This is a genomic window from Embleya sp. NPDC001921 (genome assembly GCF_053594475.1).
This window is the reverse complement of record NZ_JBSFEO010000002.1, coordinates 55768-111841: the sequence shown is the minus strand read 5'-3', so window position 1 is coordinate 111841 and position 56074 is coordinate 55768. Positions and strand designations below refer to the sequence as shown.

The 56074-nt window shown below is 73.1% G+C and carries 50 protein-coding genes, 2 pseudogenes and 1 riboswitch (1 of these 53 cut by a window edge); of the genes and pseudogenes, 20 read left to right on the top strand and 32 right to left on the bottom strand.

What is annotated here, in order from left to right:
• The 4 genes from ACWCPW_RS02230 to ACWCPW_RS02215 form a co-directional block, all read left to right on the top strand.
• A protein-coding gene (locus tag ACWCPW_RS02230; protein WP_449759683.1) for a GNAT family N-acetyltransferase crosses the window boundary here: on the top strand, window positions 1-215 show its final stretch. It extends 610 nt beyond the left edge of the window; 215 of the gene's 825 nt are visible here — the last part of the coding sequence; its start codon lies off the left edge, out of view; it ends in the stop codon at window positions 213-215.
• Window positions 216-262: 47 nt separating this feature from the next.
• On the top strand, window positions 263-916 hold the full coding sequence (gene mug / locus ACWCPW_RS02225) for a G/U mismatch-specific DNA glycosylase (protein ID WP_449759878.1): 654 nt from the start codon (window positions 263-265) through the stop codon (window positions 914-916).
• An 849-nt stretch (window positions 917-1765) separates the two neighbouring features.
• Window positions 1766-2015: riboswitch (cobalamin riboswitch) on the top strand.
• A gap of 76 nt (window positions 2016-2091) precedes the next feature.
• On the top strand, window positions 2092-4410 hold the full coding sequence (locus ACWCPW_RS02220; protein WP_449759877.1) for a ribonucleoside-diphosphate reductase subunit alpha: 2319 nt from the start codon (window positions 2092-2094) through the stop codon (window positions 4408-4410).
• A 17-nt stretch (window positions 4411-4427) separates the two neighbouring features.
• Window positions 4428-5405: a ribonucleotide-diphosphate reductase subunit beta gene (locus ACWCPW_RS02215; protein WP_449759876.1), complete on the top strand. Its 978-nt coding sequence runs from the start codon at window positions 4428-4430 to the stop codon at window positions 5403-5405.
• 137 nt (window positions 5406-5542) lie between these two features.
• On the opposite strand, the gene ACWCPW_RS02210 is transcribed toward ACWCPW_RS02215, so the two are convergent.
• On the bottom strand, window positions 5543-6343 hold the full coding sequence (locus ACWCPW_RS02210; RefSeq protein ID WP_449759682.1) for a helix-turn-helix transcriptional regulator: 801 nt from the start codon (window positions 6341-6343) through the stop codon (window positions 5543-5545).
• A 137-nt stretch (window positions 6344-6480) separates the two neighbouring features.
• On the opposite strand from ACWCPW_RS02210, the gene ACWCPW_RS02205 reads away from it, so the two are divergent.
• Window positions 6481-7494, top strand: coding sequence for a zinc-dependent alcohol dehydrogenase family protein (locus tag ACWCPW_RS02205; RefSeq protein WP_449759681.1), 1014 nt, complete (start codon window positions 6481-6483; stop codon window positions 7492-7494).
• A 229-nt stretch (window positions 7495-7723) separates the two neighbouring features.
• Here ACWCPW_RS02205 and ACWCPW_RS02200 read toward each other — a convergent pair whose 3' ends face one another.
• Window positions 7724-7888: a hypothetical protein gene (locus ACWCPW_RS02200; protein ID WP_449759680.1), complete on the bottom strand. Its 165-nt coding sequence runs from the start codon at window positions 7886-7888 to the stop codon at window positions 7724-7726.
• Window positions 7889-8065: 177 nt separating this feature from the next.
• Here ACWCPW_RS02200 and ACWCPW_RS02195 point away from each other — a divergent pair, with 177 nt between their 5' ends.
• Window positions 8066-8758, top strand: coding sequence for an MOSC domain-containing protein (locus ACWCPW_RS02195; RefSeq protein ID WP_449759679.1), 693 nt, complete (start codon window positions 8066-8068; stop codon window positions 8756-8758).
• A gap of 226 nt (window positions 8759-8984) precedes the next feature.
• Window positions 8985-9593, top strand: coding sequence for a Uma2 family endonuclease (locus tag ACWCPW_RS02190; RefSeq protein WP_449759678.1), 609 nt, complete (start codon window positions 8985-8987; stop codon window positions 9591-9593).
• On the opposite strand, the gene ACWCPW_RS02185 is transcribed toward ACWCPW_RS02190, so the two are convergent.
• The 4 genes from ACWCPW_RS02185 to ACWCPW_RS02170 all read right to left on the bottom strand — a co-directional run bounded on the left by ACWCPW_RS02185 (window position 9506) and on the right by ACWCPW_RS02170 (window position 16610).
• Window positions 9506-10234, bottom strand: coding sequence for an amidase family protein (locus ACWCPW_RS02185; RefSeq protein WP_449759677.1), 729 nt, complete (start codon window positions 10232-10234; stop codon window positions 9506-9508). The genes ACWCPW_RS02190 and ACWCPW_RS02185 overlap by 88 nt on opposite strands.
• Window positions 10235-10257: 23 nt before the next feature.
• Window positions 10258-10902 carry a LysE family translocator gene (locus tag ACWCPW_RS02180; RefSeq protein ID WP_449759676.1) on the bottom strand — a complete coding sequence of 215 codons (645 nt, stop codon included), beginning with the start codon at window positions 10900-10902 and terminating at the stop codon, window positions 10258-10260.
• Between the two features lie 174 nt (window positions 10903-11076).
• Window positions 11077-15708 carry a caspase family protein gene (locus tag ACWCPW_RS02175; protein WP_449759675.1) on the bottom strand — a complete coding sequence of 1544 codons (4632 nt, stop codon included), beginning with the start codon at window positions 15706-15708 and terminating at the stop codon, window positions 11077-11079.
• Complete coding sequence (locus ACWCPW_RS02170; RefSeq protein WP_449759674.1) at window positions 15705-16610, bottom strand: alpha/beta hydrolase; 906 nt, start codon at window positions 16608-16610, stop codon at window positions 15705-15707. Before ACWCPW_RS02170 ends, ACWCPW_RS02175 begins: the two co-directional genes overlap by 4 nt.
• An 80-nt stretch (window positions 16611-16690) precedes the next feature.
• Between ACWCPW_RS02170 and ACWCPW_RS02165 the strand changes: the two genes are divergently transcribed.
• A complete protein-coding gene (locus ACWCPW_RS02165) occupies window positions 16691-17518 on the top strand; it encodes a hypothetical protein (protein WP_449759673.1) in 828 nt (275 codons plus the stop codon).
• A 169-nt stretch (window positions 17519-17687) separates the two neighbouring features.
• Here ACWCPW_RS02165 and ACWCPW_RS02160 read toward each other — a convergent pair whose 3' ends face one another.
• Window positions 17688-18077 carry a hypothetical protein gene (locus ACWCPW_RS02160; protein ID WP_449759672.1) on the bottom strand — a complete coding sequence of 130 codons (390 nt, stop codon included), beginning with the start codon at window positions 18075-18077 and terminating at the stop codon, window positions 17688-17690.
• A 119-nt stretch (window positions 18078-18196) separates the two neighbouring features.
• On the opposite strand from ACWCPW_RS02160, the gene ACWCPW_RS02155 reads away from it, so the two are divergent.
• Window positions 18197-18538: a S26 family signal peptidase gene (locus ACWCPW_RS02155; RefSeq protein ID WP_449759671.1), complete on the top strand. Its 342-nt coding sequence runs from the start codon at window positions 18197-18199 to the stop codon at window positions 18536-18538.
• Window positions 18539-18585: 47 nt separating this feature from the next.
• Here the strand turns inward: ACWCPW_RS02155 and ACWCPW_RS02150 are convergent, their stop codons facing one another.
• A complete protein-coding gene (locus tag ACWCPW_RS02150) occupies window positions 18586-18978 on the bottom strand; it encodes a peptidoglycan-binding domain-containing protein (RefSeq protein ID WP_449759670.1) in 393 nt (130 codons plus the stop codon).
• Between the two features lie 501 nt (window positions 18979-19479).
• On the opposite strand from ACWCPW_RS02150, the gene ACWCPW_RS02145 reads away from it, so the two are divergent.
• Complete coding sequence (locus tag ACWCPW_RS02145; RefSeq protein WP_449759669.1) at window positions 19480-21162, top strand: dihydroxyacetone kinase family protein; 1683 nt, start codon at window positions 19480-19482, stop codon at window positions 21160-21162.
• Between the two features lie 286 nt (window positions 21163-21448).
• On the opposite strand, the gene ACWCPW_RS02140 is transcribed toward ACWCPW_RS02145, so the two are convergent.
• The 6 genes from ACWCPW_RS02140 to abc-f all read right to left on the bottom strand — a co-directional run bounded on the left by ACWCPW_RS02140 (window position 21449) and on the right by abc-f (window position 27103).
• The gene (locus ACWCPW_RS02140) at window positions 21449-22459 is read right to left on the bottom strand and encodes a serine hydrolase domain-containing protein (protein ID WP_449759668.1); all 1011 of its coding nucleotides are present in this window, start codon (window positions 22457-22459) and stop codon (window positions 21449-21451) included.
• Window positions 22456-23400 carry a DUF6895 family protein gene (locus ACWCPW_RS02135; protein ID WP_449759667.1) on the bottom strand — a complete coding sequence of 315 codons (945 nt, stop codon included), beginning with the start codon at window positions 23398-23400 and terminating at the stop codon, window positions 22456-22458. The genes ACWCPW_RS02140 and ACWCPW_RS02135 overlap by 4 nt, the downstream gene beginning before the upstream one ends.
• Window positions 23397-24134 carry a hypothetical protein gene (locus ACWCPW_RS02130; RefSeq protein WP_449759666.1) on the bottom strand — a complete coding sequence of 246 codons (738 nt, stop codon included), beginning with the start codon at window positions 24132-24134 and terminating at the stop codon, window positions 23397-23399. Before ACWCPW_RS02130 ends, ACWCPW_RS02135 begins: the two co-directional genes overlap by 4 nt.
• A 55-nt stretch (window positions 24135-24189) precedes the next feature.
• Complete coding sequence (locus ACWCPW_RS02125) at window positions 24190-24375, bottom strand: hypothetical protein (RefSeq protein WP_449759665.1); 186 nt, start codon at window positions 24373-24375, stop codon at window positions 24190-24192.
• 272 nt (window positions 24376-24647) lie between these two features.
• On the bottom strand, window positions 24648-25532 hold the full coding sequence (locus tag ACWCPW_RS02120) for a Vgb family protein (RefSeq protein ID WP_449759664.1): 885 nt from the start codon (window positions 25530-25532) through the stop codon (window positions 24648-24650).
• The gene (gene abc-f, locus ACWCPW_RS02115) at window positions 25529-27103 is read right to left on the bottom strand and encodes a ribosomal protection-like ABC-F family protein (protein WP_449759875.1); all 1575 of its coding nucleotides are present in this window, start codon (window positions 27101-27103) and stop codon (window positions 25529-25531) included. The genes ACWCPW_RS02120 and abc-f overlap by 4 nt, the downstream gene beginning before the upstream one ends.
• Window positions 27104-27462: 359 nt before the next feature.
• On the opposite strand from abc-f, the gene ACWCPW_RS02110 reads away from it, so the two are divergent.
• Entirely contained in the window at window positions 27463-28071 is a 609-nt protein-coding gene (locus tag ACWCPW_RS02110) for a TetR/AcrR family transcriptional regulator (protein ID WP_449759663.1), read from the top strand.
• A 112-nt stretch (window positions 28072-28183) separates the two neighbouring features.
• On the opposite strand, the gene ACWCPW_RS02105 is transcribed toward ACWCPW_RS02110, so the two are convergent.
• From ACWCPW_RS02105 to ACWCPW_RS02095, 3 genes are all read right to left on the bottom strand, one after another.
• Window positions 28184-28984, bottom strand: coding sequence for an APH(3') family aminoglycoside O-phosphotransferase (locus ACWCPW_RS02105; protein WP_449759662.1), 801 nt, complete (start codon window positions 28982-28984; stop codon window positions 28184-28186).
• 132 nt (window positions 28985-29116) lie between these two features.
• A complete protein-coding gene (locus tag ACWCPW_RS02100; protein WP_449759661.1) occupies window positions 29117-30142 on the bottom strand; it encodes an acyltransferase domain-containing protein in 1026 nt (341 codons plus the stop codon).
• Complete coding sequence (locus ACWCPW_RS02095; protein WP_449759874.1) at window positions 30139-30660, bottom strand: GNAT family N-acetyltransferase; 522 nt, start codon at window positions 30658-30660, stop codon at window positions 30139-30141. The genes ACWCPW_RS02100 and ACWCPW_RS02095 overlap by 4 nt, the downstream gene beginning before the upstream one ends.
• Window positions 30661-30818: 158 nt before the next feature.
• On the opposite strand from ACWCPW_RS02095, the gene ACWCPW_RS02090 reads away from it, so the two are divergent.
• Window positions 30819-31562: an SDR family NAD(P)-dependent oxidoreductase gene (locus tag ACWCPW_RS02090; protein ID WP_406293933.1), complete on the top strand. Its 744-nt coding sequence runs from the start codon at window positions 30819-30821 to the stop codon at window positions 31560-31562.
• Between the two features lie 128 nt (window positions 31563-31690).
• On the opposite strand, the gene ACWCPW_RS02085 is transcribed toward ACWCPW_RS02090, so the two are convergent.
• On the bottom strand, window positions 31691-32215 hold the full coding sequence (locus ACWCPW_RS02085) for an HD domain-containing protein (RefSeq protein WP_449759873.1): 525 nt from the start codon (window positions 32213-32215) through the stop codon (window positions 31691-31693).
• 23 nt (window positions 32216-32238) lie between these two features.
• A complete protein-coding gene (locus ACWCPW_RS02080; protein WP_449759660.1) occupies window positions 32239-33033 on the bottom strand; it encodes a L,D-transpeptidase family protein in 795 nt (264 codons plus the stop codon).
• A 266-nt stretch (window positions 33034-33299) separates the two neighbouring features.
• Between ACWCPW_RS02080 and ACWCPW_RS02075 the strand changes: the two genes are divergently transcribed.
• Window positions 33300-34229 (top strand): Gfo/Idh/MocA family protein, encoded by a 930-nt coding sequence (locus ACWCPW_RS02075; RefSeq protein ID WP_449759659.1) that lies wholly within the window; start codon window positions 33300-33302, stop codon window positions 34227-34229.
• Between the two features lie 43 nt (window positions 34230-34272).
• On the opposite strand, the gene map is transcribed toward ACWCPW_RS02075, so the two are convergent.
• Window positions 34273-35040: a type I methionyl aminopeptidase gene (gene map, locus ACWCPW_RS02070; RefSeq protein WP_449759658.1), complete on the bottom strand. Its 768-nt coding sequence runs from the start codon at window positions 35038-35040 to the stop codon at window positions 34273-34275.
• A 47-nt stretch (window positions 35041-35087) separates the two neighbouring features.
• Between map and ACWCPW_RS02065 the strand changes: the two genes are divergently transcribed.
• Entirely contained in the window at window positions 35088-35354 is a 267-nt protein-coding gene (locus tag ACWCPW_RS02065) for a helix-turn-helix domain-containing protein (RefSeq protein ID WP_449759657.1), read from the top strand.
• A 146-nt stretch (window positions 35355-35500) separates the two neighbouring features.
• On the opposite strand, the gene ACWCPW_RS02060 is transcribed toward ACWCPW_RS02065, so the two are convergent.
• On the bottom strand, window positions 35501-36247 hold the full coding sequence (locus tag ACWCPW_RS02060; RefSeq protein ID WP_449759656.1) for a TetR/AcrR family transcriptional regulator: 747 nt from the start codon (window positions 36245-36247) through the stop codon (window positions 35501-35503).
• A 71-nt stretch (window positions 36248-36318) separates the two neighbouring features.
• Window positions 36319-37893, bottom strand: coding sequence for a DHA2 family efflux MFS transporter permease subunit (locus tag ACWCPW_RS02055; protein WP_449759655.1), 1575 nt, complete (start codon window positions 37891-37893; stop codon window positions 36319-36321).
• A gap of 204 nt (window positions 37894-38097) precedes the next feature.
• On the opposite strand from ACWCPW_RS02055, the gene ACWCPW_RS02050 reads away from it, so the two are divergent.
• Complete coding sequence (locus tag ACWCPW_RS02050; protein ID WP_449759654.1) at window positions 38098-38961, top strand: phosphotransferase family protein; 864 nt, start codon at window positions 38098-38100, stop codon at window positions 38959-38961.
• 82 nt (window positions 38962-39043) lie between these two features.
• Here the strand turns inward: ACWCPW_RS02050 and ACWCPW_RS02045 are convergent, their stop codons facing one another.
• Complete coding sequence (locus tag ACWCPW_RS02045; protein WP_449759653.1) at window positions 39044-40657, bottom strand: MFS transporter; 1614 nt, start codon at window positions 40655-40657, stop codon at window positions 39044-39046.
• A 210-nt stretch (window positions 40658-40867) separates the two neighbouring features.
• On the opposite strand from ACWCPW_RS02045, the gene ACWCPW_RS02040 reads away from it, so the two are divergent.
• Entirely contained in the window at window positions 40868-41542 is a 675-nt protein-coding gene (locus ACWCPW_RS02040) for a TetR/AcrR family transcriptional regulator (protein WP_449759652.1), read from the top strand.
• Here ACWCPW_RS02040 and ACWCPW_RS02035 read toward each other — a convergent pair.
• Window positions 41539-44112: pseudogene (locus ACWCPW_RS02035) on the bottom strand (ATP-binding protein); the annotation flags it as partial. The gene ACWCPW_RS02040 and the pseudogene ACWCPW_RS02035 sit on opposite strands and share 4 nt — an antisense overlap.
• Window positions 44113-44385: 273 nt before the next feature.
• Window positions 44386-45174, bottom strand: a pseudogene (locus ACWCPW_RS02030) (AfsR/SARP family transcriptional regulator); the annotation flags it as partial.
• A 246-nt stretch (window positions 45175-45420) separates the two neighbouring features.
• Between ACWCPW_RS02030 and ACWCPW_RS02025 the strand changes: the two are divergent.
• Window positions 45421-46296 carry an alpha/beta fold hydrolase gene (locus tag ACWCPW_RS02025; RefSeq protein ID WP_449759651.1) on the top strand — a complete coding sequence of 292 codons (876 nt, stop codon included), beginning with the start codon at window positions 45421-45423 and terminating at the stop codon, window positions 46294-46296.
• Window positions 46297-46321: 25 nt separating this feature from the next.
• On the opposite strand, the gene ACWCPW_RS02020 is transcribed toward ACWCPW_RS02025, so the two are convergent.
• Together ACWCPW_RS02020 and ACWCPW_RS02015 are read right to left on the bottom strand one after the other, a co-directional pair.
• Window positions 46322-46984 carry an HAD family hydrolase gene (locus ACWCPW_RS02020; protein ID WP_449759650.1) on the bottom strand — a complete coding sequence of 221 codons (663 nt, stop codon included), beginning with the start codon at window positions 46982-46984 and terminating at the stop codon, window positions 46322-46324.
• Window positions 46985-47060: 76 nt separating this feature from the next.
• Complete coding sequence (locus tag ACWCPW_RS02015) at window positions 47061-48683, bottom strand: acyl-CoA dehydrogenase family protein (RefSeq protein ID WP_449759649.1); 1623 nt, start codon at window positions 48681-48683, stop codon at window positions 47061-47063.
• A 142-nt stretch (window positions 48684-48825) separates the two neighbouring features.
• On the opposite strand from ACWCPW_RS02015, the gene ACWCPW_RS02010 reads away from it, so the two are divergent.
• Together ACWCPW_RS02010 and ACWCPW_RS02005 are read left to right on the top strand one after the other, a co-directional pair.
• Window positions 48826-49668 (top strand): SDR family NAD(P)-dependent oxidoreductase, encoded by an 843-nt coding sequence (locus ACWCPW_RS02010; protein WP_449759648.1) that lies wholly within the window; start codon window positions 48826-48828, stop codon window positions 49666-49668.
• 121 nt (window positions 49669-49789) lie between these two features.
• The gene (locus ACWCPW_RS02005; RefSeq protein WP_449759647.1) at window positions 49790-50617 is read left to right on the top strand and encodes an MOSC domain-containing protein; all 828 of its coding nucleotides are present in this window, start codon (window positions 49790-49792) and stop codon (window positions 50615-50617) included.
• Window positions 50618-50729: 112 nt separating this feature from the next.
• Here the strand turns inward: ACWCPW_RS02005 and ACWCPW_RS02000 are convergent, their stop codons facing one another.
• A complete protein-coding gene (locus ACWCPW_RS02000; RefSeq protein ID WP_449759646.1) occupies window positions 50730-51338 on the bottom strand; it encodes a helix-turn-helix domain-containing protein in 609 nt (202 codons plus the stop codon).
• Window positions 51339-51400: 62 nt separating this feature from the next.
• Between ACWCPW_RS02000 and ACWCPW_RS01995 the strand changes: the two genes are divergently transcribed.
• Window positions 51401-52072, top strand: coding sequence for a B3/B4 domain-containing protein (locus ACWCPW_RS01995; RefSeq protein WP_449759645.1), 672 nt, complete (start codon window positions 51401-51403; stop codon window positions 52070-52072).
• 7 nt (window positions 52073-52079) lie between these two features.
• On the opposite strand, the gene ACWCPW_RS01990 is transcribed toward ACWCPW_RS01995, so the two are convergent.
• The 4 genes from ACWCPW_RS01990 to ACWCPW_RS01975 form a co-directional block, all read right to left on the bottom strand.
• Window positions 52080-52499 (bottom strand): YchJ family protein, encoded by a 420-nt coding sequence (locus tag ACWCPW_RS01990; protein WP_449759644.1) that lies wholly within the window; start codon window positions 52497-52499, stop codon window positions 52080-52082.
• Window positions 52500-52533: 34 nt separating this feature from the next.
• The gene (locus tag ACWCPW_RS01985; RefSeq protein ID WP_449759643.1) at window positions 52534-53070 is read right to left on the bottom strand and encodes a TetR/AcrR family transcriptional regulator; all 537 of its coding nucleotides are present in this window, start codon (window positions 53068-53070) and stop codon (window positions 52534-52536) included.
• Between the two features lie 74 nt (window positions 53071-53144).
• Window positions 53145-54398 (bottom strand): MFS transporter, encoded by a 1254-nt coding sequence (locus tag ACWCPW_RS01980; RefSeq protein WP_449759642.1) that lies wholly within the window; start codon window positions 54396-54398, stop codon window positions 53145-53147.
• A gap of 162 nt (window positions 54399-54560) precedes the next feature.
• Window positions 54561-56012 (bottom strand): M1 family metallopeptidase, encoded by a 1452-nt coding sequence (locus ACWCPW_RS01975; RefSeq protein WP_449759641.1) that lies wholly within the window; start codon window positions 56010-56012, stop codon window positions 54561-54563.
• Between the last annotated feature and the right edge of the window lie 62 nt (window positions 56013-56074).

Here is a 56074-nt window from a genome sequence, read left to right as displayed (position 1 = left end):
TTTACGGCACGACCGAGATCGTCGGTGTGGCCACCCTCCCGGCGGCCCGACGCGGCGGCCTCGCGGCGGCGGTGACCTGGGAGCTGGCCCGGCACGCGCTCGCCGACGGGAGCGAGACGGTGTTCCTGTCGGCCGGCGACCAGGACGTGGCACGCGTCTACGACCGGCTCGGCTTCCGGTCGGTGGGGACGGCGCTGATCGCGGAGGCGCCGTGAGCGCCCCGGCACAGCCCGGACCGCCCGCGAAGCCCGTCGTGCTGCCGATCCCGCCCGGACGCAATCCCACCGCCGCCGAGCTGGCCGCCGCGCACGGCCGGACCATCCCCGACGTGATCGGACCGAACCTGCGGGTGTTGTTCTGCGGGATCAACCCTGGCCTGTGGTCCGGCGCGACCGGACGGCACTTCGCCCGCCCCGGCAACCGGTTCTGGCCCGCGCTGTACGCCTCGGGGTTCACGCCCCGCCTGCTCGCGCCCGCCGAGCAGGACGCGTTGACCGCGCTCGGCCTCGGCATCACCAACGTGGTGGCCCGTACCACCGCCCGCGCGGACGAGTTGAGCCGAAACGAGTACGTCGCAGGCGGCGCGGCGCTCACCGCCAAGGTGCGCCGGTACCGGCCGGACTGGCTCGCCGTGCTGGGTATCGGCGCGTACCGGACCGGTTTCGGCCGGCCCAAGGCGGTGGTCGGTCGGCAGGCCGAGACCATCGGCGACACCCGGATCTGGGTGCTGCCGAACCCGAGCGGCCTGAACGCGCACTGGACGGCGGCGGCACTCGGCGAGGCGTTCGCCGAACTGCGCGCGGCGGCACATATCGAAAGCACCCGACCGGAAACGGCGCAAACCGAAGCCGCCGGGACCGAAAGCACCAGGACCGAAGCCACCAGGACCGAAGCCACCGGGACCGAAACCACCTGACCCGGGGGCGCCCGGCTCGAAAGTGGTTCGAAAGCGGCCCGGATCCGGCCCGAAGACCCCCGACCGCCCCGGGCGCGGCCGGGTCGGTCCGCGCGCCTGTATCCGAGTCGATTCGTCCATCGACCGAGTGGCATCACCCGGTTGGTGGTTACTTCGCGCTCCCTCGCGCGGTTGGGTCGGCATGGAGATCCTGCGGGCCCCGTTCGGGCCGTGGCCCACCGAGACGTTCGAGACACCCGTGTACGAGGCGTTGGTCGCGGAGTGGCGCGACTCGGGCCGGGAGGTACCCCGGTCGCCGGACCGACCCCACGACCGCCCGGCACGACACGCGCGCCCGCCGGGGTCCGGCCCCCGCACCGGACGTCCCTGAGGACGTCCCCGAGGACGCCGACGAAACCACCTCCGAGGTCGCCCGCACCGGCCGCCGGAGGCACCCGCCGACTCGGCCGTGCCCCCAGCCCCGCCGACACGCCCGCGGGACGCCGTACCCGCCCGGCACGTCCCGCGGCCGACCGTACGCCCCCGCGCCTCGCCTCCGCCCCTGCGGCCGCCCCGCGAAGGCCCGTTTTCCCGACGCCCGGACACCGCGTTCGACACGCGCCCGGCGACGCGCGACGCGCACAACGCCGGCGTGTCGTGGAGCCGTTCGGCGGCCCGCGCACGGGTACCGTCATGCCGGGCGTACGCCGGGAGGAGAGGGTTCCACGCGGCCCCGGGAGGCGCCGCGACACCCGGTGTGGACGGCCGCGCCGCCGGGCGTGGGCCCGTCCCGGTCGAAATCGTGGTACGTCGGGAATCGCGACACGACACAACACCTGGGGGTGCGACGACCACCCCGCCACTACATATATGCTCTGCGACGCAGCTGGTTCGCCGTTCCGGTCAAACGGGAGGGCGACGCAAGAGGGAACCCGGTGTGAAGCCGGGACTGCCCCCGCAGCGGTAAGCGGGAACGAATGTCGTCCTGGAGCGCCGAACGCCGAGAGGGGTTCTGCGACCGACGACCACGGGGAACTCCGCGGCCCGCCGAGCACATCGTGCCCGGTGGCGCCCCGGCATGCCCGCGAGTCCGAATACCTGCCGGCTGTCCGTGCCTTCGGGCGCGGGGTCACTGTACGTACGAGCTCGCGAGGAGAGAGCACGTGACCGTTGTGGACAGCGTGGGCGCGACCCGGATGCGGATCGACGAAAGCCCCGAGGACCAACTGGCTACCCTGGTGCGCACCCAGGCGCGCGATCTGCCGGAGGTCGATCCGGATCGGGTCGTCCGCCGGGTCGTCGCGGGTCTCAACGAGGGCGCGGACAAGGGTGCGGCCGCGGACCTGGCGGTGCGTACCGCCGCCGAGTTGATCGCCGAGGAGCCCGCCTACTCGCGGCTCGCCGCGCGCCTGCTCGCCGGCCGGATCGCGGACGAGGCGCTCGACGCCGGGGTCACCTCGTTCAGCGCCGGCATCGCGCTCGGCCGGCGCGAGGGCATCATCGGCGCGGAGACCGCGGCGTTCGTCGCTGAGCACGCCGCCGACCTGGACGCCGCCGTGGACGTCGACGGCGACCGGCGGTTCGAGTACTTCGGCCTGCGCACCGTGTACGACCGCTACCTGCTGCGCCACCCGGTGTCGCGCAAGGTGGTCGAGACCCCGCAGCACTTCCTGCTGCGCGTGGCGTGCGGCCTGGCCCAGGAGCCCGGCGAGGCGATCGGCTTCTACCGGCTGATGTCCTCGCTCGCCTACCTGCCCAGCTCGCCGACGTTGTTCAACTCCGGCACCGTGCACACCCAGATGTCCTCGTGCTACCTGCTCGACTCGCCCAAGGACGAACTGGAGTCGATCTACGACATGTACGGGCGGATCGCCCGACTGTCGAAGTTCGCCGGCGGCATCGGCGTGGCCTGGTCGCGGGTGCGTTCGCGCGGCTCGCTGATCCGCGGCACCAACGGGCACTCCAACGGCATCGTGCCGTGGCTCAAGACGCTCGACTCCTCCGTGGCCGCGGTCAACCAGGGCGGTCGGCGCAAGGGCGCGGCCTGCGTGTACCTGGAGACCTGGCACCCGGACATCCTGGAGTTCCTCGAACTGCGCGAGAACACCGGTGAGGACGCGCGCCGCACGCACAACCTCAACCTGGCCAACTGGGTGCCGGACCTGTTCATGCGCCGGGTCGAGGAGGACGGCGTCTGGTCGCTGTTCGACCCGAACGAGCTGCCCGAACTGCCCGACCTGTGGGGCGCCGAGTTCGACAAGGTGTACGAAGCCGCCGAGCGGGACGGCCGGTTCGTCCGGCAGATGCCCGCGCGCGACCTCTACGCCCGGATGATGCGCACCCTCGCGCAGACCGGCAACGGCTGGATGACCTTCAAGGACGCCGCCAACCGCACCTGCAACCAGGCCGCGGAGCCCGGCAACGTGGTGCACCTTTCCAACCTGTGCACCGAGATCCTCGAGGTGACCAGCGACGGCGAGACCGCCGTGTGCAACCTCGGCTCGGTCAACCTCGGCGCGCACGTGATCGCCGGCCAGGGCATGGACTGGGACAAGCTGCGCGCGACGGTGCGCACCGCGGTGGTCTTCCTGGACCGCGTGATCGACATCAACTACTACCCGACCGACCAGGCCGCCGCGTCCAACCCGCGCTGGCGTCCGGTGGGCCTGGGCCTGATGGGCCTGCAGGACGTGTTCTTCACGCTCGGCATGCCGTTCGACTCGGTCGAGGCGCGCGAGTTGTCCACGCTGATCTCCGAGGAGATCTACCTGACCGCGCTGGAGACCTCCTCGGCGCTCGCCGAGGTGCACGGCCCGCACCCGGCCTACGCCGAGACGCACGCCGCGCGCGGCCGGCTCCAGCCGGACCTGTGGGAGGGCGTGTACCCGACCCAGACCAAGCGCTGGGACGCGCTGCGCGACCGGGTCGCCGAGCACGGCCTGCGCAACTCGCTGCTCGTGGCGATCGCGCCGACCGCGACCATCGCCTCGATCGCCGGCGCCTACGAGTGCATCGAGCCGCAGGTGTCGAACCTGTTCAAGCGCGAGACGCTGTCCGGCGAGTTCCTCCAGATCAACGCCTACCTGGTGCGCGAGCTCAAGGCCCGCGGCCTGTGGACCCCCCAGGTCCGCGACCGGATCAAGCGCGCCGAGGGATCGGTCCAGAGCATCGCCGAACTCCCGGAGGACGTGCGGGAGTTGTACCGCACCGCATGGGAGCTGCCGCAGCGTGCGCTGATCGACCTGGCGGCGGCCCGCTCGCCGTACATCGACCAGTCGCAGTCGCTGAACCTGTTCATGGCCGACCCGACCATCGGCAAGCTGTCCTCGATGTACCGCTACGCGTGGTCCACCGGCCTCAAGACCACGTACTACCTGCGCTCGCGCCCCGCGACGCGGATCCAGCAGGCGACCGTGCCGGCGCAGGCCTCGGCCGCGCCCGTCGAGGAGATCTCCGACCTGGAGGTCATCGCCTGCTCGCTGGAGAACCCCGAAGCCTGTGAGGCGTGCACGTGAGCCTGCTCGATCCCGGAATGAACCTCACGCTGCGCCCGATGCAGTACCCGGACTTCTACGAGAAGTACCGCGCGGCGATCCGCAACACCTGGACGGTCGAAGAGGTCGACCTGCACAGCGACCTCGCCGACCTGGACAAGCTCAGCCCGGCCGAACGACACCTCGTGCAGCGCCTGGTCGCGTTCTTCGCGACCGGTGACACGATCGTGGCGAACAACCTGGTGCTGAACCTGTACCGGCACATCAACTCGCCCGAGGGGCGGCTGTACCTGTCGCGGCAACTCTTCGAAGAGGCCGTCCATGTGCAGTTCTACCTGACCCTGCTGGACACCTACATGCCCGACCACGAGGAGCGCGAGCAGGCGTTCGCCGCGGTCGAGCACATCCCCTCGATCCGGCGCAAGGCGGAGTTCTGCTTCCGCTGGATCGACTCGGCGATGGGCCTGGACCGGCTCGAATCGCGGGACGACAGGCGGCAGTTCCTGCTCAACCTGATCTGCTTCGCGGCGTGCATCGAGGGCCTGTTCTTCTACGGCGCCTTCGCGTACGTGTACTTCCTGCGCTCGCGCGGTCTGCTCAACGGCCTCGCCTCGGGGACCAACTGGGTCTTCCGTGACGAGTCGGCGCACATGGACTTCGCGTTCGCCGTGGTCGAGACGGTCCGGGCCGAGGAGCCCGACCTGTTCGACGACGAACTCGCCGAGGACGTAAGGCGGATGCTCGCGGAGGCGGTCGAGGCGGAGACGGCGTTCGCGGAGGACCTGCTCCAGGGCGGCGTGTCCGGGATGACGGTCGCCGACATGCGCTCGTACCTGGAGCACGTGGCGGACCGCCGGCTGGCCCAGTTGGGCATGGCGCCGGTGTACGGCTCGGCGAACCCGTTCGGCTTCATGGAACTGCAGGACGTGCAGGAACTCTCGAACTTCTTCGAGCGGCGGGTCTCGGCCTACCAGGTCGCGGTCACCGGCTCGGTGTCGTTCGACGAGGACTTCTGAGGACGAGGACTTCCGAGTCCGGGCGCCCTCGCGCGATCGCAACCGCACCGCCCTGTCGTCCCGGTCCCGGGACGGCGGGGCGGTTTCGCGTTGTCGGGGCCGGAGCGGCTCCGGGGCGGTGTGGTGGGGGTCGGCGGTCAGGACCGCTCGGCCGCGCGCCGGCGCAGCGCCGTGGCGGTGGCCTCGTCGGCCGGCAGGAACGCCTCCAGGTGCAGTTCGGCCAGCGTGATGTCGGTGGCCGTGGCGAAGGACGTCAACGTGGTCAGCAGCCGCAACTCGCCCGGGCCGTCCGGGTCGCGCAGCCGCAGCGGGACCGCGAAGCCCAGGTGGTCGGGGCCGAGTCGGGCGTCCGGGACGTAGCCGCGCAGTTCCTCGATGAACGCGTCGAGCAGCGGGTCCGGGCTGCGCAGCGCCTGTGCGCGCATGTTCTCCAGGACGTGATGCCCCCAGGCGTCGAGGTTCGCCACGCGTGGCGCCATGCCCTCGGGATGCAGCATCAGGCGCAGCATGTTCATCGGCTCCCGGAGCAACTCCGGCGCCGCCCCCTCGGTCAGCACGTCGATCGCCGTGTTGGCGGCGACGATCTGCCCGTACGGGCGCAGCACCATCGCCGGATAGGGCAGGTGGCCGTCCAGCACCGCGCGCAGCGCCTCGCGTACCGGGCGCAACATCGGCGCGTCCAGGTCCGATTCGGGGAAGACCGGCGCGTACCCGGCGGTGTGCAGCAGCGCGTTGCGCTCGCGCAGGGACAGGCCGAGCGATTCGGCGAGGCGGATGATCATGGTGCGGCCGGGACGGGATCGGCCGCTCTCGATGAAGCTGACGTGGCGCTGGGTGGTGTCCGCGCGCGCGGCGAGTTCCAGTTGGCTCAGCCGCCGGGTGGTACGCCAGCGCCGCAGCTCGGCGGGGAAGTCCGGACCGTGGGTCATCGTGCTCATGAGGGCAGTTCCAGGCACTCGGAGGTATCGGGGGCAATTCCCCGGCGGGAATTGCCGGGCTCGGGGGCCTGTCGCAGGATCCTTCCACAGCCCGCCGAACGGGGCGGTTCGTGATCCGTCGAGAAAGGCACAACGCGATGAAGAGCTACCACCTGGCACCCGGCGCCGGTATCGACGGCGTCACCGTCCGTGCGCACGACGAGCCGGAGCCCGGGCCCGGGCAGGTGCTGGTCCGGGTGCGGGCGACCTCGCTGAGCTTGCGCGAACTGCTGGTCCTGGCCGGCGACTATCCGCTGCCGGTGTCGCCCGACGTCGTTCCCGGGTGCGCCGGGGTGGGTGAGGTGGTCGCGATCGGGGCGGGCGTCACCCGGGCCCGGGTCGGCGACCGGGTGGCGGCGACCGTGTTCCCGGACTGGATCGACGGGCCGTTCGCGCCGGCCTACGCGGCGCAGCTCGGCAGTTCGCGCGACGGCATGCTCACCGAGTTCGCGCTGGTCGGCGAGCAGGCGCTGGTGCACATCCCCGCGCACCTGTCCTTCGCGGAGGCCGCCACCCTCCCGCTCACCGCGGTGACGGCGTGGAACGCGCTGACCGGAGGGCGACCGCCGCTGCCGGGCGAGAGCGTGCTGACGCTCGGCACGGGAGCCGTGTCCCTGTTCGCGGTACAACTCGCCAAGGCGTCGGGTGCGCGGGTGATCGCCACCACGTCGAGCCCGGACAAGGCGGAACGACTGCGCGAGCTGGGTGCGGACGAGGTGGTCGACTACCGCGAACACCCCCGCTGGGGCGAGGAGGTGCGGCGGGTGACCGGCGGGCGCGGGGTCGACCGGGTGGTGGACGTCGCGGGGAACCTGACCCAGTCCCTGGCCGCGACCGCGCTCGGCGGCGAGATCGCCTTCGTCGGCCACTGGTTGGGGTCGGACGCGCCCGACGCGTCGCCGTCGCCGGCCGCGCTGTTCAACGCGGGCGCGGTGCTGCGTCCGCTCGCGGTGGGCAGTCGGGCACAGTTCGAGGCGCTGCACCGGGCGGTGGACATGTGGCGGCTGCGGCCGTGCGTGCACCGGGAGTTCGGCTTCGACGAGGTTCCGGAGGCGTTGCGCTACTACCGCAAGGGTGGGTTCGTGGGGAACGTCGTGATCGACCACGGGTGATGGACTGGTCTCCGCCGCGCCGAAATCCGCCTGTGGGAGCGCCTGTTGCGAGTGGGCCGACACGCGGGCGGGTTTCGGGCGAGGCGGGAGGGGACCGGACGGGGGCCCGGGCGCCACGGAGTTCGCGGTGCGGCCCGGGGCGGGGCACCGGTGCCGGTGTGGCCGGCCCGGTGGGTGCGCGCTTCGAATTCGCGGGTGAGCGCGGTGCGTTCGCCCCGGGGCGAAAGGGTCAGCCGGTGCCGGTGGGCGGGTTGCCCGTGCCGCCGCTGCCGCCACGACCGCCGCGGCGACGGGCGAGTCGGTCTCGCACGAGCCGGCGGCCCTGCTCGACCTGGCGCGGATTGCGCCGGATGTATCCCTGGATCTTCTTGATGGTGTTCGACAGCGAACTCATGCCGTGGTCCCTCCCTGAAGCCCGGACACCCGGGCCTCGGCGTCCCCGAGGGCGCCGATAACTGGTGTTTGCCCGAGTTCGGCCCGGGATACGCGGTGATCGACCGCGCAATCACCGGGATTCGGCGGTGAATCGGCCCGACGGCGCCTTCGCGGCCCGGCCCGGTAGCCTGCCGGTATGCCGCATGTGATCTCCGTCAACCTGGCCCACCCCCGACCCAACCCGACGAAGTCCGACGTCACCACGACGGGGATCGACAAGCGACCGGTCGACCATCCGGTCGCCGTACGCGCGCCCGGCCCCAAGGATTCGGGACTGGGCAGCGGACTGGTCGGCGACGGGGTGTACGACCGACGGCACCACGGCGGCGACGATCAGGCCGTCTACGCGTACGCGCGGGAGAACCTGGACATGTGGGCCCGCGAGTTCGGCCGCGAACTGGGCAACGGCAGCTTCGGGGAGAACCTCACCACGTCCGGCCTGGACCTGGAGGCCGCGCTGATCGGTGAGCGCTGGCGCGTGGGCGAGGCGGGTCCACTGTTGGAGGTCTCCGTCCCGCGCATCCCGTGCGCGACATTCGCGCACTGGCTGGACGAGCGGCGATGGGTGCGGCGCTTCACCGAACGGGCGCTCCCGGGCACCTACCTGCGCGTGATCGAACCGGGCGAGGTGGCCTCGGGTGCCCCGATCACGATCGTGTCCCGTCCGTCCCACGACGTCACCACAGGCATCTGCTTCCGAGCCCTGACCCTCGAGCCCGACCTGCTGCCCCGACTCCTCGACATAGCGGAACTCCCGCACGACATCCGCGACATGGCCCACAAACGCATCACCACCACCCCCTCCCCGACCGCCCCGCAACCCGAGTAGCCCCACCTCACCCGAGCACCCCCACCCGAGCACCCCAAGCCGGAGACCGCACACCCGGCTCCGCCTCCTCCGAATGCGATCGAGCACTCGAACGAGTGAACCCCTGAGGAACACCGGCGCTTGAACGGCGAACCCGGTTTCCTGAGGACGACCGCCGGTCATGCCCGGCGTTCCTTGATCGTCGTTCCACAATAGGAGTGCTTCGACCCGCTTGGAGGTGTGTGCGATGACCGCCGTATACGAGCCGCCCGGCTGCCCGCCCGAAACGGTGGCGGTTGATGTGGCGGACGGTCTCCATGTGCCCGACGGCTGGCGCGTCGAGGTCGTCGAGGGGGTTATCGCGGTGTCCCCGATGCCGGACTGGGAGCATCACAAGATCATCCGGGCGATCGTCACGACCTGGGGAGCCGCCGGTATCGACGCGTCACACGGCGATGTCGGATTCTGCCTTCGGCCGGGCCACTGTCGCGGGAGCGACGGTTCCCACGTCATTCCCGACGTCTTCGTCGCGCGGCGGGCGCCGAACGAGGCCGAGATCGGCGCCGCGGGGCACCACGCGAACTGGATGTCGGCGTCCATGTTGGCCCTGGTCGGTGAGGTGACCAGCTCCGACCCCTACAACGATCGTGGGCCGAAGGCCCGAGCGTACGCTCGGGCCGATATTCCCGTTTATCTGCTCATCGATCGCGACTTCGGCAAGGCCGTGGTGCATACGCTGCCGGGGCTTGATCGCGAAGGTCATCCCGTCTATCGGGCCCGTGCGGAATTCGACCTGGCGGAACGGATCGTGTTGCCGCCTCCGTACCCGGAGCTGGAGTTGGGGGCTATTCGGTGACGAAGGTGGGGGGTGTGCGGTGGTGCCAGGGGAGGGCTTGTTCGAGGAGGGTGGCGAGGCGGAAGAGGGTGTCCTCGCGGCCGTAGGGGGCCACCAGTTGCACGCCGATCGGTAGGCCCGAGGTGCTCTGGGCCGTCGGTGGCGTGCGCGATCGGTACCGCGCCGGCCGCGACCAGGGCCGCCGGGCCACCGCTGGAGCCGCCGACTCCACGGTCGAGGTCCCAGGGGTTGCGGGTGACGCCGTACTTGGCGGACTCCGTCGCGAAGCTGATCGCCATCTCGGGCGCGGTGGTCAGGCCCAGGGTGACCAGGCCGGCGGCCCGGAACCGGGTCATCAGGTCGCTGTCGTGCGCCGGGACGACGCCCGGTACGGCGCGGCTGCCCAGGAAGAACGGGACGCCCGCCGCGACCGGCCCGGTGTCCTTGATCAGGAACGGCACGCCGGCGAACGCGGCGTCGGGGTCGGGCGAGCGCTCGAGCGCGGGCTCGAAGGCGGGCAGCGCGAGGCCGTGCACGGCGGCGTCGGCGACCCCGAGCGCCTGCCGGGCGGCCCCTTCCACCTCGGCCGAGGTGACCTCGCCGGCGCGGATCAGGTCGCGCAGACCGATCGCGTCGTACTTCGCGTACTCGCCGAGCCGCATGCCGCTCCTCGTCTCGCTGTGTGTCAGGCGGTCGCCGGGTGGCTCCGGTCGGTGGCCAGCTTGATCGCGAGCCCGCCCAGCACCGTGCCCATCACGTAGCGCTGGACGCGCAGCCAGGACGGCCGCCGGGCCAGGAAGACCGCGATGGATCCGGCGGCGAGGACCAGGATCGAGTTCACCGTCAGGCTGATCACGATCTGGATGCTGCCCAGCGCGAAGCCCTGGAGCAGCACGTGCCCGGCGTTCGGGTCGACGAACTGCGGGATCAGCGACAGGTACATGATCGCGGCCTTGGGGTTCAGCAGGTTCGTCAGCAGGCCCATGGTGAACAGCCGCCGATTCGAGTCCGGCGCGAGCTCCTGCGGGCTGAACGCCGAGACGCCACCGGGTCGCAGCGCCTGCCAGGCGAGCCAGCCGAGATAGGCGGCGCCGGCGATCTTGACCGCCACGTACAGCTCGGGCACGACGATGAACACGGCGGAGAGGCCGAGATTGGCCATCGACATGTAGATCAGGAAGCCGAGCCCGACACCGAGCAGCGACACCAGGCCGGCCCGACGCCCCTGGGTGATGCTGCGCGAGGTCACGTACATCATGTTCGGGCCGGGCGTCAGCACCATCCCGAGCGCGACGGCGCTCACTCCGAGTATCGCGCTGGTCTCGATCACGCTTGCCCCCGCTGGTGGTACGGGCGGTCGCCGCGGTCGTCGCCGCCGCCCTGGGTCGATCGCTGGTCGCGCAATTGTGTCCGGTCCGCGGTTTTCCGGGCAACCGGGTTGTCCGCGACCACCGGCCGGCGGGTGACGGGGGAAGGGGCAGGGGCAGGGCGGGGGTGACGGGTGTCAGTCCCGGGCCAGTCCGAGCCGGCGCCGCCAGGCGGTGGACAGGCGGGGGCGCAGGAGTACGACGCCCTGCTGCGTGGCGACGGCCATGTCGAAGTCGGCCAGGACGGCGGCGTCGTTGAGCAGGGCGGGGAGTGGGGTACGCCAGATCAGCTCGCCGGAGGGGAGGTGGCACAGGGCGATCCCGTGCTCGTCGTTGACCAGGACGGCGGCTTCACCGTTGGGCGAGTTGCCGGCCCAGAGGAGGCGCTTGGCGGGGACGGCGAGTCGGCCGGGGCGGGTCGGGGACGCGGAATGCCACGTGTGTACCGCCATGGGAACCACGGGGTCATGATGTGGAAACGCGGCGACCATCCAGACCAACAGTGGATCGTTCGACGGGAGCCGCGCCCAGCGCAGGTGGTGCGGGCCGACGAACGCGTCGATCGGAAGCCTGATCCTTCGGGGGTTCGTCACCGGCGGTGTGCCGACGACGTGCACGCGATTCCCGGTCAGATCGACGACGCCGCAACTCCCGTCGTAGCCCGCACAGGCGATGTAGCGCACACCGTGTCGGGTGTGGAACGGCACCATGTGTTCCACCCGCAGCGGCATTTCGAGCAGACCGCTGCCGAAATTCGCACCACTTGTCGCATCCCGGAGATGAAGCCGAGTGGTGAAGGACGGTTCCGCGTCGGGCAGATTCTCGGGACCTTCGGCGAGGATCAGCAAGGGCTGCCCCGTCGACGTGGCCAGGGCGGTCGAACCGATGGTGCGCGAAAGGCTGTCGGTGGTCGCGGCGAGCCTCCAATCGGTTCCCGGGTTGCGGGTGGGCGACACGAAGTCGACCACACCCGCGACGACATCGACGGATACCAGACGTGGGTGGGGATGCGCGTCCGAGGGAGGAATCATGTGCCGCCGCGCGAGGTTGGGCTTGCGCCGGGCGAAATCGAGTCGAGTCGTGCGCACCTCGTGGTCGGGGCTCACGCGGTGCCAGGCGACCGCAGTGGACCAGGCCGAATCCGGCAGGCTCTCGAAGACGCCGAGCATGCCCTCGTCGTCCTCGTACCAGTGGTCGGCGACGACATCGCACGGAAACAGGTCGATGGTCCGGGAGATGTCCGCGTCTTCCGAGAGGTTGCCGTCGACCATGCGAACACCCCGTCGGGAAACCTCCCAAATCTCCTTCGACGGTGCCCGCCGGCCGATGAGCGCCCGGCTCTCGGCCGTGACATACGCCGGCTCGGCGACGTCGACGACATCCCCGGGACCGGTCGTGGCACCGCTCGCCGGCGGTTGCCAGTTCCACAGCCGAACCGTTCCGTCATTGCCGACCGCGAGGATGTTCAGACCGCGGGTGGGAGCAGACGAGAGCACCCGAAGCGCGCATACGGCGCTCTCGTGACCGTAGAGCGGCTCTCCGATCGAGGTGCCGTCGGCGGCATCGACGACGTGCACGGCGCCCTTCCAGCCCGCCTGTACGACGTACGCCCGATCCGAACCCCGCGAGGCCGCGATCGAGACGTGCTTCGGACGCAGGCGGGTGGTCCGCACGGGGAGGCCGGACATCGGCAGTGTGCACATCCTCCTGAAGTCCCCCACGATGTAAGCGGGTTCGCCGTCGGTGCGGACGAATCCACCCCATGCCTGGTCGACGGGATGGGGGAGCGGGAACGCGACGGACGATCCCCGCCCGATATCGGCCAGTGTCACGCGCGTCACGGCCGGACCCGACTTCTCCAGGACGGCGATGAAGGTGTCGCCCTTCGGGTTCCTGGTGATGGCGACCGTGAATTCGGTGCCGAGGTCATCGAGGAGGACTTCCGGAGGGCGCGGCGGATTTGCCTCGATGTCGTGCAGGGTGACCGAGTTCTCGAATTCATCGGACAGCAGCAACGAGGCGCCGCGTCCCGGCCTGTGGATCAGCCCGCCTGTCGGTGTCGGCTCCGCGTTGGACCAGACGGAATCCACGCGATGGAGCAGGCGGCCGGTGGACGCCTCCAGAACGTCGACTCGACCCTGTCCGGCACAGACCACAACCGACGTCCCGTCGGCCAGCACGCCTGTGTCGAGAATGCGCCGGTACGCGGTGTCGGGGACGCGCAGCACCGGTACCGCGTCGTGGACGTCCCAGATCCGCAGGCATCCCGGGACATCGAGCGTGGCGGCCACGGGCCGGTCGTTCGCGTCCACGAACGCCGCGGCACTGGTCAGCGGGTCCGGGTGCGGCAGTGTCTTGGTCGCCGATGGCTCGTCCGGGACCCAGACATGCACGCACGTCCCGTCGGGCGGGAGCGCCAGGATCATGGACCGACCCGCCGGCTTCAGTTCCTCGATCCACCAGTTCGGGGAGATCGCGCGGACCGAGAATCCTCCCGCGCCGTGGTGCCCGATGATCCGATGCGGCGTCACCAACCGGGGCTCCGTCCACACCCGCTCCGTCGACGCGGACAACTCCAGCGCCCGCGCCGCGAATTCGTGCTCGCCGTTCGCCCGGGCCACGAAGGCGAGGTGGGCGGCCCGGTCCACACTCCGATCCCGCAGCACCTCCGCGCAGCGTTCGACGACCAGCGGCAACATCGAGTCGCCGCGGGCGCGTCGGACCGCCCGCAGCAGGTCGACCGCACCCGCGGCCAGCACGAACGCCGGGTCCGTGATCAGCTCGCCCACGGTGCCGGCCGCCGCGCTGTGCGTGGCCAGGTGGTACCGGATATAGGCGTGCGCCCTCGCCCAGTCCGGACGGTCGTCCGCGCCGGCCGGCACCAGGCTCCACAGCGCCGCGGCGAAGCACGCCTGGACGTCCGTCAGGTCCCGCGAGGCCAGCACCCGCTTCCGGAGGTGATCGGCCAACTCCTGGTGATAGAGCCGGAAGTACCGTCGCTCGCCGACCGCCACGGTGGTGAGGTACGAGCCCTCCTCGTCCACCAGGTCGTCGATGTCCCGCTCGACCACCGACTCGCCCGACAACCGTGACGCGACCGCCGCCCACACCCCTTCCCGGGGCAGCCCGTGTCCCTCCGCGAAGGCCAACGCCGTGAGCAGGATCAGCGCCGTCGACCGGCGCTCCCGCGGCAGCCGGTGCAGGTAGGCCCGGAACGCGCCGCCCACATCCGAGGGCAACGCGTCGGCCCACCCCGGCACCCTCACATCCACCGGATCGTCCCGCAGCAGCGCGCTCGCCGTCATCCGCGCCACCAGGAAGCAGCGCCCGGCTCGCCGCGCCACCGCCCGCGCGATGGTGGCCGCCGTGGCCGAATCGCCCTCGGCGTACGGCGATCGCCCATCGGTCAGGATGCGCTCGACGTACTCGGCGACGCTCGTGTCGTCCGCGTACTCCGCCGTGTCCAGATCCACCATCGGTGCGCGCTCGCACCAATCGCGCAGGTGTTCGCGCCGCGAGCCCACCACCAGGCGCACGCACGGCACGTCACCGAGCGGACGCAACAACTCCCACGCGATCCGCCGTGCCTCGTTGGGGTCGTGGCCCGGCCCGGCCTCGTCCAGCGAATCCAGCACCACACAAAACGGCGCCACGCGCGCGGCCAGGGCCGTCAGCAGCGCGTCCACGTTCGACACGCGCACATCCGCGGCCGCCGCCAGGCGGGTGACCAGCGCGTCGATCGTCTGATGGCGCGCGTTGATCGACACGTCGACCCGGTGTGCGCCGCCCGCGATGCCGCCCTCCAGCACGATGCGGCCGAGCACCGCCGACTTGCCCGAACCCGGCGCACCGGTGACGGCCAGCGGACCGCGACCGCCCGGGCCGCCCAGCCGGGCCCGGACGACATCGAGCGCGCGGGTGCGGCCGGTGAAGTACGAGCCGGGGTCGTGGACGTGCTCGACGCCGCGTCCGCGCGGCTCGAAGTGCGCGGCCACGTCCGTGGATTCGCCGTCCACGAGACCGTCCGGACCGATCTCCGCCGACGGGTCGAAGGCCGGGTTGGGAAAGAACGGGGGTTGGATCGACTGATCGGTGACCGAACACACCGCGAGCTGCCGGTATCCCGCCGCGACGAAGGCCCGGTTGACCCGGTCGGCGAGCAGCGCGGGGGACAGGTGGCGCTGTGACGCGCCGTCACCCGCCGCGTGCGCGCGCCCGAGTTCCGTCGCGAAGTGGCCCATGTCGCCCGCGAGATCGCGCGACCGGGCCGAGGCCAGCACCCAGGTACCGGAGCCGGGGGCGTCGGTCCGGGCCCGAGCCGCGACGAAAGCCGCCGTCACGGCGGCGAGTTCGGGCGAGCCCGCACCGGCGTAGCACGCGTCGACGATGAACAGCACATTGCGTGCGGGAGAGGCGGCCAGTACCGACGCCAGGTTCTCCAACGACAACCACGTGCGCGGGCGCGCCGCCTTGGAGCCCGCGCACGCCAGGCGGTACGGCCCGGCATCCGGCCGGTCGCCGTGGCCCGCGTAGTACACGACCACGATGTCGCTCGCGGTCAACGTGTCCCCCGCGCACCAGTCCGCGAGCGCGTCCTCGAAGTCGCCGGCGTCCGGGTCGAGCGACACGCCGGTCAGCACCCGCTCGTAGCCCATCCCCGCGAACAGGTCCGCGATCCGGGCGACATCCGGGTGCGCGCCGGGCAGGGGTTCGTGTTCCGCGTAGGTGCCCGTGCCGGCGGCGATCAGATAGCGGCGCGGTTCGCTCACCCGTACGGACCGCCCTGCGCGGCGGGCTCCCGCAGCCCGGCCACGATCGCCCGCCCCGTCTCCACCGCGGTCAGATACCTCGTCGCGTCGTGCATGTGACTGCCGTTGTGCACCAGTTCGTCGGTCAGTCGATCGCCGAAGAACGGCCGCAACTCGCTGACCACGGCGACCACATCGGCCGAATCGGCGACGTTGGTCCAGGTTCGCAGACCCTGCGGCCACCACCCCATGCCCTCGATCGGCTCGGGCCGCAGGCGGGCGTGCACCAGGGCCCGCATGCCCAGCGGCGAGCCCAGGGTGACCAGCGTGTCCACGCGGTGGGAGGTGTTGCACAGCGTCTCGTACGCCACCACCGACCCGAGCGAATGGGCCACCAGCACCCGCGTCCTGGGCGTGATCCGCGCCGCCACCCGGGCCCGCACCCGGGTGCGGACGTCGTCGTCGGTGAGGTAGCGCGCCAACTGCTTCAGGTCGCCGATCAGCGCGCGATCGAGCACGCCGGTCAGGAACCGGGCGCCGGTCAACGCGTCCAGGGCCGCCCGTACGGTCTTCAGACGCAACGACTGCGACGCCAGTCGGCCGACCGCCCCGCGCGAGCCGGCCTCGTCCGGACCCGGCACGCTCGGATCGACGCGCGCGGCCTGCGCCCACCACTCCATCAGCAGGTCGAACTCCACGCCCTCTTCCACATCGGCCGCGTCGAACGGTTCGTCCCCCGCGGACCGGGCACCCGCCGGCCGGAACAGGTCGCCGTAGAACGCGACCCCGACCTCCTCCGCCTCCGGTACCGGCCCCCCGGCCAGCCTTGCCCCGCCCCGCAGTTCGGGGACGACGTCGCGGGCGAGCGAGTCCTCGCTCAGAAACTGCCTGCCGACGCCATGCACGAATACGACCTTGGTCACGGACCCTCCCCGGTGTCTTCGCAAACCCTAGCCGGCGGGCGGCGGCCCGGGCGCCCGAACGAGCGGCCTACGCTGTGCGCATGACCCGAGACACCCTCGCCGTCGCCGAGTCGGGATTCGTCTACGTGCGCGACGACCGACCCGGGCCGATGGCCGGCGCCGCGGTCGGCGATCGGATCGTCAAGGCGGACCTGACGCCGCCGTGGATCGTGGTCGATCGGGCGTTGGCGACCGTGATCGTCTCCGACTGGCCGGGACGCCTGTACCGGGTCGCGGTGGTCCCGCCGGTGAGCGAGGCCGAGCGGGCGGCCATGGCCGAGGCCGCCGAGGGGGTGCGGGCGCCCGCTCCGTACACCCGCGCGTTCGCGGTGGACGTGCTCGCCGAGGTGCCGCCGGCCGCGTTGTTCGGGCCGCACGGCGACGCCGTGGTGGACATCCTGGACGCCGCCCGGGCGCTCACCCCGGACACCGCCGCGCGGCTCGCGGTGGCGCTCGAACCGCGGGCCGGGGCGTACTTCGGCGCGGCCTGGGACCGTTGGCTCGCCGGCGAACCGAACGCCGCCCCCTACCGTGACCGCGACCACGCGTACACGCTCTCGGTCCCCGGCGCGAGTGCGCTCGGGTCGCCGATCGGCAGAGGTTTCCTGGTCGTCTCCGGCGCGGTACGCGCCGCCGCGCGCGAACGCGGCGGCCCGGCGGCCTTCGAGACCGAGTACGACGAGGACGACGAACAGGGCGACGAGGTGTTGACCACACCGTGGAGGCGGGCGACGCACGCCCTGCTGCACGCCGCGATGGCCCTCGGCGCGCCACACCTGACGACCGAGCCGGACCGGGCGATCCTGACCGCCCCGTGGCGGGCGATCGCGAACGCGAACGTCGGCCCCGGGCGCGGCCCGGCACACTGAGCGGGCCCCGCGCCGCACCCACCCCGCCGCACCGCTAGGTCAAGCGCATCGCCCCCCGAACCGCCATGCCAAGCGCGCCGCCCCGCCCCAAGGCGCTACGCCGAGCGCGCCGCGACCGCCGAGACGAACGCGTCCGGGTCCGCGGCCGGACCCGGAGCCGGACCCGGGTTCAGGTGGGTTTCCTCGGCCCCCACGCGCCCAGGACCGTGGCCCGCTTCCGCGTCGCCACGTCCAAGCTCTCCTCCAGCACGAAGTGGCGCGGCTCGCCCACCACATCAGGCCCCGCCACGAGCGCGAAATGTGCCTCCGGCGGGAACAGCGCGGGCGGCATGCGAACCAACAGCCCGGAACCGGCGCCCAACGGGACGTGGCTCATCGCGAGGCCCTCGGCGGACAACCGCTGCTCCTCGGGCAGTCGGCTGCCCACGCCGACCCACAGGTTCGTCGTACGCGCGGTCAACTCGTCGAGGGGTGCGGCGAGCAGCCCGGCCGCGTTGCGCGGGGCGATCGAGCGGAAGACCACGTGGGCGAATCGGTAGTGGTGTCGACGGGTGCTCATGGGCGACCTTCCGGACGGCTCGCCGGGGTTGCGGGTGCCGGCCCCGGAGGCGAGAAAAAACCCGTGGCAGGCCGGGCGTTCATCCGTCATCCTGTTCCGCGATGGGGATGATGGACAGCATGGCCGCCAAGGTGGCGCACGGCGCCACCGTCGAGTTTCGCCCGCGCGGGGCCTCCATGGTCCCGCTTATCCGCAGTCGCCAACTCGTGACCGTCGCGCCGGTCGACCCGGCCCGCCTCGAAATCGGGGACATCGTGCTGACCCGGGTCGCCGGGAAGATGTACCTGCACCTGGTCTCCGCGCTGGACCGCGCCCGCGCGCGCGTGCAGATCAGCAACAACCGGGGTCGCGCCAACGGCTGGACCTCGCACGCCCGGGTGTACGGGATCTGCGTGGCGGTGGACGGCGTACCGCGACCGGGCGCGTCCCGGAAGGTACGCGCACCGGTGTCCACGGAGTAGCGCGAGCCGGGTCCGCTCTCCGGCCCGCGCGTCGGCGTCGCGGTGGTTCAGTGCAGCGAGGGGACCACGTCCCAGCAGCCGATCGTGTGCCACGACCCGGGCCCGGAGCCGATCTCCATGACCAGGTACATCACCTCGCCCAGCACCGGATCGACGATGCCGTCCTCGGGCAGGCCCAGGACGCGTTCCAGCCGCCGGGTGTCGGCGGTCGTCTCGGGGCCGTAGACGCGGTCGGGGTAGTGCGTGCTGAAGCCGGTCGAGTAGTAGATCGCCTGGACGCACTGGACGCCGAACCCGGGTGCGGTGTCGGGACCGATGTCCGGCACGCCCGGGGCGGCACCGGCGGGCACGACGGCGGGTCCGGCGAGGGCCAGGGACAGGGCCAGGGCCGCGCCGGCGAGCGCGCGGATCAGCGGTCGGCGGGTGGGGTTCCTCGGCATGGCGTTCTCCGCTCCGGCCGACCGCGCGGCGGGGCGGGGCCGGCCCAGGGTGGGGGAGAGGTGCTCGACCGCAGCAGTGTCCGCTCACCGGGGCGGTTGCGGAAGGCGCATCCCGGTATCGAACCGAATCGGCACGAGTCCATGCCGGTCGGGACGGGTCGTGCGGGGCGAGCACTCGGTGGTCGGGTACGGTCACCGGCCCGATGGACGTGCCCGATCGCCGCTCGGTGGTCGCGTACGGGCGCCCGGGCCGATCCCCGTACGGGTTCGGTGCGGCTGCGGAGTCCGGCTCGTGGTGGAAGTCCTGAGGAGGAACCACTCCCGCCACGAGCCGGGCGGCCGGTTCGGCCACCGGGGTGGTCGACCGTGCCCGGGGAACCGAGCGGCCCGTGCGCCGTCGGCCCCCCGTCCTGGACACGCGGGTGCCGCCCGTCCGGTTGCCGGCGATCCGCGACCCCCCGGTGAGGTTGGTCCGGCGCGCTTTCAGGTAGAGATTCAGCCATGAAGAAGCTGATCAATGCCGCCCGCGACGTCGTCCCCGAGATGCTCGAAGGGTTGGCGCTGGCCAATCCCGACATCGCCTTGCTGGCCGGAGAGAACGTCGCGCTGCGCGCGGACGCCCGGGCCCACGCGGAGAGCGGTCGGGTGGCGGTGATCTCCGGCGGAGGCGCCGGCCACGAACCCGCGCACGCGGGGTACGTCGGGCCCGGGATGCTCACCGCGGCCGTGTCGGGCGACGTGTTCACGTCGCCGTCCACCGACACGATCCTGGCCGCGATCCGCACCGTCGCCGGATCGGCGGGCGTGTTGCTCGTGGTCAAGTCGTACACCGGGGACCGGCTCAACTTCGGGCTCGCCGCCGAGTTGGCGCGAGCCGAGGGGATCGCGGTGGAGCTGGTCGTGGTCGCCGACGACGTGGCGCTCGCGACCGGCGACGACACCGCGGGCCGGCGCGGGATCGCCGGGACGGTGTTCGTGCACAAGATCGCGGGAGCGGCGGCGGAGGCCGGTGCGAGCCTGGCCGAGGTCAAGGCCGAGGCCGAGGCGGCGGCGCGCGCGGTCGGCACGATGGGCGTCGCGCTGACCCCGTGCACGGTGCCGGCGGCCGGTCGGCCCGGATTCGAGCTCGGCGAGGACGAGGTCGAGCTGGGCCTGGGCATCCACGGCGAGGCGGGCGTACGGCGGGACAAGATCGCGCCCGCCGACGAGTTCGTCACCGAACTGCTCGACCGGATCGTCGCGGAAACCGCACTGGCGGCCGGCGACCGGGTCGCGTTGCTGGTCAACAACCTCGGCGGCACCCCCACGATGGAGTTGGACATCGTGCTGCGCGGCGCGGTACGCGACCTGGCGGGTCGGGGCCTGGTGCTCGAACGGGCCTGGCGCGGCTCGTTCCTGACCGCGCTGGAGATGGCCGGCATGTCGTTGTCCCTGCTCCGGGTCGACGACGCCCGGCTCGCCCGCCTGGACGCGGCCACCTCGGCGCCCGCGTGGCCCACCCCGGTGGTCGGCCGGGTGGGCGAGGTCACCGTGTTGCCTGCCGCACCCGCACCCGGCGGCGCCGACGCGGGCACCGCGCTGACCGAACCCACGCAGTTGACCCGCGCGATCGAGGCGGTGTGCGCGGCGCTGATCGAGGCCGAACCGCACCTGACCGAGCTGGACCGGATCGTCGGCGACGGCGACCTGGGCATCAGCCTCTCGCGCGGCGCCGAAGCGATCGGGCGCGAGTTGCCCGGTTACGGCGGCGGCACGCCGGCCGCCGTGCTGCGCGGCCTCGCGGACACCGTGCGCCGGGCGCTCGGCGGCACGTCCGGGCCGCTGTACTCGGTGTTGTTGCTGCGCGCGGCCGGCGTCGTGGAGCAGGACGCGGGAACGCGCGGTTGGCGCGAGGCACTGGCCGCCGGCGCGCGGGCGATCGGCGAACTGGGCGGCGCCCGGGTCGGCGACCGCACCATGCTGGACGCGCTGGTACCGGCCGGCGAGGCACTGGTCGGCGGCGCGAGCCTGGTCGAGGCGATCGACGCGGCCGCGGCCGGCACCGAGGAGACCGCGACGCACAGCGCCCGTCGAGGCCGCAGCAGCTACCTCGGCGACCGCGCGATCGGCACCATAGATCCGGGCGCCGAGGCGGTGGTGATCTGGCTCCGCGCGATCGCAGATTCGCTGGACGCGGAGGACTAGGCGCGGTCCGGATCGGGGCGGATCGGATGAACGCAGGGCCGATGCGGATCCGGCCGGGCCGGGAAGCCTCCCGACCCGGCCGGACCCCCGGGCGGACTCACGCCGGGATTCCGGCCGGTCACCCGGTGGCGACCCTCGCGCCGCACCCGTCGTGGCGGCCGGCGAGCACGGCAGCGCGTGACCGGCGGGTTCGGCGGCGCGTGCGAGCGGTGGGTGCGACCGGTGGGTGCGACCGGGACGCCGATGATCGTGCCCGAACTCCGCCGCGTCGTGGGCCCGTACCCGATCAGTGCGCGATCGCCCCCGCCGCGAGTTCGCCCAGTGCGTCGTAGGCGGTCTGGAGGAACGGCGCCCTCGGTCCCGCCGCCGTGTTCACCAGCGCCGCCAGCGCGACCCCGGCCTGCGGGCTGAAGCCGACGAACGCGGTGAATCCGCGCGTCGACCCGCCGTGGAAGATCAGGTCGTACCCGGGCCGGGCCCGCAGATTCCAGACCAGGCACAGCCGATCCCCGGTGCGCGGCGGGATCAACCGGGGCCGGCGCACCTCGACCAACGCCTCGGCCAGCGACGCGGGTTGTACCGGCGCCGGGTGCAGGTGCGCGGCCAGATACCGGGTCAGATCCGTCCCGGTGCTGCGCAGCGCTCCCGCCGCGGGCAGCCCCGGCATGTCCCACGGCGGCCGGGGCCGGCCGCGCAGATAACCGGTCACCTGCGGCCCGTTCGGGTCGCACGTGGTCATCGTCAGGCCCAGCGGCACACCCAGCCGGGCCACCACCAGATCCGGATACGGCTGCCCGGCGGCGCGCGCGAGCGCGTGTCCGAGCAGCCCCACCCCCAGGTTGGAGTAGGACACCCGGGTGCCGGGGCGGCCCCGCGGCCGGGCCCGCCCGAGCAGCGCGAACAGCCGTTTCTCGTCGTAGCCCGCGTAGGGGTTCGAGTACCACGCGGGCAGCGCCGAGCGCAGCGAACCGCGCGGCAGCCGCGGCAGTCCCGAGGTGTGCGTGGCCAGGTGCAACAGCGTGATGTCGGACGACCAGCGCGGTCGTGAGCCCGGCGGCAGGTAGGTGATCAGCGGGTCGTCCAGCCGCGCCTCGCCGCGCGCGACCGCGTCGGCGAGCAGCAGCGCGGTGAACGTCTTGGTCACCGAGCCCAGTTCGAACCGCGAGTCGGCGTCCACCGCCGTACCGCGACACACCACCGAGTGCTCGCCGGCCCGGATGGTGGCCACGACCAGGGCACCCGTGGCCGGCACACCCCGCAGCAGCGGCGCGATCGGCGCCGCGTTCGGGTCGCTCACCCGAGCGCGGGCTCGGGCGCGTTGCCCAGCGAACGGGCCAACGTGATGGTGCCGGCCACGATCGCGACCACCGCCGTGTGTTCGTGGTCCTTGAACGCCCGTTGCGGGTCGTCGTCCACGGGATCCGCGTCGCGCGGCAGCAGCCCGTTGGGGAGCTGCGCCGCCGCGAGCGTCTCCCAGCCCTGCGCGTCGCACACCGGCTCGGGCAGGCACGCGTCGACGATCAGCAACTCGCCCACCAGGTCGTACTGGGAGACCTCGGCCCACACGTCCACCCAGACCGGGAGCCACGCCCGCAGGTAGTCGCCGATCTCGGCGGGGAGCAGTTCCGGATGCGCGCCCCAGTCGGTGATGTGGAACACCGCGTGCGTCATGTGGTACGCGGTCATCCAGTCGATCACCCACGGCTCGGGGGTCATGCCCAGCCACGAGTCGGCGGCCAGCGCGGGCCAGTTCGGCCGGTGGGCCAGTCCCGCGACGCGGCTCGCGTTGGCCACCGCGAGGCGGCGGTTGGGCATCATCTCGATCGCGTGTACCGACCGCAGCCCGGACAGGTGCGCCAGCAGCGTGTCCATCGGCTCGTGCCGGATGCCCGCCCGCACGAAGTGCGCGTACGTCTCCAGCGGGTCGGTCAGCAGCGGGTGTCGCACCTGGCGTTCGTAGAGGAAGTCACCGTCGCGGAACTGCCCCCAGGCGAACTCGATCAGCGCCCGCGCGGCGGCCAGGTCGGCGGGCCCGGCGACGCCCTCGCGCAGCACCAGCGAAGTGGCCAGCGCGGTCTCGCCGAGCGGTTTGTACGCGCTGTCGCGGTCGTTGAAGTCGACCACGGTGTGCGTGGGCAACGGCCCGAACCGCGCGTTCTCGTGCAGCCAGCGCAGCGCCCGCGAGCCGATCGTGTGGGCGGTCCTGAGCACGTCCGCCCGGACCAGTCCCCCGGTCATGAGTCCTCCAGTGCGGTCACGTGCTGCGCGATGCGGGTGTCGAGCACGGTGCGGGTGCTGCCGCCGCCGAAGAGTCGGACGTGGCGCAACAGCGGGTCCAACTCCAAGGGGAAGGCGACCCCGTCGGCGGCCACGAAGGCGAGCCAGCGGGCGATCCGGGCGGCGGTGCGGTAGTCGCGGCGCAACATCGCGCGCACCACCCCGCGCGCCAGCGAGTCGGCGTTTCCTCGGGCGGCGGCGTGGATCGGGCCGTCCAGGCCGGGCAGGGCCAGGGAGGAGAGTTGGGCCATCCGCACCGACCAGGCCTGCCAGGTCGTCGCGTCGGCGACCTGCGCGCCGTCGCCCGGCAGCGGGACGTCGACGGCCAGGCCGAAGCGGGTCAGCGTGCGGGCGGTGGCCCAGTCGCGCCAGGTGATGATCCACGCGGTCTCGGGCGAGGCGCCCAGCGTGTCGGGCGGGAACAGGTCGAACGCGCGGGCGGCGGCCTCGGCCTGATCGGCCGGCAGCGGCGTGCCGCGCAGTACGTGCGGGGCGAACGCGTCGGAGCCCAGGACGCGCAGCCCGGGCAAGTCGGCGTCGCGGTCGTGCGGTTCGGCCGCCCAAGGATCGGTGGCGGCGAATCCGGCGGGCACGACCGTGCCCTCGACGTCCATGAGGACGCCGAGGGCACGGCCCGCCACTCGCTCGACCGCCGCCGTGTAGTCCTCGTGCGGCGAGGTCTCGGCGAAGGGCATGGTTCTAGATCAACTTCCCGTCGGAACCGGTGATGTCGCGGACATCCGATCCGGCCTAGCGCTCCTTCGGGGGCTTCGGCGACAGCAGCAGGCCGAGCACCAGCAGTCCGCCACCGATGTCCTCGGGCGCGAACAGCGGCGCGTCACTGATGGTCGTCTCCTCCTCGATCATGAGCGTCGCGACGGTTCCCGCCTGGGTCGGCGTAACCGGCGTGGACTGACGGGCGTGTTGGGTAAGCATCCGGTGCTCCCTCATCGTGACTTCAATCGCCGGGCTCGACGACGCCCCCGTGCTTTCGACCATAGGCACTTTTTAGGAGCCTTTGCATTATTTGACGTGCGTCGCGGGGATGATTCCCTCGTATGCGCGGGCGCGTTCCGGGCGCGTCCCGGGGGCGCGCGAGGGGAGCGCGGAACGGGTGGGGAGTGGACGGGGAAGGGCCGAACGGACGGGTCCGGCCGGCTCGCCGCAGCCGCGTGAATCGGCGCTCACCAGCGGGTTTTCGGTGTCGTTCAGGGGGTGATCCGGGCCAGGGCGCCGATCTCCAGGGCGACCCAGATCGCGCCGTCCGGACCCTGGGTCAGGCCGTGCGGTTCGGCGGCCGGCGTCGGCAAGTCGTACTCCGTCAGGGTGTTTTCCCCGGCGAGTCGGCCCACCCGATTGGCACCCCATTCGGTGAACCAGCAGTTGCCGTCCGTGTCCAGCGCAACCGCGTGCGGGCGAGACTGCGGGTCCGGCAGCGGGAATTCGGTGATTTCCCCGTTCGGGCCGAGTCGGCCGATCGCACCCGCGCCGATCTCGGTGAACCACAGCGCGCCGTCCGGGCCGGCCGCGATTCCGACCGGCGCCGCGCCTTTGCCGGGCAGTGCGTGGATGCTCACCTCGCCGCTCGTGGTGATCCGCCCGATCGCGTCGGCGGCGTTCAGCGTGAACCACAACGCGCCGTCGGCGCCGGTGGTGATCGCGGACGGGAACGCGTCCGCGATCGGCAGCGCGAAGCCGGTGACCCGGCCGGACGGGTCGATCCGACCGATGCGGTTCGCGACCGTCTCGGTGAACCACAACGCGCCGTCCGGGCCTGCGGTGATCCCGAACGGGCCGGACCCGGCGGTGGGCAGGTCGAAGTGGGTCACCGCGCCGGCGACGGTGATCCGGCCGATCCGGTGGGCCTTGTACTCGGTGAACCACAACGCGTCGTCGGGACCGGTGACCAGCACGGTCGGTCCGCAGCCGGGATCGCCGAGATCGTGGAGGGTGTGCGTCCCGGCCGGGTCGAGTCGGCCGATGCGACCGGCGTGCACGAGGGTGAACCACAGTGCGCCGTCCGGGCCCGAGACGATCGCGTACGGACCGGAGTCAGGCACGGTGATCGGGAGTTCGCGGATATCGGGGGTCATACGAGCACTCCCTCGGTCAGGTGGATCCGGGTGCCGATGAACCGGTCGTGCAGCGTGCGGTCGTGGGAGACCACGACCAGGGCGCCGGAGTAGGCGTCGAGCGCCTGTTCCAGTTCCTCGACCAGTGTGGGCGAGAGGTGGTTGGTCGGCTCGTCCAGCAGCAGGACGTCGGCCGGTCGGTCCAACAGCCGGGCCAGGGCCAGGCGTTGGCGTTGGCCGACGGACAGCGCGCCGACCCGGGTGCCGAACGTCTCGGCGGACAGCAGGCCGCCGGCGAGCAGTCGGTCGCGGTGTTCGTCGAGCCCGCCCGGTCGACCGGCCGCGTAGGTGGCGAGCACCGTGCGGGACGGGTCGGCGAAAACCGGTTCCTGGGCCAGTCGGCCGATCCGGCCGCGGCGGCGCACGGTGCCCGTGTCCGGTTCCAGGGCGCCGGCCAGGACCCGCAGGAGGGTGGTCTTGCCCGCGCCGTTGGCGCCCTGGACGAGCAGCCGATCGCCCGCCTCGATCCGGAGGTCGTCGACGACCAGGCGATCCGCGACCCGGATGCCGCGTGCCTCGATCAGCGGGCCGGAGGTCGCGCCGGTGCGGATTCCGGTGGTGAAGCGCAGCGGTTCGGGCGGTGCGACCACCGGGTTCGCGCGCAATCGGCGCAGCCGTTCGCGGCCCTGGCGGACCCGGCTCGCCACCGAGTTCTGCACCCGGCCCGCGTTGCGGTCGTAGGCCATCTTGTTGTTGTCCTTGGCGGCCCGGCCCGGTGCGACCCGGTGCGCTGTGGTCGCGGCGAAGCCCTCGGCCTCGCGGATCTCGCGGTTCCAGTCGGCGTACGCCTGCGCGCGGCGGGCGCGGTCGGCGAGCCGGGCGGCGCGGTACGCGGTGTAGTCGCCGCCGTATCGGGTCACGGTGCCCGCCTCGACCTCGACGATCGCGCGGACCACCCGGTCCAGGAACAGGCGGTCGTGCGAGATCGCCACCACGGTGCCGGGGTGTTCGCGCAGGCGTTCCTCCAGCCAGGTCAGGGACGTCGCGTCGAGGTGGTTGGTCGGTTCGTCGAGCAGCATCACCTCGGGGGCCGAGGCGAGCAGGCAGGCCAGGCCCAGGCGGGCCCGTTCGCCGCCGGAGAGCGCGTCGAGGCGGCGGTCGGGCGGGATCGCGCCGAGACCGAGGGCCTGGATCGCCCGGCCGGTGCGGGCGTCGGCGTCGTAGCCGCCGCGGGCCTCGAAGGCGGTGAGCAGGTCGCCGTACTCGGTCAGGCGCGCCTCGGTCAGATCGGCCTCCACCTCGCGCAGGCGGCGCTCGATGGCGCGCAGGTCGGCGAGGGCGGCGTCGATCGCCTGCCGCACGGTGTGGCTGCCGGGCAGGTCGAGGGTCTGGCCGAGATGGCCGATGCCGCCGGTGCTCGCGACGGTCACGGTGCCGTCGTCGGGGGTCTCCAGGCCGGCGATCAGGCGCAGCAGCGTGGACTTGCCGGAGCCGTTCTCGCCGACGATGCCCACCCTCTCCCCGGGTTTCACGGTCAGTGAGACGTCGGTGAGGACCGGGTGGTCGGCGAAGGTCTTGGCGACGTTACGCAGTGTGAGCTGGGTGGTGCGGCCGGTGCGGGATGTGCGGGTGGCATCGGTGGTGGGAGTGGTGCGCTTGGGGGACAAGAGGGGACTCCAGGGGGTGCTGCGAACGGGTCGGCGGGGTGACGGTGTTCGTTGCCCGGGTCATGGCTGCGGCGCTCCCTGGTGGGTCGAGTGGTGTGCGTGGACGGCTGGGCCTTCGAGAAGCAAATGCAACTCGGTTGCGTTAGGATGAGTATGACGGATGGAGAGGCACTAATGCAACAGGGTTGCTTTTGGTCGTCGCGGACGTGGCTGATCCCGGTTCGGCCGGTCCCGTCGCTTCGGTCGCTTCGGCTGCTTCGGCCGGTCCGGACCGGCGGTGGCGGGTGAGTGGCGTCGGGGCGGTGCGGCCCGGTGGGCGGACCGCGCGGACGCGGGACGCGGTACGGCGGGCGACGCTGGCCGAGTTGGCCGAGAAGGGCTTCGACGGGCTGACCGTGGAGGCCGTTGCCGCGCGCTCGGGAGTGCACAAGACGACGGTCTACCGCCGTTGGCGGAACGCGGCGGGGCTGGCCGCCGACGCGCTGGACCTGGCGGCCGAGGAGTCGTGGCCGCTGCCGGACACCGGCACGATCGGCGGCGACCTGCGGGCGATCACCGCGCTGGTGGTGGCCGGCTTCGCGGACCCCGAACGCGGACCCACCGCCCGGGCGCTGGTGGCCGCCGCGGTGCACGAGCCGACCATGGGCGAAGCCCTGCACGAATTCCTGATCGGCCGGCTCGGTCAGGCCGAGGCGGTGGTCGAACGGGCGGTCGCGCGTGGCGAGTTGCCGGTGGGTACCGATGCGGGCGAGGTGGTCCGGGTCGCCGTCGGCGGGCTGTACTACCGGTTGTTCATCACCCGCGAGCCGGTCGACGCCGGCCAGGCGCGGCGCGCGGCGGACGCGGCGGTGGCGGCGGCGCGCGCGGGGGTCTTCGTGCTCGACCGGGCCTGAGCGGCCGAACGGGCCGACGGGGCCGTCCGAGCCGACCGGGCCGAGCGGCCGAGCCGGTGGCGTCGGCGGGAGCGGACCGCCCCCGCGCCGGGTGGGTGGCGCCGGGTTCGGTTCAGCAGAACTCGTCGAGGAGACGGTAGAACTCCAGACGCTTCGGATCCAGGGTGCCCTGCGGGTCGTAGCGGGCGAGGAAGCGGGCCGCGTGGGCGGGGGAGTACTGCGCGTCGTCGTCGTTGTGGAGGCTGCGGGTGAGCAGGGCCGGGTCGGCGTGGCGGTCGGTGCGGCCCAGACGGCCGAGGTCGATCAGGCCGGTGACCCGCATGGTGTCCGGGTCGAGCAGGATGTTGGGCGGGCAGTAGTCGCCGTGGCCGACGACCGGGTCCTCGGTGGTCGGTACGGTCGCGGTCAGCTCGGCGAGGAGTTCGGGGCCGGTCTGTCCCAGGCGGTGTTCGTCCAGGTCCTCCAGGTCGACCAGGCCGGCCGTGATCGCGTATTCGGCGGCGGGGACCGCGACCGCGAGACTGCGGTCGAACGGGCAATCGGCTACCGGGAGTTCGTGCAAGGCGCGGGCCATGTCGGCGAGCGCGTCGACGACCGCGTCGCGTTGCTCGACCGGCCAGGGGTCGGCCGCCGAGCGGCCGGGCACGGCGCGGGTGAGCAGCCAGCCGTCGCGCGCGTCGACGTCGTACTCGAGAATCTCGGCGACCGGGAGCCCCTGCTTCGCCGCCCACAGACCTCGGTCCACCTCGGCGGAGAGGTGGAAGCCGGAATCCGGGTGGGCGCTGGGCGCACCGACCTTGAGGTAGAACTCCTCACCCCGGCGCCGCAGTCGGTGGACCCCGGCTCCGGACTTGCCGGCCGTGACCGGCTCCCACGTGTACGCCGCGAACCGCCGTCGAAGATCGTCCGTCATCCCGCCATCCTCACCCGAGCACCACCCCCACCGCCGGCGGATTTCCCGTCCGCGCCCGGCGGCCAACCGGCGCTTGGGCGTCGCCCCGGAGCCGGCGTCCCGCACCGGGCGTCGGCGGGGGTGGGCGTGGGGTCAGAGTTCGAACCAGCCGGTGCGGGTGTGCCAGTGGTGGCCGGTGCGGAGGTGGTCGCCGATGGCGCGTTGCAGGGTGGTGTCGCGGGGGAGGGATTCCGGGGGCAGGTCGGGGTCGCCGAAGACGAAGCCGATCGGGGCGGCGTCCTCGGGCGGGTGGCCGGCCGGCTCGGTGTGCAGGTGGAAGCGGCGTTGGAAGCGGATGATGTTGGCGTGCTCCGGGAGGTATGCGCGCAGTTGCGGATCCAGCAGCCACGAGCCGCAGACCGCCACCGCGTAGCGCTCGGTCGGGAAGTGGCGCCGGAAGAACTCGCGGGCCAGCCGCAGCGATTCGTCGCACGCGGCCGGGGTCAGCGGTCCGTGGAAGTCCGGGATGTGCAGCGCCAGCGCCGGATCCTCGGCCCGGTACGGGAGCCCCAGCGCGGCGGCGCTCGCGGCGGCCCGACCGAGCAGGAACGTGCGTTGGAACTGCAGCCGACCCAGGTGATAGAGCTCACCGCGAAAGTGCAGCTTGGGCCAGTGCAGCGCGAGCAGACCACCGATGCCGTGCCGGCGCCGGTGCACCGCGACGTGCCGGCCGAGGTCGGCGAGCGTTCGGCGGGACACCTCCGGCGGGATGCCGAGGGAGCGATGGTAGGCCAGCACGTACGGGCGCGCGGCGATGAACACGTACACGTGGAACCAGCGGCCGACCGCGCCCCACGCGGGCGGCAACGGAGGGATCTCCAGGTGTTCCTCGACCGTGCCGACGCCCGCGACCAGGGCCCGCACGGCGCGTTCGAACAGCTCGCGCACCTGCGGGTCGGCGAGCAACGCCGCCCGGGTGGCCACGAGTTCGTTGAAGTCCTCGTGCGGGACGGACAGGTCCAGGAGTACCGCGACCAGGTCGTCGTCGGCGGGCAGGGCCACCTCGACGCCGGTGTCGAAGCCGGCCAACGTGTCGATCCAGGCGGCCAGGCGCGGATCCGCGCGGAGCGGTTCCCGGGCGTCGGTCGCCGGTCCGCCCGGCCCGCGCGGTCCGGTCACGCCGATGGTGTGCGCAGGTCGACGGAACAGAAGACCTTGTCGTAGCGGGTCGTGCCGATCGCGACGAAGTCGTGCAGCCGGCCGTACTCGACGAAGCCCAGCGAGCGGTAGAGGTGCAGCGCGTTGTCGTTGTCGCCGCGTGTGTCGAGGGTGAGGATCTCGATGGCCCCGGCGCGCGCGTCCTCGATCAGCGCCGCCGTCAGCGACCGGCCGATCCCGCGACCGTGCGCGGACCGGGCCACCGCGAGCTTCTCCAGATCGGCGTTGGGTCGGTGGGTGGGCCGGGTGTACCGGCGCCAGTAGCCGAAGCCGAGCAGTTCCTCGCCCGCGTACGCGAACCGCAGCGCCGCGTTGCCGGAACGCTGGGCCCGGGCCAGCTCGGCGAGCAGTGCGGCCACCTCGGCGAGCGGCGGCGGGTCGACCCACCCGAGCGCCGCACCGCCCAGGACCAGATCGGTCAGGATCGTGTGCACCGGTTCGGCCGCGCGCTCGGCGGCTTCCGGTCCGCGCAGCACGATCCGCCGGCTGTCCTCGTACTCGTCTGGGTTCGCGCCGGCGTCCGCCGCCGTTCGGGCGGATGCGCTCGCGTCAACGTTCACCGTCACGCAGGCAAGGTTATTGAGTCGGGCCGTTCGTGGGGAACGGGCCGGCGGGCGGGATCCGGCAGACTGTGCGGGTGAGTGGAACCGTTTTGGTCCTCGGGGGCCGCAGTGAGATCGGGTTGGCGGTCGCCGAGCGGCTGGCCGCGCGCGGGGCGCGGACCATCGTGCTGGCGGCGCGTCGCAGCTACGACCTCGACGACGAGGAGGCGCTGCTGCGCAAGGCCGGCGCGCCGCACGTGGATCGGGTCGAGTTCGACGCCGACGACCTGGCCGGGCACCGCCCGATGCTGGACGAGGTGATCGCCCGGCACGGCCCGCTCGACGTCGTGGTCACCGCCTTCGGCATCCTCGGCGATCAGCGCCGGGCCGAGTCGGACGCGGCACACGCGGTCGCCGTCGTGCACACCGACTACACGGCGCACGTGAGCATCCTCACCCACCTGGCCACCGTGCTGCGCGCGCAGGGACACGGTCGGTTGATCGTGTTCTCGTCGGTGGCGGGTGTGCGGGTGCGGCGGGCGAACTACGTGTACGGCTCGGCCAAGGCCGGTTTGGACGGTTTCGCGAGCGGCCTGGCCGACGCGCTCGCGGGCAGCGGGGTGCGGCTGCTGCTGGTCCGGCCCGGCTTCGTGGTGGGCCGGATGACCGAGGGCATGTCGCCCGCGCCGCTGTCCAGCACGCCGGATCAGGTGGCCGACGCGACGGTCCGGGCGCTGCTGCGCGGGAAGGGCGAAGTGTGGGTGCCGGCGGCGCTGCGGCCGGTGTTCGCCGGGATGCGGGTGTTGCCTCGGCGGGTGTGGCGCAGGTTGCCGCGCTGAGTCTTCCTGTGAGAGGCGGGCGGGGGTGGGCCGGCCGGTCGCGATGAGCGTGCTGTCGTGCCGGTCGCGAACGTCCGTGCCCGTCGCGACGTCCGCGCGCGTCGCGGTGTCCGTGCCGGTCGCGACGGTCAGAGCAGCAGTGTGTCGGTGTCGATCGAGGTCAGGAAGTCGTCGAGGGCCTGGAAGGTTTCCCACTCGGGGCGGCCGGAAGCGGTCGCGAGCAGCGTGACCAGGGCCTGTTCCAGGGCCGCGACGCGCTTGCCCTTCCAGGCCTTGTCGGCCAGGCTCACGAGCAGTTCGTCCGGATCATCCGGATCCCACGCCGCGTGGGTGCGGGCGAAGCGGGCCCGGGCGGGTGGGACGCCCTGGGCGGTCAACAGGTCGTAGCCGGCCTGCTCGTGGCACGAACCGGGCCCGGCCAACTCTTCCGGGTGCAGGGTCTTGCCGATGTCGTGGGTGGCGGCGCCGAACAGCACCGCGTCGCGGTCGAAGGCCAGTTCCGGGCAGGTCGCCGCGACCCAGTCGCACAGCCGGTACGCGACGTCGTGCACGATGCGCAGGTGTTCGACCAGGCGTGGGCAGGGGGTGAGTTGATCCAGGAGGGTGGCCACTTCGGCGGGCAGCGGACGGAGCTTGGCGGAGGTCACCCGCACAGCGTAGGAGTGCCGCCCGGCCGTCAGGAAGCGGGACCGCCCAGGGTCAGCGTCCACGCGTCGCCCATCAGCACGACCGGGTGCGCCGCCGGATCCAGCGCGCGCAACAGCGCCACGACCCCTTCGGCGGGCAGCGTCACACAGCCGTGGGTCGGGCCGCCGTGGTCGATGTGCAGCCAGATTCCGCCGCCGAACGCGTCGCCGCGCGGGCGGTCCGGGTCCAGCGGAGAGGTGCCGGGCACCCGGTTGTAGTCGATCGCGATCACATGGTCGAAGGTGCCCGCCAGGGGTTCTCCGGCGAAGCCCGTGCCGTCGATGGCGAAGTCGTCGGATCGGTCGTAGGACAGCCTGGTGCCGGGGTCGGGCTCCAGCCCGCCCGCGTCGGTGAGCGTGTACACGCCGATCGGTGAGCGCAGGTCGTCCTCGTGGTGGTCGGGCGTCCAGCCGAGCCGGCCGTTGTGCGCGGGCCACGTCCCTCGAGGTTGCCAGCCGTTCGGTTCGCGGGTCCAGAACGAGGCGGCGGCCGAGTCGGTATCCCGGCCCTCGCCGACGACCAGCAGCAACTGGGTGGTCTCGACCGGGATTTCGGCCGCCCAGCGGGGCCCGACACCGGGCGGGACGACGACCGGCCGCGGCTCCGGGAACGGAACGCCGGTCGGCCCCGGATTCGCTCCGCCGGCCGCGCCCACTCCGGTGCCCGCTGCCGCGTTCGCGTCGAACCGTGCCCCGGCGGCGGCCGCGGTGCGGGCGGCGGGTACGGCGATGAGGGTGAGTGCGACCGGTGCGGCACGAAACAGCGAGCGTCGGGAGATCGTCATTCGTCCACCACTACCCGCTCTTCGGGAACCATTCGCGCAGGGCGGGCGGTGTGTCCGCGGGCGCCACCCGGTCGGCCGTGTCGGGTGTCACTCGTCGGTGCACGCGAGGCGGCGTACGGCGGGGGCCGATCGGGCCGGCGAACCGCGACCGTGCCGAACGGGCCGGCGTGCCGTCGGGTCGGCGGAGCCGGGTCGGGTGGGCGTGGTCTGATGGGCCTGGTCGGTGGGTGGCGGGTGGGTCGGGGTTCGGTGGTGGAAGGGGAAGTATGCGGGTCGGCGTGCTGGGAGTCGGGCGGATCGGGGCGTTTCACGCCCGGGCGTTGGGTGCGATCGAGGCGGTCGAGCGGGTCGTGGTCGCGGACGCGGACCACGGGCGGGCCGAGGCGTTCGCCGCGCGGGCCGGGGTCGAGCCGGCGGGGCTGGAGAAGGTGTACGGCATGGTCGACGCGGTCGTGATCGCGGCGCCGACGGCGGTGCACGTGGAGTTGTTGCGACGGGCCGCCGACGCGGGGCTGCCGATCCTGTGCGAGAAGCCGATCGCGCTCGACCCGGCGATCGCGCGTGATGTCGTCGGGTATGTCGAGGCGCGTGGCGCCGGGTTGCAGGTGGGCTTCCAGCGTCGGTTCGATCCGATGTACGTCGCGGCGCGCGAGGCGGTGCGCGCGGGCACGCTCGGCACGGTGACCCGGGTGCACGCGGTGAGCGTGGACCGCCGGCCGCCGCCGCCCGAGTTCGTGCCCACCTCGGGCGGGATCTACCGGGACACGCACATCCACGACTTCGACATCGTGCCCTGGGTCACCGGCGTGCCGATCGTCGAGGTGACCGCGATCGGCGCGAACCGGGGCGCGGCGGTGTTCGCCGAGAACGACGACGTCGACGTCTCGGCGGTGCTCTTCCGCCTCGCCGACGGCACCCTGGGTACCGCGCACGCGGGCCGCAACCACGAACCTGGCTACGACGTGCGCCTGGAAGTGGCCGGCACGGACGGTACGCACGCGTGCGGCGGAGTCACCGAGGGCGACTTCCTCACCCGATTCGGCGATGCGTACCGCGCCGAGCTCGCCGCCTTCGTGTCCATGGCCGCCGGCCGAACCCCGAGCCCCTGCCCCGGGCCGGCGGCCCTCGCCGCCCAGGCCGTCGCCGAGGCCTGCGTCGTCTCCCGCCGCGAGGGCCGCACCGTGCGCGTCGGGTAGCGCCGGCCGGGCCGAACTCGCCGGTCGCCGCTGCCGCGGCAGGTCAGGGGAGGGTCAGGATCTCCGGGCCGGAATCGGTGATGGCGATGGTGTGTTCGATGTGGGCGGCTCGGCTGCCGTCGGCGCTGTGGATGGTCCAGCCGTCCTTGGCGGTGAAGCAGCGGTCCTTGCCGCCGGCGATGAGCATCGGTTCCAGGGCCAGGGCCAGACCCGGGCGCAGGAGCATGCCCCGGCCCGGGCGGCCCTCGTTGCGTACGTGCGGGTCCTCGTGCATCGTGCGGCCGATGCCGTGGCCGCCCAGGTCCTGCGGCATGCCGTAGCCGGCCTCGCGGGCGACCGCGCCGATCGCGGCGGAGATGTCGCCGAGCCGACCGCCGGGGACGGCCGCCGCGATGCCCGCCTCCAGCGCGCGGCGGGTCGTCGCGATCAGTTCGAGGTCGCTCGGGCGCGGCGTGCCGACGGTGAAGGTGATCGCGGCGTCGCCGGTCCAGCCGCGCAGGGTCGCGCCGAAGTCGACGCTCAGCAGGTCGCCGTCGCGCAGCCGGTAGTCCGTCGGGATGCCGTGGACCACGACGTCGTTGACCGACGCGCAGATCACGCCCGGGAACGGCACCGGCGCGGACCAGGGCTTGTAGCCCAGGAACGGGGACGTGGCCCCGGCCTCGCGCAGCACGGCGTGCGCGACCTCGTCCAACTCCTTGAGCGACACGCCGATGGCGGCGGCCTTGCGGGTCGCCTCCAGGGCATTCGCCACGATACGGCCGGCCTCGCGCATCGCGGCGATTTCGGCTCGGGTTTTGATCTCGACCACGAGGTCCCTCCTCGACCAATTCTTATACCGGTATTAGTATCATGGTCATGGTCCGAACCCCACTGACCCCACTGGAGCGCGAGCGCGGCCTGCATCTGGGCGCGTTGTTGCGCGGTGCGCGCGGCGAGCGCAGCATCGGCCACGTCGCCATCGCGGCGGGTCTGTCGCCGGAAACACTGCGCAAGATCGAGACCGGGCGCGCGCCCACACCCGCGTTCTTCACGATCGCCGCGCTCGCTCTGGAACTGGGCCTGTCCCTGGACCAGGTCGCGGCGGCGTGCGCGATCCCGGATCCCGACGTGCTCTCGGCTTAGGTTTCGTCCGCCCGAGGCCCCGGTCCGTCCACGGCTGGTCCCGTCCACGGCGGCTCGGTCCCTCCGGGGCTGGGCGCCGGGGGTGGCTCGGCGCCATCTGTGGCCCGGCCCCGCCCGGGCCTCGGCGCCGTCCGGCGGGCTCGGGCTCAGCCGGTCGGTTCGCCCGGGCGGTCCACCGGTGCGCCCGGTCGGTGGATCAGCGCCTGGATGCTCGCGATCAGCAGGTCCACCGTGAAGGCGAACTGTTCGTCGATCGAGTCCACCGGGACCGTCGCGGCGATCCGGCCCGTGGTGGGCAGTTCGGCGCTCGCGGCCGCCCCGGGGGGCAGCCACGCGGCGGGGGCGGCGTCCCAGGTCGCGGGGTCGAGGTCGGCGGGCGGCGCGTCGTGCCAGGCGTCGTTGAGCCGCACGAACGCCGCGACCCGCAGGACCAGTTCGCGGAAGATCCGGTTCGCGGTGACCGGGTCCAGGCCGATCGCGACCAGGAAGGTCAGGATCGCCTCGTTGTTGCGCAGTGTGCGTGGGTGGATCGCGGCGGTGAGGTTCTCGTCCACCGCGATGGTCACCGCGCGCGGGTGTCGGCGGTACCACGCGCGCATCCCCGCGCACAGCTCGCGCACGCTCTCGGCCGGGCGGGCCGGGTCCAGCTCGGGCACCAGCCAGTCCGACTGCCAGGCCAGCGCGGCCAGTTCGAGTACGGCCCGGCGGTCCGTCGCGTAGTTGTACAGCGCGCGCGGCGACACCCCCAGGTGCGCGGCGAGCGAGCGCATGGTCAGTTCCGCCCCGCCGTCGCGCGCGACCAACTCCAGCGCGGCCCGGCCGATGCCCTCACGGGTGAGGGTCGGCCGACCACCGCGATGGGTGGGGCGCTTGCGGGTGGGGCCGGTGGACATGACGCCCAGGATAGGCCGGGCCGATCGGCCGGCCGTGAGGCCAGGGATCGGCCGGGCCGATCGGCGCCGCCTCACGCCGAGGCGTCCCGGGGGACCAGGTCGCGTTGGCGGACCAGGAGCAGCGCGAGGGCGGCTGTGGCCAGGGCGAGCGCCGCGACGCCGTACATCACCACCGAGGCGCCCGCCGCGTACGCGTGCTCGATCGCCGCGGTCACCGCCTCGCCGCCCCGGGCCGGCGTCAGGTCCCGGACCCGGTCCGCGTCGCCGTCCCGCGCGGCGGCCACGATCCGCTCGCGGACCGCGTCCGGGACCCCGGCCCGCGCGCCGACCACCGCGTCGAACCGGGCGGCGAACGGCACCCCCAGCACCGCGATGCCCACCGCCGCGCCGATCGGGAACAGCCCGTTCGCCGTTCCGGACGCCATCCCGGCCCGCTCGGCCGGCACCGTGTTCACCGCGATCGACATCACCGGACTCGACGCGAGGCCGCTGCCCACGCCCCACACCAGCAGGCCCGGCAGGAAGGCCGGCCAGGACGCGTCGGGGGAGAAGCTCAGGCCCATCAGCAACGCGCCCAGCGCGAGCGTGGCGAAGCCCGCCGCGATGATGTGCGCGGCGGCGAGCCGGCTCTGCAGGCGCCCGGCGACCAGGCCCAGGCACAACTGCGGGATGAAGATCGGCAACAGGAGCAGGCCCGAGGCCAACGGGCTCAGGCCCAGCGCTCCTTGGAAGTAGAGCAGGAAGTACACCGACGAGCCGACCGTCACGAACCGGGACAGGAACGAGATGGACACCGCGCCGACGAAGGTCGGGATGCGGAACAGGGCCAGGTCCAGCATCGGCGCGGCCACGCGCCGCTCGATCGCCACGAAGGCGGTCGACAGCAGTGCGGTCGCCGCGAATCCGCCCACCGTCAGCGGGTGGGTCCAGCCCTGTTCGGCGCCGCGCGTGACGGTCAGGTTGAGCAGGCCCCACATGGCCACCAGGGTCGCCGCGCCCACCCAGTCGATGCGACCGGCCGGCGGCGCCGGTCGGTCCCGGGGCAGCCGGGCCGCGGCGAGCGCGAACGCGCCGATCCCGATCGGGACGTTGACCAGGAACATCCACCGCCAGTTCGCCACGTCCACCAGCACGCCGCCGAGCAGCGGGGCCACCGCGGCACAGGCTCCGAGGGTGGAACCCCAGGTGGCGATGGCCATGTTGCGCCGTTGCCCCTGGTACGCGTTCGCGATCAGCGGCAGGCCGGTGGCCAGGAGCATCGCCGCGCCGATGCCCTGGACGCCGCGAAAGGCGTCCAGGAGCAGGACGTTCGGGGCCAGCCCGCAGGCGAGCGAGGACAGCGTGAACAGCGCGATGCCGGTCAGGAAGACCGGACGCCGGCCGATCCGGTCGGACACGCTGCCGGCGGTCTGGAGGAACGCGCCGAAGGTGAGCGAATAGGCGACGATCACCCACTGGAGGCCGGCCAGCGACCCGTTCAGGTCGTCCTGGATCCGGGGCAGGCCCACCGACACCATCGTGATGTCCACGACCAGCAGCACCGAGGCCAGGGTGACCAGGAACAGCACCACGCGCGAGCCGTCGGCACCACCGGTCGGGTCGGTCGGATCCGTCGTACTCGCGGTATCTGCGCGCGCGTCGGCCACGCCGCCACCCCCGGGAATCGAAGTGAAGTAAGGCTTGCCTAAGTCATCCTGGCGAGTGCGTGCGCTTGAAGTCAACATGTGTGAAGTTCAAGCTCGGCGGGCGGCCTGGCAGGCTTGTCCTCGGATCGCCGCGCGGGTGGTCGGGGTCGCGATGCCGGGCTCGGCCGGACGCGCGGCCGACCCCGACGAACAGGAGAGCCGTCCGTGCCCGTGCCCATGCCGAACGCCGAGATCCTCGCCTGGCTGCGCGAACTCGTCGGCGACGTCCCGATCGAGCCCATGGGCGAAGGCGCCAACCGACTGTACGGCGTCGGCGATCTGGTCCTGCGGGTCTTCCACGACCCGGAGCGCCTGGCCGCGGACCCGTGGTACCGACCGGAGCGGGAGGCCCGTACGCTGCGGTTGCTCGCCGACACCCCGGTCCCCGCGCCGGAGTTGATCGCGGCCCGACTCGAGGGCCCGGCCCCGGCACTGCTGACCACGCGCGTTCCCGGCACGCCCGAGCCGCCCGCCGACCCGGCCGTACTGCTGCGGCAGGCCGCCGAGTTGCTGGCGGCCATCCACGCGGTGGACCCGGGCGAGGCGGGTTCGGCGGAGTACGCGCCCTACTACGACCCGGCGGTCGACGGTGTGCGGACCGTGCCGACCTGGACCACCCGCCCGCACGTGTGGCAGCGCATGCTCGCCGCGCTGGCCGAGGAACCCCCGTACGCCGCGCCAGGTTTCATCCACCGCGACTTCCACGCCGAGCAACTGCTCTGGGTGGACGAGCGGATCGGCGGTGTCGTGGACTGGACCACCGGCTGCGTCGGCCCGCGCGGCATCGACCTGGCCCGGATCCGGCTCAACCTCGCGCTGAGCCACGGGGTGGCCGTCGCCGAGGAGTTCCTGCCCGCGTACGCCAAGGCGTCCGGTCGGACCGAGGACCACCATCCCTACTGGGATCTGCTCGACGCGGGTGACGCGCTGCTGGACTGGCCGGAGCCGAAGACCCGCGAGGAACTCGTCGAGTGGCAGCGCTTCGAGGCGTGGGTCGGCCGCGCGGTACGGACCCTGCCCAAGGGCTGAGGTCGCCCGAGGCGGCGGACCCGGGACGGGCGAAAGGGCGGCCGACGCGAGGTCGACCGCCCTGGTCCGCCGCGGGGCCGGCTCAGCCCACCGACTCCTTCTCGCGCTCCGGCGTGTCGGCATCCGCGTCCGTCACGTCCGTGCGCGCGGCCTGGGTGCGGGCCCGGTTCGGCAGGATCAGGCCGACCAGGACGGTGCCCGCGGCGAGCACGATGCCGCCGATCAGGCTGGTGTGCGCGACCGCCTGGGTGAACGCGTGGTCGGCGGCCTGGACCAGCGCGTGCGCCTGCTCCGGACCCGCGACGCGGCCGACCTGCTCGGCCGCGGCGAGCGCGCCGCCGATCGAGTCCGCGGCCACGTCCATCGCGGCCGGCGGCAGCTTGCCGTCGACGGCCTCGGTCAGCTCCGACTCGTACGACGTGGCCAGCACCGAGCCCAGGATCGCGATGCCCAGCGCGCCGCCCAATTCCACCGCGGTGTCGTTGACGCCGCCGCCCGCGCCCAGTTCGTTCTCCGGGAACGAGCCCATGATCGCCTCCGTGCACGGCGACACGCTCAGGCCGATCGCGACGCCGAGCAGCAGCAGCGGGGCGAGGAAGTCGCCGCAGCCCGAGCCGTCCGAGACGCGCGTCATCAGCAGCACGCCGATCGTGCCCAGCGCCATGCCGGTGGTCACCGTCACGCGCATGCCGAGCCGCGGGGTGAGCTGCCCGGTGGCGATCGCGCCCAGGCACACCGCACCGGCCAGCGGGAGCAGTCGCACACCGGTCTCCAGCGGCGTGTACCCGAGCACGAACTGGAGGTGCTGGGTGAGGAAGTAGATCGCGCCGAAGGTGCCCAGGAAGAACAGCAGGACGGCGAGCATCGAGCCGGAGAACACCCGCTCGCCGAACTTGCGCAGGTCGAAGATCGGGCGCGGGTGCCGCAGTTCCCAGGCGATGAACGCGCCCAGGCCGACCACGAAGACGACCAGCGCGGTCACCGGGCCCGTGCCCCAGCCGAAGTGCGGGCCCTCGATGATCGCGTACACCAGCGAGCCCAGCGTCGCGATCGAGAGCGCACCGCCGACCAGGTCGAGTCGGCCGTAGTCGTGCGCCTTCGACGGCGGGACCACGAACAGCGCGGCGACCACGGCGATCAGCGCGACCGGCACGTTGATCAGGAACGTGGAGCCCCACGCGTGGCTCTCCAGCAGCCAACCCGCGAGCAGTGGGCCGAGCGCGATGGCCAGACCCGAGGTCGCGGTCCACGCGGTGATCGCCTTGGCCCGCTCGCCGCGCGGGAAGGAGGCGACCAGCAGGGACAACGTCGCGGGCATGATCACCGCGGCGCCCAGGCCCATCACCGCGCGGGCGATGATCACGCCCGAGGTCGAGTGCACCAGGGAGCCGCCGACGGAGCCCGCGGCGAAGATCACCAGGCCGGTGATCAGCGCGCCGCGCCGGCTGTACTTGTCGCCGATCGCGCCCAGGATCAGCATCAGCGCCGCGTACGGCACGGTGTAGGCGTCGATCACCCATTGCAGGTCGCGGCCGGACAGGCCCAGGTCGCGGGTCATGTCGGGAGCGGCCACGATCAGCGACGTGTTGGCCATGACGATGATCAGCAGGCTCAGGCACAGCACGCCCAGGGCCCACCAGCGGCGTGAGTACGGCCGTTCCATCCGGTCGACCGGAGTGGTGGCGAATACGGACATCGGAACGCCTTTCGGAGCAGGCGGCCGGCGCAGCCGCGGTAATTGCACAACGATGTGCAACTTAGTTGATTGCACAGCGCTGTGCAAATATGAGAGAACAAGTCGGGGTGAATACGATGATTCGTCGCCATACCCCCTCGGGGCGTCGTGTCGCTGCCGTCGGGAGCGGATTTCTGAGAGGCTCCAGGTCACCCCAGAGAGGAACGCGCGATGCAGACGAAACCGGGAGCCGAGCCGGCTCCGGCCGGAGCCGGCCACGCGGAGGCCGGGTCCGCCGCGCCCCCGCGTCGGCGCAACGCGCAGTCCAACCGGGAGCGCATCCTCGCGGTGGCCAGGACCGAACTCATCCGCGACGCGGACGCGTCGATGGACGACATCGCGCGGGCGGCGGGCGTGGTGCGGCGCACGGTGTACGGGCACTTTCCCAGCCGCGAGGCACTGGTGGCGGGGCTGGCCGAGGAGGCGCGCCGGGACATCCTGGGCGCGGTCGAGGACGCGACGCGGGACGAGGACTCGCCGGATGAGGCGCTGGCCCGATTCGCCTTCGCCGCGTGGCGCGGCGGCGATCGATACCGGCTGCTGATCAGCTTCGCCCAACGCAATCTGGGCGACGGCGGGATCCCGGCGATGCTGGCTCCGGTACGGGAGCGCTCGATCGCGCTGATCACCGCCGGCCAGCGCGCGGGCGTGTTCGCCGACCACCTGCCCGCGCCGGTGCTGGCGCTCGCGCTGGAGGGCATGTGCGTCGCGCTGCTCCAGGGGGTCAACGCGGACATGCGGGTGACGGCGGCGGACCAGGCGGTGGCCTCGCTGGTGGCGCTGGGCGTGCCGGCCGAACGGGCGATCGACGTGGTCGCGCGAGTTGCGGCGTCGGACCAGGCTTAGGGCCCGGGATCCGCCCGGGTGCCGGGAGCGGCCCGGTGGTCGGCGGATTCGGTCAGCGCGGTCCGGATCGCGGTGGTCCAGTGCGGAGCCGCCGCGTGCCGGGCCAGGTCCAGTGCCCGTCGGTAGTGCTCGCGGGCCTCGGCGGGGCGGCCGGTCGCGGCGCACAGGTCGCCCAGGTGTCGGGCGACGGGTCCCAGGGTGAGCAACCCGCTGCCCGCGCCCGCCAGTTCGGCCGCGGCGGGCAGCAGTGCGGCGTGGATCCGCGCCATCGCGGGCCGATCGTCGAGCGCGACGGCGGCCCGGGCGGCCAGGCACAGACGGGCCTCCGTGAGCAGGTCGCGCGGTGACTCGGGCAGCCGCCGCAACGCCTCGGCCGCCGCGCTCCGGCGCCCGGCCGCGAGCAGTTCGAGCGGGCGGATCCACGGCGCGTCCGGGCCGGGCCCGGACTCCGGTGTCGGCGCGAGCGGGCGATCGGCCTGGACCCGCAGGCAGGCGAGCGCGAACGGCAGGAAGCCGTCCGCCATTCCGTGCATCCCGGTCCCCGGCAGCCGGGCCGCGAGCCTTCGGTACGCGGCCGCCGACCCCGGGTGGTTCGCGACGGTCAACCGCAGCGCGGCGTAGCCGTCGGTGAACACGGACACCAAGGGGAGTTCGTAGCGCTCGGCGATGCGGTCGACCGATGCGGCGTGCCGGTCGGCGGCGGCGAAGTCGGCCCGGGCCGCGTGTGCCTGGAGCAGGATCAGATGGGCGAGCACCTCGAACGCCGGGAGTTGGCGACGGTGTGCGAGGTCGAGCAACTCGGCGCCGATCGCGGCGCGTTGTGGCGCGAGGCCGGCTCGTTCGAAGGTCTGCAGGAAGCGGCCGTCCAGGGCGAAGGCGAGCAGGGCCGGGTCGTCGACGCGGCGCGCGATCGCCTCCGCCTCGCGGGCCGCGTCCCGACCCCGGTCGCCGGTGGCGCCGCGCAGTTCCAGGGCGAGCGTGCCGAGCAGCCGGCCGCGCGCCTCGTCCGCGTCGGGGGGCAGTGCGGCCAGGGTGCGTTCGGTGGCCGCGACGACCCGGCGGGCCGATTCCGGGTCGTCGGTGCGGGGCCAGATCGCCGGCACGTCGAAGGCGCCGATCACCCGTGCGGTACGCGGCGCGTCGCCCAATTCCTCGGCCGCGGCGACGGCTTGGTCCCGATGCCGGCGGGCCGCGCCCAGCTCGCCCGCGAAGGCCAGCGCCCGGACCAGGCCCATCACCGCGTCCAGTCGGGCCCGGGCGCGGTCGGGCGTGGAACCGGCCTCGGCCGAGGCGCGATCCCACGCGTCGACCGCCGCGCGCCACCTCCCGGCCGCCTCGTGCGGAGCGAATCGCCGTTCGGCCCGTTCGGCCGCGGCCCGGGCGTAGTGCGCGGTGCGTTCGGCGGGCACCCGGCCCTCGGCCCGGACGAAATGGTGGGCGAGCGCGTCGACATCGTCGGGACGCAGGCGCTCCAGGGCGTGTGCGGCGGCGGCGTGCCGACGCGCGCGGCGGGCGCGCGGCAGGTCGGCGTACAGCGTGTCGCGAACCAGGGCGTGCGCGAAACGCACCCGGTCCGGGCCCGTGTCGAGCAGGAAACCGGCCGGCAGCGCGCATTCGACCGCGTCCAGCGTGGCCTCCTCGTCGCCGGTCAGCGCGATCAACAGGTCCAGGTCCACGTCGAGGCCGAGCACGGCGGCGTGCCGGAGCACCGCGCGGGACGCCTCGGGAAGGCCGGCCAGCCGATGCCGGATCACGTCCCGCACGCCCACCGGGACGTCCGCGAGCGCGTCGGCGTGCACGTCGGAGTCGGAGTCGGCTAGCAGTCGGGCCAGTTCCCGGACGAAGAACGGATTGCCCGCGGTGCGCCGGTGGATCGCGCGCGCGGTCGGGTCGTCCACGTCCCGACCGGCGGCGGCCCGGACCAGCTCGCGCACGTGCGGCTCGGGCAGCCCGGTCAGTTCGACCCGGGTCGGCTCGGCGCGCGCGATCCGGCCGAGGGCGTGCGCGAGCGCGGCGGAGACCTCGGTGTCCCGGTAGGTGCCCAGCACCAGCACCGGGCGGTCCAGGGGTCGCGCGGTCAGTGCGGTGAGCACGGCGAGGGTCTGCTCGCCGGCCCAGTGCAGGTCTTCGAGAACCAGCAGGAGCGGCCCGTGCGCGGCCACCCGGGACAGGTGCGCCACCAGCGCCAGGTGCCGGTGGAACCGGGCGGCGGCCGGATCGCTCGGCGGCCGATCCGGCTCGGAGTCGACGCGCGGGTCGACCGGGTGGCCGGGTTCGGTGTGCGACGGGGAGGGCGGGTGGCCGGCCTCGGTATGCGACGGGTCGAACAGGTGGCCGGCCTCGGCGAGTTCGGCGCCGATTTCGGTCCACGGCCAAGCGGCGGGCGCGTCGGCGTACTCCGGACTGCGCCCCCACGCGGTGGTCCAGCCGTGCTCGGCCAGGCGCCGGGTCAGCGCCCGGGCCAGTGCGGTCTTGCCCGCGCCGGCCTCCCCCGAGATCAGCGCCGCCTGGAGCCGGTGGCGCGCCGCGACGGATGCGGCGGTCTCGGCGAGCCGGTGCAACTCGGCGCCCCGACCCACGAAGAGCGCGTCGGGCGACGGCGCGCTCGCGGTGTCCGGAGGCGCGGGTACGGATGCGGGTACGCCCGCGCGGGCGGGACGGCCGCTCGGGTGGCCGGGGGCGGGTTCGTCGGGCGAGCCTGCGGGCGGTGCCGGGCTTCCGACCGGGTGCGGGTGCGGCTGGTGGCCCGAGGTGTGATCGTCGGGCAGGTGCGTTGATGGTGTCCGATGTGTCCGACATGTCGGGTGTGTCGGGTGTGCGGCTCGGGGGTCGGCTCGGCCGTCCGGGAGGCGGGCCGTTCGGTTCAGGTGGGGTGCCTGGCGGAGGATGTCGGTTTCCAGGCCGCGCAGGTCGGGGCTCGCGGTCAGGCCCAGTTCGCCGGCGAGCGCCCGGCGGGCCCGGCGGAGCAGCGCGAGGGCGTCGGTCTGGCGGCCGGTGCGGTACAGCGCCAGCGCGAGCAGGGCCCAGGCATCCTCGCGCCACGGGTGCTCCCGGACGTGCGCCTCCAGGTCCGGCACCGTCTCGGCGGCCCGGTCCAGGGCGAGGGCGGCGCGGGCCCGCCGTTCCACCGCGAGCAGGCGCAACTCGTCGAGTCGGGCCACCTCGCCCAGCGCCCAGGGCTGTTCGGCGAACTCCGCGTACGCGGGTCCGCGCCACAGTGCCAGCGCGGCGGTGATCCCGGTGAGCGCGGGGTGCGGCCGGTCGGCGTCCAGGAGGTGTCCGCATTCCCGTACGGCCGCCTCGAACCGCCACGCGTCCACCGCGTCGGGGGCCGGCCGCAGCGCGTAGCCGGGGCCGGAGGTGAGCAGCAGGCCGGCGGGCGCGCGCGGGGCGCGGTCGGGCTCGACGGCTCGGCGCAGCGCGGAGACGAAGGTGCGGATGGTGGCCACGGCGCTCGCCGGCGGGTCCGGCCACAGGTCGTCGACGAGCCGGTCGACCGGGACGACCCGGCCGCGGGCGATCAGCAGTCGGGCCAGCACGGCGCGGTGTCGGGGGCCCTTGAGGTCCACCGGTCCGTGCGCGTCCTCGGCGGTCACCGGGCCGAGTACGACGAAGCGCACCGACGACGTCACGCCACACCCTTCTCCGGTCCCGCCCGATCCCGGCCAACCTATCCCGGAGCCGGCGAACACCCTGCTCGGCGCGGGTGCCAGGCGCGTCGCAGAGGCCGGATCGGGGTCGGGTCCGACGCCGCCGGCGGCGGTCGCGCCGACGTCGCTCATCGGATGCTCATCGATCGCTGATCCGCGGGCCGCAGGCTGAAGCCGTCCTGGATCCGCCGTGCCGACCCGGTCGGCACACCCACCGAAGGAAGACCGATGACCCTCAGGATTCCCGATTTCGACTACCGCCGGGTCGCCGTCGACGACGGCGTCGCGCTCAACGTCGCCGTGGGCGGGTCGGGCCGCCCGGTCGTGCTGCTGCACGGCTTTCCGCAGACCCATCTGATGTGGCGACACGTCGCGGCCGACCTGGCCGCCGACCACACGGTCATCTGTCCCGACCTGCGCGGCTACGGCGACAGCGACAAGCCGGTGGACCGGGACGGGCTGACCTACGCCAAGCGCACGATGGCCGCGGACGTGGTGGCGCTCGCCCGGGCGCTGGGCCACGAGCGGTTCGCGCTGGCCGGCCACGACCGGGGTGCGCTGGTCGCGTTCCGGGCCGGGCTCGACCACCCGGACGCGGTCCGCCGGTTGGCGTCGCTGGACGTGCTGCCGACCCTGGACACGTGGGACGTCCTGCGCGGCACCTCGGCCGCCGTCGGCTTCCACCTCTATCTGATGGCGCAGCCGGTCGGGCTCCCGGAGCGATTGATCGCCGGCGGCCCGGACGCCTTCTTCGGCCACTTCCTGGACCTGTGGACCAACGACCCGGCGGCGATTCCGGCGGACGTCCGGGCCGCCTACCTGCGGGCCTCGCGGGAGGCGATCCCCTCGATCGTGGCCGACTACCGCGCGTCGGCGCTGATCGACGTCGAGCACGACGAGGCGGATCGGCGGGCGGGGAATCGGCTGCGGATGCCGGTGGCCGTGCTCCAGCAGGACTGGGGTGCCGCGCTGGGCTTCGACGCGGCGGCGCGCTGGCGGGCGTGGGCGCCGGACCTGCGGCACACCACGGTGTCGTGCGGGCACTTCATGGCCGAGGAGGCGCCCACGCAGGTGGCCGGCACCCTGCGTGAGCTCTTCCGCTGAGCGATGGGCCGGCTCCCGTCTCGGGTCAGCCCAGGTCGGTGATCAGGGCGGGCAGGTCGCGCATGGACTTGAACACGGTGGTGCCCGGGCCTTCCAGCAGGTGGGGCGCGATCAGGTCGGTCGTGTAGGCGAAGGCGCGCATTCCGGCGGCGCGGGCGGCGAGCAGGCCGTTGACGCTGTCCTCGACCACGACGCAGTGCTCGGGGGTCACCTCCATGCGGCGGGCGGCGTGCAGGAACACGTCGGGTGCGGGCTTGCCGTGGGCGACCTCGGTGGCGCTGAAGATGCGGCCGGCGAACCGCTCGTACAGGCCGGTGCGGCCCAGGGTGTGCGCCATCTTGTCGTGGCCGCCGCTGGACGCCACGCACGTGGTGAAGCCGAGTTCGGCGAGGGTGTCCACGGCGTACTCGATGCCCTCGACCGGGCTCAGCGCGGCGTCCACCTCGACCCGGTGCCGACTCTCGAAGCCGCGGGTCCACTCGGCGGCGGTGTCGGCTCCGACGTGTTCGGCGATCTGCTCGGCGATCGCCGCCGAGGAGCGGCCGACGAAGCGCTCGACCACCTCGGCCGGGGTGAGCGGCCAGCCGTGTTCGGCGCCGAGCGCCACGTGCGTCCGGATCGCGATCGGCTCGCTGTCCACGAGGACGCCGTCACAGTCGAAGATCACGAGTCGAACAGAGTTGATCATGAACGGAGCCTAGAACGGCGCCTCGTCCGCGCGGAGCGGGGGGCGGGGGCGGAACGCCGGATCCTCCGCGCGGCACCTACGCCTCCCGCACCCGGGACAACAACGCGCCCGTGTCGGTGCCCGCCGGGAGGGTGCCGAACGCGTGGCCGCCCTCGCGGGCCAGGCGGGTGGCGCAGAACGCGTCGGCCGCCGGGCTCGCGGCGCGCACCAGCAGCGCGCCCTGGAGCACCACCGCCATCGACTCGACGATCCGTCGGGCCCGGAACTGCGCGTCGTTCGGGTCGGCCAGTTCCTTGCGCAGCGCCGCCACCGCCGTGTCCAGTCGGCGATCCGCGCCGGCGGCCGGGTCGACCTCGGCGAAGAAGGCGTCCACGCACGCCGGTTCGCGGGCCATCGCGCGCAACGCGTCGAGCGCGGCGACGTTGCCCGAACCCTCCCAGATCGACACCAGCGGCGCCTCGCGATACAGCCGGGGCAGCCCCGACTCCTCGACATAGCCGTTGCCGCCCAGGCACTCCAGCGCCTCGGCCGCGTGCGCCGGGCCGCGCTTGCACACCCAGTACTTGGACACCGCGACCGCGATCCGGCGAAACGCCGCCTCGCCCGCGTCCCCGCGCAGCGCACGATCGCCGGCGCCGGCCAGCCGCAGCGCCACCGTGGTCGCGGCCTCGGACTCGATCACCAGGTCGGCCAGGACGTTGCGCATCAGCGGCTGATCGATCAGCGCCGCGCCGAACGCCCGCCGGTGCGCCGCGTGATGCGCGGCCCGCACCGCGCCGACCCGCATCCCGCACGCGGCCCCGATCACGCAGTCGAGCCGGGTGGCGTTGACCATCGTGACGATGGTTCGCACGCCCTGGCCCTCGGCGCCGACCAGGCGGGCGTACGCGCCCTCGTACTCGATCTCCGCCGACGCGTTGGACCGGTTGCCGAGCTTGTCCTTGAGGCGCATCAGGTGGAACGTGTTGCGGCTGCCGTCCGGCAGCACGCGCGGGACCAGGAAGCAGGAGAGCCCGCCCGGGGCCTGGGCCAGGGTCAGGAACAGGTCGGACATCGGTGCGGAGGTGAACCACTTGTGCCCGGTCAGCCGGTAGGAGCCGTCCGCCGAGGGCACCGCGCGCGTGGTGTTGGTGCGTACGTCCGAGCCGCCCTGCTTCTCGGTCATCGACATGCCCGCGATCAGCCCGAGCTTGCCGGCCGGCTCGCGCAGTCCGAAGTCGTAGCTGCGCGAGGCCAGCAACGGCTCGTAGAGCTCGGCCAGTTCCGGCTGCACGCGGAGCGCGGGCACCGAGGCGTAGGTCATCGAGATCGGGCACATGTGGCCCGCCTCGACCTGACTCCACGCGTACAGCTTCGCCGCGCGCGCGACGTGCGCGCCCGGGCGGTCCTCGCGCCACGGGCTCGCGTGCAGGCCGTGCTCCACCGCGACGGTCATCAGTTCGTGCCACGCCGGGTGGAACTCGACCTCGTCGATCCGGTGCCCGTAGCGGTCGTGGCTGCGCAGGATCGGCTCGTGCTCGTTGGCCAGCCGGCCCCACTCCTGGGCCGGTTCCTCCCACGCGCGCAGCCCGAGTTCACGGACCTCGGCCTCGGCCCAGCCGGCGTCCTCGCGACGCAGCGCCTCGTACAGCGCGGGATCGGCGGCGCAGTCCCGCGCGGTCGGAGCCGGGACCTGGTTGGTGACCTCGTGCGTCGACATGTCCAGCAGTCAAGCAGCGCTACGCGTCGGTAACAAGACCGGACGCGTGCTGCTCGGCACGTGTCGTGCGCGCTCCGCCGCGGGTTTCGGCGGATTCGGAGATTTACTGGATTCTGTCAAGGTAATCCGGCATGGTCGGCGCATGCCTCAGCACACTCCCGTCGCCTTCGTCACCGGTGCCAGTCGCGGAATCGGCCGTTGCGGCGCCCTCGCCCTCGCCCGCGCCGGCTACGACGTGGTGCTCACCGCCCGTACCGTGCACGAGGGGGAGGGGCGCGGCGGGCCCACGTCCTCCACCGCCGATCCCACGCCGTTCGCGATCCCCGGCAGTCTGGAGACCACCGCCGGCGAGATCGAGGCGCTGGGCCGGCGGGCGCTGCCGATCCGGATGGACCTGATGGACCGGCAATCCATCCTCGACGCGTGCGACACCGCGCTGGGCACGTGGGGGCGCGTCGACCTGCTCTTCAACAACGCCATATACCAGGGCCCCGGTGCGATGGACCGGATCCGGGATCTGCCGATCGAGGCCGCACAGAACCTGCTCGTCGGCAACTACCTGCACCAACTCGTGCTGATCCAACGGCTGTTGCCGCACCTGCTGGAGCACCCGCGCAGTCACGTGGTGAACATGACGTCGGGCTCGGTCCGACTCGATCCGCCCGGCCCGGCCGGTGCGGGCGGCTGGGGGGTCGGGTACGCCGCGTCCAAGGCCGCGTTCGGGCGGGTCGCCGGCGTGCTGCACGCCGAGTATCGCGAGCGCGGGCTGCGCGCGTTCAACCTCGACCCCGGCTTCGTGCTCACCGAATCGCAGAAGGCGCGCGGGTCCGGCGGCCACCTCCAGGCCAACTTCACCGCCGCAACGCCCGACATCCCCGGGGAGATCGTCGGCTGGCTGGCCACCGCCGAGGAGGCCGACGCACACGCGGGCACGACGGTGTTCGCCCAGCGGGTGTGGAAGGAACTGCGCCCGGCCGACGCCTGAGCGGCGGGTCCGGCTCGACCGTCCCGCCGTTTCGGGCGAGCGGTCCGCGCCGCGCGACGAGACGACCGCGTGGTGGTGGGCCGGCGGCTTCGGGCGAGAACGTCGTGGATAGGGTCGGGTGATGGCCACAGTCGTCGAACTCATCTACTACCCGATCAAGGGTTGCGCCGGGACGTCGTGCGATCGCGCGTTGTTGACGCGCGCCGGACTCGCCCACGACCGCGCATTCATGGTGGTCGACACGAACGGCGTCTTCCGCACCCAGCGCCGCGATCCGCGCCTGGCGTCGATCCGCCCGGAGATCGACGCCGCCGGCGAACGCCTCACCCTGCACCGGACCGGCGTGGCCCCGGTGACGATCGACGTGGACAGTACGGGAGTCCGGCGCGACGTGGACCTGTTCGGCAACCCGTTTCGGGGCATCGACCAGGGGGACGCCGTCGCCGAGTGGATCTCGGACGCGCTCGGCGCGGGCAGCCGGCTGGTCCGGGTGCCGCCGGAGCACGAGCGGGTGACCGACGGCGCGATCCCGGGCACCGCCGGATACGCGGACAGCTCCCCGTTGCACGTGCTCTCCCGCGGTTCGCTCGACCTGCTCAACGCGCGACTGGCCGAGCGGGGCGAGTCGCCGCTGCCGATGAACCGCTTCCGGCCGAACGTCGTGGTCCAGGGCTGGTCCGAACCGCACACCGAGGACCGGCTCCGGCGGTTCGGCGTCGGCGAGGCGGAACTGGGCTACGCCAAGCTCGCGATCCGCTGCGCGGTCACGATGGTGGACCAGGTCGCCGGGACCAAGGAAGGCCCCGAACCGCTGCGCACCTTCGCCGGCTACCGGCGCGCGGCCCAGGGCGGGGTGGCCTTCGGCGCCAAGTTCGCCGTGCTGCGCCCCGGCAAGTTGTCGGTGGGGGACGAACTGGTGGTCGGCGAGTGGGGCACGGCCGAGGCGTAACCCAGGGCGGGACGACCGGTGGAAGCCCCGGGCCCGGCCGCCACCGGGCCGGCCGGGGTGGGGCCGGATCCGCCGAGGCCGGGCGGGCCGGGGCCGCCGAGCGCGGGCCGGGTCAGCCGGTGTCGGACCGGCTCGGCAGGAGCACGACGCCGACGAACCGGGCGGTGGCCGCGCCGTCGTTGCGATAGGAGTGCGCCCGGTCGGCCGCGAAGCGGGCGCACGCGCCGGCCGGGACGTCCACCCGCTCGCCGGCCACCTCCAGGGTGAGCACGCCGTCCAGGACGGTGACCAGTTCGCGGACGCCCGCGCCGTGCGCCGCGCTGACGTGCGCGTCGCCGGGAGCCAGCGTCCAGCGCCACAGCTCGGCCGGGACGGGCGGGTCGCTGCCGATCAACAGATCGCCGTGGCCGCCGTGTTCGCCCCGCCACAGCCGCGTCCCGCCACCCGCCGGGACCACCTCGACGACCGGCGCCGGCGCCCCGTCGACCAGGCCGGTCAGCGGCAGGCCGAGCGCGTCGGCGATCCGGGCCAGGGTGAGCACGCCCGGGTTGCCCCGACCCTGCTCGACGCCCACCAGGGCACCCTTGCTCAGGCCGCTGCGCGCCGCGAGCGCCTCCAGGGACCAGCCGCGCGCGGTGCGGGCGGCCCGGACGTTGGCCGCGATCGCGCGGCTGACCGCAGGTTGACCGGGATCGGCCAACGGGTCATTATTCTGCTCCATGCGGTCTACTGTAGTGGACCGTGGCCCGACCGGGTCGCCATGTCGCGGAGGAGAACCCGAACGTGCTCACGTCCATCACCATCGACCCGGCGGTGCACGCGCTGCGCCCCGACGCGGTCGTGCTCGCGCTGGTCGCCACCGGACTGCCGGGCGGCCCCAGCGACGACGGCTCCCGCGCCGCGCTGGCCGAGGCGACCCTGTCGCTGCCCACCACCCCGCCCGAGGAACACCCGAACGTGGCCGCGTGGCGACAGGCGTACCGCGCGTTCGGCGCCAAGCCGCAGCGCACCCGCTGCTCGGTGGAGGCGCTGCTGCGGCGCGGCGGGCTGCCCGAGGTCAACCGCCTGGTCGACCTGTACAACGCGGTTTCGGTGCGGCACGTGCTGCCGGTCGGCGGCGAGGACCTGGCGCGCTACCGCGGCGCGGCCCGGCTGATCCGGGCCGAGGGCACCGAGCCGTTCGAGGTCCTGGAGGCCGGGCTCCCCGCGATCGACCACCCCGCGCCGGGCGAGGTGGTGTGGTGCGACGACGAGGGCGTCACGTGCCGTCGATGGAACTGGCGCCAGTGTGTGCGCACCCGGATCACCGAGCACACCACCGACGCGCTGTTCCTGTTCGAGCGGCTGGAGCCGATGACCCTGGACGCGCTGCACGAGGCGGGCGAGGATCTGGCCAAGCGGCTGCGCGACCTGTCCTCGGCGGTGCGGATCGAAAGCCGGCTGGTCGGCGTCTGACCGCTGGTCAGCGCGGCAACGGGCCGACGTAGACCCAGGCGCCTTCGTACCGGACGAACCGGCTGTGTTCGCGCAGCGTGTCCTGCTGCCCGCGCTCGAGATAGGTCGCGGTGAACTCGACGGTGCCCTCCTGGTGGAACGGCCCGCCGTCGGTGCTCGCGAGCACCTCCAAGCCCAGCCAGCGGGTGCGCTCGTCGAGGTCGAGGCGCTCCGGCCGGGTGTCGGGGTGCCACGTGCGCAGGAGATAGGCCGTGTCGCGCACGGCGAACGCGCTGTAGCGCGAGCGCATCAGTGCCTCGGCGGTGGGCGCGGGGGAGCCGGCGTGCCGTGCGCCGCAACACGCGCCGTAGGTGTCGGGCAGGCCGCAGGGGCAGGGCGAGGCGGCGGTGACGGCGTCCGGTCGGGGCCGCGGGGTGCGTCGGGACATGCCCCGATTCTGGCCCAACCGGACCGTGCCGCGCCTATCCGGTGTGTTGCGGCGCGGAGGGTGCCGAGGGCGCGGACGGTGTCGGCGGCGCCAGGCACGGCCCGGGCAACAGATCGCGGATCATCGCCTCCCACTCGTCGGCGCTGGGCGGGGCGTCGGTGAGCAGGGCCTGGATGAGCAGCCCGTCCAGCGCGCCGACGAACACCCGGACCCGGACCGGGTCGGTGCTGAAGCGCAGCGCGAAGTCGGTGACCGCGGCCATCCAGTGGTCGGTGGACTCGCGCAGCTCCGGTCGCCGGGCGGCGAGCAGGAACAGCTCGTACTCGGCGACCAGCAGGCCCGGCGACGTGCAGATGTGGTTCAGGTGTTCGGCCAACGCGCGCCGGGTGTCGCCGGGGGCGGCGGCGATCGAGCGCACGTGGATCGCGTCCGCGGTCATGCACGACGTGAGCGCGGCGGTCAGCAGGTCGTCGACGCCGTCGAAGTAGTACGTCGAGGCACTGGTGGGCAGCCCCGCCTCGCGCGAGACGGTGCGGTGGCTGACGCCGGCCGCACCGTCTCGTTCGACCACCCGCAGGGTGGCCTCGATCAGCGCCCGGCGGCGGCGTTCGCCCTTGGCCCGGCGTCCGTCGACGGCTTCCTCGATCAGTGGGATTCACCTTCTCGTACGGGGGTGGCGCCGGTCGGCGAGCCGCCGACCGCGACGGTGGTCCCGCGCGGCGCGGTCCGGCGCAGCACACGGTATCCACCGATGGCCGCCGAGGCGGCGAGCAGGGCCGCGCCGACGGCGACGCCGAAGCCGGCCCGGGTCCCGTGGTGGTCCACGATCAGGCCGGAGAGCGAGGAGCCGGCCGCGACGCCGATGCCGATGCCGGTGGTGGTCCAGGTCATCCCCTCGGTCAACCGCGCGGGCGGGACCAGGCGTTCGACCAGGCTGACGGTCAGGATCATGGTGGGCGAGATCGACATGCCCGCGACGAACACGCCCGCCGCGAGTGCGGGCAGGTTGTCCACCAGCAGCAGCGGCAGGATGGTCACGGCGGTGACGCCGACGCTGATCAGCAACATCCGGGGCAGCGGGGTGGCGAACTTGAACGCGCCGAAGGCGATCCCGGCCAGGCAGGAGCCGGCGGCGTAGGTGGCCAACACGAAGCTCGCCGAGCCGCGTTGGCCGTGTTCCTCGGCGAAGGCGATGGTGACCACGTCCACGGTGCCGAAGATGGCGCCGATCGCGATCAGGGTGACCACGAGCACCTGGAGGCCGCGGATGCGCATCACCGACGTGGTCCTGCCCGCGGTGCGCGGGTGCGGCGGGGGCTCGGTGCCGCGCTGCACGGTGAACAGCAGGACGCCGATGGTGAAGAAGACGATCGCGGCCAGCGGGCCGGCCTCGGGAAAGGCGGAGACGGAGAGCTGGACCGCGATGATCGGTCCGAGGATGAAGCACAGTTCGTCGACCACGGACTCGAAGGAGAACGCGGTGTGCAGGTGTGGCGAGCCGCGGTACAGGACCAGCCAGCGGGAGCGGACCATGGCGCCCATGCTGGGCATGCAGCCGGCGGGTATCGCGCACACGAACAGGGTCCAGGCGGGGGCGTCGTAGCGCGCGCAGAGCAGGAGCACGCCCAGCGCCATGACGCTGACGGCGGTGGCCGGGACGAGTACGCGGCTCTGCCCGTAGCGGTCCACGACGCGCGAGATCTGGGGCGCGATCAGCGCGGTGGACAGTGCGAAGGTGGCGGCCACGGCGCCGGCGAGGCCGTACTCGCCGCGCAGTTCGGAAAGCATGGTGACGATGCCGATGCCGGTCATCGAGATGGGCATGCGGGCGATGAAGCCGGCCGCCGAGAATCCCCTGGCGCCGGGCGCGGTGAAGATTTCTCGGTAGGGGTTACGCACGGGAGTTCCCGTCGATAGGAAAATAAAGTGGGACGTTCGTTCCAGTTTCTATCACGGGGCGTGCGGTCCGCCAAGTCGTTTCGGCGCCGGCATCTGCGGGCCCGACGCGCGGACGCGGCGGTCGGCCCGGGGCCGACCGCCGCGTCATCGGTGCCGCGTGGCTCAGGCCGGGTCGACCGTCCAGTCCGGGTGGCCGGGCATCGGCGGCGTCTTGGCGCCGTACAGCCACGGGTTCAGGAACGGCGCGAGGTCGCGCCGGGCCACCTCGGAGGCGAGCTCGACGTAGTCCGCCGTGCTCGCGGCGCGGCCGCGGAAGCGGCTGGTCCAGGCACGTTCGATCCGGGCGAAGGTGTCCGCGCCGACCTCGATGCGCAGCGCGTACAGGACCAGCGCCGAGCCGTCGTAGCGCATGCGCTTGAACAGGTTGGGTTCGGTGGGCTCGGCAGGCGCGCCGGTGTCCCGGCGCCAGATGTCGTGTTGCCGGTAGGTGTCGCGCATCAGCGCCTCCAGGTTGGCGCCGCCGTTCTCCTCGCTGTAGACGCGTTCGTAGTAGCGGGCGTGGCCCTCGCTCAGCCACAGGTCGGACCAGCGCTCCATGGCCACGCTGTTGCCGGTCCACTGGTGCACGAGTTCGTGCACCATGTTGCGTTCGGCGTTGATCTTGTCGCCGAGCAGGTCGGCCTTGGGGATCAGGGACAACGACTGGGTCTCCAGCGCGACGCCGAGATCGGTGTCCGCCACGAGCAGCCCGTAGCTGTCGAAGGGATAGGGACCCAGCCTGCTCTCCGCCCAGGCCAGGTGACGGGGCGTCAGCGTGCGGTACTGCTCGACCCGCTCGACCAGATCCGGCGGGACCGCGTCGCGCAGCCGGGTGCCGTTGGTGGTCGGGCCGTCGATCAGCGTGTACTTGCCGATGGCGAGTTGGAAGAGTTGGCCCGCCACGGGCTGCCGGCTGTCGTAGGTCCAGCGGGTGCGGCCGGGCGCGGCCCGGCGCTTGTGCGTGAGGGTGCCGTTGGACAGCGCGGTGAGGTCGTCGGCCGCGGTGATGTTGACCGTGGTCCGGGCCCGCAGACTGGGGTGGTCGTTGCTCGGGAAGATCATCTTGGCGCCGTCGGGCTGCGGGTAGATCACCGTGCCGTCGGGTGTGGGAATCCAGCCGAACGTCTCGATCGCGTCGTCGCGGTGCCGTTGCTGGGTGGGGTCGGCGGTGTACTCGACCCGGACCGTGAACGCGCGGCCCTTGCGCAGCGGGCGGGTCGGGGTGATCACCAACTCGTCGCCCTCGCGGGTGGCGGTCGCGGTGGTGCCGTCGACCGTGACCCGGCCGAGCGTGTTGCCCGCGAAGTCGAGGTCGAACCGGGACAGCGCCTGGGTGGCGGTGGCCTTGACGGTGGTGGTCGCCGGGAACGCCGCGCCGGGCGCGCGCCAGTCGAAGTCCAGCGTGTAGTGGTCGACGCGGTAGCCGCCGTTGCCGCTCAGCGGCAGCAGCGGATCGCCGATCCCGGGGGCGCCGGGAGTGGGCCGGGCGTCGCTCGCGTGCGCGCCGGCCGCGCCGGCCGCGGTGAGGGTGAGGGCGGTCGCGATGGCCAGGAGGGCGTGTGATGGACGTCTCATGCGCCCCACCCTGTGCCGGCTTCGTCGCTCGCGGTAGTGCCCGACGCTCGCTTTCACTCGGG

What these genes read in the sequence shown, in the direction of transcription:
- ACWCPW_RS01990 (WP_449759644.1), bottom strand. Translation starts at nt 52,499, where the DNA reads ATGTCCCGACGCACCCCGCGGCCCCGACCGGACGCCGTCACCGCCGCC.
- ACWCPW_RS02130 (WP_449759666.1), bottom strand. Translation starts at nt 24,134, where the DNA reads ATGCCCTTCGCCGAGACCTCGCCGCACGAGGACTACACGGCGGCGGTC.
- ACWCPW_RS02040 (WP_449759652.1), top strand. Translation starts at nt 40,868, where the DNA reads ATGCAGACGAAACCGGGAGCCGAGCCGGCTCCGGCCGGAGCCGGCCAC.
- ACWCPW_RS02185 (WP_449759677.1), bottom strand. Translation starts at nt 10,234, where the DNA reads ATGCGGCTCGGCGAGTACGCGAAGTACGACGCGATCGGTCTGCGCGAC.
- ACWCPW_RS02010 (WP_449759648.1), top strand. Translation starts at nt 48,826, where the DNA reads ATGCCTCAGCACACTCCCGTCGCCTTCGTCACCGGTGCCAGTCGCGGA.
- ACWCPW_RS02015 (WP_449759649.1), bottom strand. Translation starts at nt 48,683, where the DNA reads ATGTCGACGCACGAGGTCACCAACCAGGTCCCGGCTCCGACCGCGCGG.
- ACWCPW_RS02135 (WP_449759667.1), bottom strand. Translation starts at nt 23,400, where the DNA reads ATGACCGGGGGACTGGTCCGGGCGGACGTGCTCAGGACCGCCCACACG.
- ACWCPW_RS02060 (WP_449759656.1), bottom strand. Translation starts at nt 36,247, where the DNA reads ATGTCCACCGGCCCCACCCGCAAGCGCCCCACCCATCGCGGTGGTCGG.
- ACWCPW_RS02165 (WP_449759673.1), top strand. Translation starts at nt 16,691, where the DNA reads ATGACCCGAGACACCCTCGCCGTCGCCGAGTCGGGATTCGTCTACGTG.
- ACWCPW_RS02000 (WP_449759646.1), bottom strand. Translation starts at nt 51,338, where the DNA reads ATGGAGCAGAATAATGACCCGTTGGCCGATCCCGGTCAACCTGCGGTC.
- ACWCPW_RS02205 (WP_449759681.1), top strand. Translation starts at nt 6,481, where the DNA reads ATGAAGAGCTACCACCTGGCACCCGGCGCCGGTATCGACGGCGTCACC.
- ACWCPW_RS02210 (WP_449759682.1), bottom strand. Translation starts at nt 6,343, where the DNA reads ATGAGCACGATGACCCACGGTCCGGACTTCCCCGCCGAGCTGCGGCGC.
- ACWCPW_RS02150 (WP_449759670.1), bottom strand. Translation starts at nt 18,978, where the DNA reads ATGCCGAGGAACCCCACCCGCCGACCGCTGATCCGCGCGCTCGCCGGC.
- ACWCPW_RS02120 (WP_449759664.1), bottom strand. Translation starts at nt 25,532, where the DNA reads ATGACCCCCGATATCCGCGAACTCCCGATCACCGTGCCTGACTCCGGT.
- ACWCPW_RS02105 (WP_449759662.1), bottom strand. Translation starts at nt 28,984, where the DNA reads ATGACGGACGATCTTCGACGGCGGTTCGCGGCGTACACGTGGGAGCCG.
- ACWCPW_RS02195 (WP_449759679.1), top strand. Translation starts at nt 8,066, where the DNA reads ATGCCGCATGTGATCTCCGTCAACCTGGCCCACCCCCGACCCAACCCG.
- ACWCPW_RS02025 (WP_449759651.1), top strand. Translation starts at nt 45,421, where the DNA reads ATGACCCTCAGGATTCCCGATTTCGACTACCGCCGGGTCGCCGTCGAC.
- ACWCPW_RS02005 (WP_449759647.1), top strand. Translation starts at nt 49,790, where the DNA reads ATGGCCACAGTCGTCGAACTCATCTACTACCCGATCAAGGGTTGCGCC.
- ACWCPW_RS02200 (WP_449759680.1), bottom strand. Translation starts at nt 7,888, where the DNA reads ATGAGTTCGCTGTCGAACACCATCAAGAAGATCCAGGGATACATCCGG.
- ACWCPW_RS02065 (WP_449759657.1), top strand. Translation starts at nt 35,088, where the DNA reads ATGGTCCGAACCCCACTGACCCCACTGGAGCGCGAGCGCGGCCTGCAT.
- ACWCPW_RS02045 (WP_449759653.1), bottom strand. Translation starts at nt 40,657, where the DNA reads ATGTCCGTATTCGCCACCACTCCGGTCGACCGGATGGAACGGCCGTAC.
- ACWCPW_RS02220 (WP_449759877.1), top strand. Translation starts at nt 2,092, where the DNA reads ATGCGGATCGACGAAAGCCCCGAGGACCAACTGGCTACCCTGGTGCGC.
- ACWCPW_RS02145 (WP_449759669.1), top strand. Translation starts at nt 19,480, where the DNA reads ATGAAGAAGCTGATCAATGCCGCCCGCGACGTCGTCCCCGAGATGCTC.
- ACWCPW_RS02125 (WP_449759665.1), bottom strand. Translation starts at nt 24,375, where the DNA reads ATGCTTACCCAACACGCCCGTCAGTCCACGCCGGTTACGCCGACCCAG.
- ACWCPW_RS01975 (WP_449759641.1), bottom strand. Translation starts at nt 56,012, where the DNA reads ATGAGACGTCCATCACACGCCCTCCTGGCCATCGCGACCGCCCTCACC.
- ACWCPW_RS02160 (WP_449759672.1), bottom strand. Translation starts at nt 18,077, where the DNA reads ATGAGCACCCGTCGACACCACTACCGATTCGCCCACGTGGTCTTCCGC.
- ACWCPW_RS02190 (WP_449759678.1), top strand. Translation starts at nt 8,985, where the DNA reads ATGACCGCCGTATACGAGCCGCCCGGCTGCCCGCCCGAAACGGTGGCG.
- ACWCPW_RS02215 (WP_449759876.1), top strand. Translation starts at nt 4,428, where the DNA reads ATGAACCTCACGCTGCGCCCGATGCAGTACCCGGACTTCTACGAGAAG.
- ACWCPW_RS02080 (WP_449759660.1), bottom strand. Translation starts at nt 33,033, where the DNA reads ATGACGATCTCCCGACGCTCGCTGTTTCGTGCCGCACCGGTCGCACTC.
- ACWCPW_RS02155 (WP_449759671.1), top strand. Translation starts at nt 18,197, where the DNA reads ATGGCCGCCAAGGTGGCGCACGGCGCCACCGTCGAGTTTCGCCCGCGC.
- ACWCPW_RS02075 (WP_449759659.1), top strand. Translation starts at nt 33,300, where the DNA reads ATGCGGGTCGGCGTGCTGGGAGTCGGGCGGATCGGGGCGTTTCACGCC.
- ACWCPW_RS02020 (WP_449759650.1), bottom strand. Translation starts at nt 46,984, where the DNA reads ATGATCAACTCTGTTCGACTCGTGATCTTCGACTGTGACGGCGTCCTC.